The sequence below is a fragment of the Methylobacillus sp. MM3 genome (assembly GCF_001645185.1).
Classification (GTDB): Bacteria; Pseudomonadota; Gammaproteobacteria; order Burkholderiales; family Methylophilaceae; genus MM2.
The window spans coordinates 1-57671 of sequence record NZ_LXTQ01000011.1 but is presented as its reverse complement, the minus strand read 5'-3'; the positions used below and the strand labels follow the sequence as shown (position 1 = coordinate 57671).

General features: G+C 59.2%; 59 protein-coding genes, 1 tRNA gene, 1 pseudogene and 1 riboswitch (1 of these 62 running past the window's edge). Of the genes and pseudogenes, 17 read left to right on the top strand and 44 right to left on the bottom strand.

What is annotated here, in order from left to right:
• The 3 genes from A7976_RS04505 to A7976_RS04495 form a co-directional block, all read left to right on the top strand.
• Positions 1-294: the final stretch of a folate-binding protein YgfZ gene (locus tag A7976_RS04505; protein WP_067107766.1), read on the top strand. 738 nt of this gene lie to the left of the window's left edge; the window shows 294 of its 1032 coding nt (coding positions 739-1032); the start codon falls outside the window, past its left edge; its stop codon occupies positions 292-294.
• 35 nt (positions 295-329) lie between these two features.
• Positions 330-809: a DUF2127 domain-containing protein gene (locus tag A7976_RS04500; protein ID WP_240483801.1), complete on the top strand. Its 480-nt coding sequence runs from the start codon at positions 330-332 to the stop codon at positions 807-809.
• A gap of 173 nt (positions 810-982) precedes the next feature.
• Positions 983-2059 carry a cytochrome D1 domain-containing protein gene (locus A7976_RS04495; RefSeq protein ID WP_067107763.1) on the top strand — a complete coding sequence of 359 codons (1077 nt, stop codon included), beginning with the start codon at positions 983-985 and terminating at the stop codon, positions 2057-2059.
• A 344-nt stretch (positions 2060-2403) separates the two neighbouring features.
• Here A7976_RS04495 and A7976_RS04490 read toward each other — a convergent pair whose 3' ends face one another.
• The 22 genes from A7976_RS04490 to A7976_RS04385 all read right to left on the bottom strand — a co-directional run bounded on the left by A7976_RS04490 (position 2404) and on the right by A7976_RS04385 (position 25978).
• The gene (locus A7976_RS04490; protein ID WP_067107760.1) at positions 2404-3537 is read right to left on the bottom strand and encodes a M48 family metallopeptidase; all 1134 of its coding nucleotides are present in this window, start codon (positions 3535-3537) and stop codon (positions 2404-2406) included.
• 175 nt (positions 3538-3712) lie between these two features.
• Positions 3713-4186 (bottom strand): type II secretion system protein, encoded by a 474-nt coding sequence (locus A7976_RS04485; RefSeq protein ID WP_067107757.1) that lies wholly within the window; start codon positions 4184-4186, stop codon positions 3713-3715.
• The gene (locus tag A7976_RS04480) at positions 4180-4569 is read right to left on the bottom strand and encodes a type II secretion system protein (RefSeq protein WP_067107754.1); all 390 of its coding nucleotides are present in this window, start codon (positions 4567-4569) and stop codon (positions 4180-4182) included. Before A7976_RS04480 ends, A7976_RS04485 begins: the two co-directional genes overlap by 7 nt.
• Entirely contained in the window at positions 4563-5039 is a 477-nt protein-coding gene (locus A7976_RS04475) for a type II secretion system protein (protein ID WP_371440604.1), read from the bottom strand. Before A7976_RS04475 ends, A7976_RS04480 begins: the two co-directional genes overlap by 7 nt.
• Before the next feature lie 10 nt (positions 5040-5049).
• On the bottom strand, positions 5050-6984 hold the full coding sequence (locus A7976_RS04470; protein WP_067107747.1) for a secretin and TonB N-terminal domain-containing protein: 1935 nt from the start codon (positions 6982-6984) through the stop codon (positions 5050-5052).
• Complete coding sequence (locus A7976_RS04465; protein WP_067107744.1) at positions 6981-7478, bottom strand: hypothetical protein; 498 nt, start codon at positions 7476-7478, stop codon at positions 6981-6983. Before A7976_RS04465 ends, A7976_RS04470 begins: the two co-directional genes overlap by 4 nt.
• A complete protein-coding gene (gene pilO, locus A7976_RS04460; RefSeq protein WP_131800996.1) occupies positions 7475-8002 on the bottom strand; it encodes a type 4a pilus biogenesis protein PilO in 528 nt (175 codons plus the stop codon). Before pilO ends, A7976_RS04465 begins: the two co-directional genes overlap by 4 nt.
• A gap of 50 nt (positions 8003-8052) precedes the next feature.
• Positions 8053-8574 (bottom strand): hypothetical protein, encoded by a 522-nt coding sequence (locus tag A7976_RS04455; RefSeq protein ID WP_131800995.1) that lies wholly within the window; start codon positions 8572-8574, stop codon positions 8053-8055.
• Entirely contained in the window at positions 8571-9404 is an 834-nt protein-coding gene (locus A7976_RS04450) for a hypothetical protein (RefSeq protein WP_131800994.1), read from the bottom strand. Before A7976_RS04450 ends, A7976_RS04455 begins: the two co-directional genes overlap by 4 nt.
• Complete coding sequence (locus A7976_RS04445) at positions 9385-11073, bottom strand: GspE/PulE family protein (protein WP_067107734.1); 1689 nt, start codon at positions 11071-11073, stop codon at positions 9385-9387. The genes A7976_RS04450 and A7976_RS04445 overlap by 20 nt, the downstream gene beginning before the upstream one ends.
• Positions 11070-12257, bottom strand: coding sequence for a type II secretion system F family protein (locus A7976_RS04440; protein WP_067107731.1), 1188 nt, complete (start codon positions 12255-12257; stop codon positions 11070-11072). The genes A7976_RS04445 and A7976_RS04440 overlap by 4 nt, the downstream gene beginning before the upstream one ends.
• 40 nt (positions 12258-12297) lie before the next feature.
• Complete coding sequence (gene gspG, locus A7976_RS04435) at positions 12298-12720, bottom strand: type II secretion system major pseudopilin GspG (protein ID WP_067107728.1); 423 nt, start codon at positions 12718-12720, stop codon at positions 12298-12300.
• The gene (locus A7976_RS04430) at positions 12713-14902 is read right to left on the bottom strand and encodes a tetratricopeptide repeat protein (protein ID WP_067107724.1); all 2190 of its coding nucleotides are present in this window, start codon (positions 14900-14902) and stop codon (positions 12713-12715) included. The genes gspG and A7976_RS04430 overlap by 8 nt, the downstream gene beginning before the upstream one ends.
• Positions 14903-15023: 121 nt before the next feature.
• On the bottom strand, positions 15024-15953 hold the full coding sequence (locus A7976_RS14720; protein WP_082877989.1) for a hypothetical protein: 930 nt from the start codon (positions 15951-15953) through the stop codon (positions 15024-15026).
• Positions 15954-16224: 271 nt separating this feature from the next.
• Entirely contained in the window at positions 16225-19842 is a 3618-nt protein-coding gene (locus tag A7976_RS04420) for a TonB-dependent receptor domain-containing protein (RefSeq protein WP_165601719.1), read from the bottom strand.
• A 294-nt stretch (positions 19843-20136) separates the two neighbouring features.
• The gene (locus tag A7976_RS04415) at positions 20137-21150 is read right to left on the bottom strand and encodes a FecR domain-containing protein (protein WP_067107718.1); all 1014 of its coding nucleotides are present in this window, start codon (positions 21148-21150) and stop codon (positions 20137-20139) included.
• A gap of 14 nt (positions 21151-21164) precedes the next feature.
• On the bottom strand, positions 21165-21692 hold the full coding sequence (locus A7976_RS04410) for an RNA polymerase sigma factor (RefSeq protein WP_067107715.1): 528 nt from the start codon (positions 21690-21692) through the stop codon (positions 21165-21167).
• A 171-nt stretch (positions 21693-21863) separates the two neighbouring features.
• Positions 21864-22700: an energy transducer TonB gene (locus A7976_RS04405; RefSeq protein ID WP_082877986.1), complete on the bottom strand. Its 837-nt coding sequence runs from the start codon at positions 22698-22700 to the stop codon at positions 21864-21866.
• 4 nt (positions 22701-22704) lie between these two features.
• Positions 22705-23115, bottom strand: a complete 411-nt coding sequence (locus A7976_RS04400) for a biopolymer transporter ExbD (RefSeq protein ID WP_067107709.1) — start codon at positions 23113-23115, stop codon at positions 22705-22707.
• Between the two features lie 60 nt (positions 23116-23175).
• Entirely contained in the window at positions 23176-23817 is a 642-nt protein-coding gene (locus A7976_RS04395; RefSeq protein ID WP_067107706.1) for a MotA/TolQ/ExbB proton channel family protein, read from the bottom strand.
• Between the two features lie 137 nt (positions 23818-23954).
• A complete protein-coding gene (locus tag A7976_RS04390) occupies positions 23955-24602 on the bottom strand; it encodes a response regulator transcription factor (protein ID WP_067107698.1) in 648 nt (215 codons plus the stop codon).
• Positions 24599-25978, bottom strand: a complete 1380-nt coding sequence (locus tag A7976_RS04385; protein WP_067107696.1) for a histidine kinase — start codon at positions 25976-25978, stop codon at positions 24599-24601. Before A7976_RS04385 ends, A7976_RS04390 begins: the two co-directional genes overlap by 4 nt.
• A gap of 20 nt (positions 25979-25998) precedes the next feature.
• Here A7976_RS04385 and A7976_RS15145 point away from each other — a divergent pair, with 20 nt between their 5' ends.
• Both A7976_RS15145 and A7976_RS04380 read left to right on the top strand, forming a co-directional pair.
• On the top strand, positions 25999-26145 hold the full coding sequence (locus A7976_RS15145) for a hypothetical protein (protein ID WP_165601718.1): 147 nt from the start codon (positions 25999-26001) through the stop codon (positions 26143-26145).
• Positions 26146-26226: 81 nt separating this feature from the next.
• Positions 26227-26742 (top strand): PepSY domain-containing protein, encoded by a 516-nt coding sequence (locus A7976_RS04380; RefSeq protein ID WP_067107694.1) that lies wholly within the window; start codon positions 26227-26229, stop codon positions 26740-26742.
• 45 nt (positions 26743-26787) lie between these two features.
• Here the strand turns inward: A7976_RS04380 and ftsB are convergent, their stop codons facing one another.
• The 4 genes from ftsB to A7976_RS04360 form a co-directional block, all read right to left on the bottom strand.
• Positions 26788-27111, bottom strand: a complete 324-nt coding sequence (gene ftsB / locus A7976_RS04375; protein WP_067107691.1) for a cell division protein FtsB — start codon at positions 27109-27111, stop codon at positions 26788-26790.
• Between the two features lie 16 nt (positions 27112-27127).
• A complete protein-coding gene (gene eno / locus A7976_RS04370) occupies positions 27128-28411 on the bottom strand; it encodes a phosphopyruvate hydratase (RefSeq protein WP_067107688.1) in 1284 nt (427 codons plus the stop codon).
• 96 nt (positions 28412-28507) lie between these two features.
• Positions 28508-29347: a 3-deoxy-8-phosphooctulonate synthase gene (gene kdsA, locus A7976_RS04365; protein WP_067107685.1), complete on the bottom strand. Its 840-nt coding sequence runs from the start codon at positions 29345-29347 to the stop codon at positions 28508-28510.
• Entirely contained in the window at positions 29347-30978 is a 1632-nt protein-coding gene (locus A7976_RS04360) for a CTP synthase (protein WP_067107682.1), read from the bottom strand. Before A7976_RS04360 ends, kdsA begins: the two co-directional genes overlap by 1 nt.
• Positions 30979-31226: 248 nt before the next feature.
• Here A7976_RS04360 and A7976_RS04355 point away from each other — a divergent pair, with 248 nt between their 5' ends.
• Genes A7976_RS04355 through A7976_RS04345 form a run of 3 tightly spaced genes read left to right on the top strand, consistent with a single transcriptional unit; the run spans position 31227 to position 32771 of the window.
• Entirely contained in the window at positions 31227-31658 is a 432-nt protein-coding gene (locus A7976_RS04355; RefSeq protein WP_067107679.1) for a hypothetical protein, read from the top strand.
• A gap of 4 nt (positions 31659-31662) precedes the next feature.
• On the top strand, positions 31663-32292 hold the full coding sequence (locus tag A7976_RS04350) for a hypothetical protein (protein ID WP_067107676.1): 630 nt from the start codon (positions 31663-31665) through the stop codon (positions 32290-32292).
• A complete protein-coding gene (locus A7976_RS04345; RefSeq protein ID WP_067107674.1) occupies positions 32292-32771 on the top strand; it encodes an SRPBCC family protein in 480 nt (159 codons plus the stop codon). Before A7976_RS04350 ends, A7976_RS04345 begins: the two co-directional genes overlap by 1 nt.
• 39 nt (positions 32772-32810) lie before the next feature.
• Here the strand turns inward: A7976_RS04345 and A7976_RS04340 are convergent, their stop codons facing one another.
• The 11 genes from A7976_RS04340 to glyA form a co-directional block, all read right to left on the bottom strand.
• A complete protein-coding gene (locus A7976_RS04340) occupies positions 32811-34688 on the bottom strand; it encodes a potassium transporter Kup (RefSeq protein WP_067107671.1) in 1878 nt (625 codons plus the stop codon).
• 28 nt (positions 34689-34716) lie between these two features.
• Positions 34717-35409: a two-component system response regulator KdpE gene (gene kdpE, locus A7976_RS04335; RefSeq protein WP_067107668.1), complete on the bottom strand. Its 693-nt coding sequence runs from the start codon at positions 35407-35409 to the stop codon at positions 34717-34719.
• Positions 35406-36932: a DUF4118 domain-containing protein gene (locus A7976_RS04330; RefSeq protein WP_067107665.1), complete on the bottom strand. Its 1527-nt coding sequence runs from the start codon at positions 36930-36932 to the stop codon at positions 35406-35408. The genes kdpE and A7976_RS04330 overlap by 4 nt, the downstream gene beginning before the upstream one ends.
• A 120-nt stretch (positions 36933-37052) precedes the next feature.
• Positions 37053-37508, bottom strand: coding sequence for a sodium:proline symporter (locus A7976_RS04325; protein WP_240483800.1), 456 nt, complete (start codon positions 37506-37508; stop codon positions 37053-37055).
• A 4-nt stretch (positions 37509-37512) separates the two neighbouring features.
• Positions 37513-38151, bottom strand: coding sequence for a class II aldolase/adducin family protein (locus A7976_RS04320; protein ID WP_067107659.1), 639 nt, complete (start codon positions 38149-38151; stop codon positions 37513-37515).
• Positions 38152-38236: 85 nt separating this feature from the next.
• A complete protein-coding gene (mtnA, locus tag A7976_RS04315; RefSeq protein ID WP_067107657.1) occupies positions 38237-39319 on the bottom strand; it encodes an S-methyl-5-thioribose-1-phosphate isomerase in 1083 nt (360 codons plus the stop codon).
• Positions 39320-39540: 221 nt separating this feature from the next.
• Entirely contained in the window at positions 39541-40320 is a 780-nt protein-coding gene (locus A7976_RS04310; RefSeq protein ID WP_067107654.1) for a TatD family hydrolase, read from the bottom strand.
• Positions 40295-41383, bottom strand: coding sequence for a bifunctional diaminohydroxyphosphoribosylaminopyrimidine deaminase/5-amino-6-(5-phosphoribosylamino)uracil reductase RibD (gene ribD / locus A7976_RS04305; protein ID WP_067107651.1), 1089 nt, complete (start codon positions 41381-41383; stop codon positions 40295-40297). Before ribD ends, A7976_RS04310 begins: the two co-directional genes overlap by 26 nt.
• 125 nt (positions 41384-41508) lie before the next feature.
• Complete coding sequence (locus A7976_RS04300) at positions 41509-41895, bottom strand: hypothetical protein (protein ID WP_067107647.1); 387 nt, start codon at positions 41893-41895, stop codon at positions 41509-41511.
• Between the two features lies 1 nt (position 41896).
• On the bottom strand, positions 41897-42379 hold the full coding sequence (gene nrdR / locus A7976_RS04295) for a transcriptional regulator NrdR (protein ID WP_067107644.1): 483 nt from the start codon (positions 42377-42379) through the stop codon (positions 41897-41899).
• A gap of 88 nt (positions 42380-42467) precedes the next feature.
• Positions 42468-43715 (bottom strand): serine hydroxymethyltransferase, encoded by a 1248-nt coding sequence (gene glyA / locus A7976_RS04290; RefSeq protein WP_067107642.1) that lies wholly within the window; start codon positions 43713-43715, stop codon positions 42468-42470.
• A gap of 311 nt (positions 43716-44026) precedes the next feature.
• Here glyA and A7976_RS04285 point away from each other — a divergent pair, with 311 nt between their 5' ends.
• The 3 genes from A7976_RS04285 to iscX are packed head-to-tail and all read left to right on the top strand — an operon-like array spanning position 44027 to position 46824.
• Entirely contained in the window at positions 44027-45544 is a 1518-nt protein-coding gene (locus A7976_RS04285) for a fumarate hydratase (protein ID WP_067107639.1), read from the top strand.
• Positions 45545-45547: 3 nt separating this feature from the next.
• Complete coding sequence (locus A7976_RS04280) at positions 45548-46612, top strand: NADH:flavin oxidoreductase/NADH oxidase (protein WP_067107635.1); 1065 nt, start codon at positions 45548-45550, stop codon at positions 46610-46612.
• A 17-nt stretch (positions 46613-46629) separates the two neighbouring features.
• Positions 46630-46824, top strand: coding sequence for a Fe-S cluster assembly protein IscX (gene iscX / locus A7976_RS04275; protein ID WP_067107632.1), 195 nt, complete (start codon positions 46630-46632; stop codon positions 46822-46824).
• A 2-nt stretch (positions 46825-46826) separates the two neighbouring features.
• Here the strand turns inward: iscX and hemN are convergent, their stop codons facing one another.
• Positions 46827-48197, bottom strand: coding sequence for an oxygen-independent coproporphyrinogen III oxidase (gene hemN, locus A7976_RS04270; RefSeq protein ID WP_067107629.1), 1371 nt, complete (start codon positions 48195-48197; stop codon positions 46827-46829).
• Between the two features lie 101 nt (positions 48198-48298).
• Positions 48299-48387: riboswitch (cyclic di-GMP riboswitch) on the top strand.
• Positions 48388-48460: 73 nt separating this feature from the next.
• Between hemN and A7976_RS04265 the strand changes: the two genes are divergently transcribed.
• The 3 genes from A7976_RS04265 to A7976_RS04255 are packed head-to-tail and all read left to right on the top strand — an operon-like array spanning position 48461 to position 51570.
• Positions 48461-49699 carry an EAL and HDOD domain-containing protein gene (locus A7976_RS04265; RefSeq protein WP_067107626.1) on the top strand — a complete coding sequence of 413 codons (1239 nt, stop codon included), beginning with the start codon at positions 48461-48463 and terminating at the stop codon, positions 49697-49699.
• A gap of 16 nt (positions 49700-49715) precedes the next feature.
• Positions 49716-51089, top strand: coding sequence for a phosphomannomutase/phosphoglucomutase (locus A7976_RS04260; RefSeq protein ID WP_067107623.1), 1374 nt, complete (start codon positions 49716-49718; stop codon positions 51087-51089).
• Between the two features lies 1 nt (position 51090).
• Complete coding sequence (locus A7976_RS04255; protein ID WP_067107620.1) at positions 51091-51570, top strand: TIGR02281 family clan AA aspartic protease; 480 nt, start codon at positions 51091-51093, stop codon at positions 51568-51570.
• Here the strand turns inward: A7976_RS04255 and A7976_RS04250 are convergent.
• Positions 51567-53198 (bottom strand): alpha-D-glucose phosphate-specific phosphoglucomutase, encoded by a 1632-nt coding sequence (locus A7976_RS04250; RefSeq protein ID WP_067107617.1) that lies wholly within the window; start codon positions 53196-53198, stop codon positions 51567-51569. The two genes, A7976_RS04255 and A7976_RS04250, sit on opposite strands and share 4 nt — an antisense overlap.
• 118 nt (positions 53199-53316) lie before the next feature.
• Here A7976_RS04250 and A7976_RS04245 point away from each other — a divergent pair.
• From A7976_RS04245 to A7976_RS04235, 3 genes are all read left to right on the top strand, one after another.
• Positions 53317-53392, top strand: a tRNA-Lys gene (locus A7976_RS04245).
• 110 nt (positions 53393-53502) lie between these two features.
• Entirely contained in the window at positions 53503-53799 is a 297-nt protein-coding gene (flgM, locus tag A7976_RS04240; RefSeq protein WP_067107614.1) for a flagellar biosynthesis anti-sigma factor FlgM, read from the top strand.
• A gap of 9 nt (positions 53800-53808) precedes the next feature.
• On the top strand, positions 53809-54261 hold the full coding sequence (locus tag A7976_RS04235) for a flagella synthesis protein FlgN (protein WP_067107612.1): 453 nt from the start codon (positions 53809-53811) through the stop codon (positions 54259-54261).
• A 12-nt stretch (positions 54262-54273) separates the two neighbouring features.
• Here the strand turns inward: A7976_RS04235 and motD are convergent, their stop codons facing one another.
• The 5 genes and pseudogenes from motD to A7976_RS15140 all read right to left on the bottom strand — a co-directional run.
• Complete coding sequence (motD, locus tag A7976_RS04230) at positions 54274-55125, bottom strand: flagellar motor protein MotD (protein ID WP_067107608.1); 852 nt, start codon at positions 55123-55125, stop codon at positions 54274-54276.
• 10 nt (positions 55126-55135) lie between these two features.
• A complete protein-coding gene (locus A7976_RS04225) occupies positions 55136-55876 on the bottom strand; it encodes a flagellar motor protein (protein WP_067109025.1) in 741 nt (246 codons plus the stop codon).
• A gap of 2 nt (positions 55877-55878) precedes the next feature.
• A complete protein-coding gene (locus A7976_RS04220; protein ID WP_067109028.1) occupies positions 55879-56583 on the bottom strand; it encodes an RNA polymerase sigma factor FliA in 705 nt (234 codons plus the stop codon).
• A 5-nt stretch (positions 56584-56588) separates the two neighbouring features.
• Positions 56589-57410, bottom strand: a complete 822-nt coding sequence (locus A7976_RS04215) for a hypothetical protein (RefSeq protein WP_067107605.1) — start codon at positions 57408-57410, stop codon at positions 56589-56591.
• Positions 57403-57671, bottom strand: a pseudogene (locus A7976_RS15140) (flagellar biosynthesis protein FlhF); the annotation flags it as partial. The pseudogene A7976_RS15140 and the gene A7976_RS04215, both read right to left, overlap by 8 nt.

The window sequence follows — 57671 nt, the reverse complement described above, 5'->3', positions numbered from 1 at the left end:
GGCTGCTACACCGGCCAGGAAATCGTCGCACGCACACACTATCTGGGCAAGGTGAAGCGGCGCATGCATCTCGGGCACATTGCCGCCGATGCCGCACCTGCTCCCGGCAGCAGCGTCTACGGCACGGATAACGCGGAAGCGGTCGGCATGGTCGTACGCGCTGCCCCCAGCCCCAACGGCGGATATGATTTCCTTTACGAAGTACGCCTGGAAAGCATGGACGCCGGCCCAGTGCGGTGTCAGGCCACAGACGGTCCGCCGATTGAGCCGCTGAGCTTGCCTTACGTGCTTTAAGCCGTGCGCACCCCACTTCTGTAAGCATCAAAGGGTTGAACGATATCTTTGTAGACGAGAAATCCACCGGCCCGCTACTTTCCGTAGCAGTGTTCGAAGCAGCCAAAGGTGCCGTCGTCCTGCTGGCAGGATTGAGTGTTGTCGCTCTTATCCATCATGGGGGGCAGCATGTGGTCGAGCGGCTGGTGGCGCACCTGCACCTGAATCCAGCCAAGGACAACCCGGCGATTTTCCTGAAGCTGGTCCATGACTTGGCGAACGTCCGTCTTTGGATGCTCGCCGCCGGGGCCGGCGCATATGCGCTGGTCCGCTTCATCGAAGCCTACGGCCTGTGGCACGGAAAACGCTGGGCCAAATGGTTCGCGGCGCTTAGCGGCGCGATGTACCTGCCTTTCGAATTGCGAGAAATCGTATCGTCGCACTCAGGACTCGCCGTTGCAGCATTGCTGATCAACGGGCTGGTCGTGGCGTTGATGGTGCATGAATTGCGTCGCCCGAAAACATCGTCCGAATAATTCACCAGCGGCAATGAGCTTCCGCCAGCGCGCTGTAAATCAAGCAAAAGATGCTTTGGGAAGATTTCCCGGCACCCATTCAGTATTTTTCCCATATGGGATCACGGCGCGAGCCGGTATGGTGAAACAGGTTTGGCGTTTCGCCGGCTATCAATTTCCCAGGAGAACTACCCATGAGACTGCCCTGCAATAACAGGAGGCTCCATAGCGCGCTGCTGCTCGCCTTTGGGCTGGTATCGGCCTCCATTACCCAGGCGGCCGGCCAAGGCGTGGCATATGTGTCCAATCAGGGCGGTGGTGTCACCGTCATCGACCTTGCCACCATGAAGACCACCGGCACTATCGACGTGGGCGCGAAAGGCCCGCGCGGACTCGGCGTAACGGCCGACGGCAAGTTCCTGATTACCGCCAACCGCGACGACGGCAATATCTCGGTGATCGACACGGCGACCGCCAAGGTCGTGAAACAGATTCCCATCGGCAAGAATCCGGAGTTTGTCCGGGTGGTGGGCGACAAGGCGTACATTTCCTACGAGCCCAGTTCCAAGGGCGGCCCGCCTCCGAAGCCGGGCGCGGCTCCCGTGGAGGAAGAGGACGATGACGACGAAGGCGCCGAACCGGCACGCATTTCGGTCGTGGATTTGAAACTGGGCAAGGTCATTCGAGAAATTGTGAGCGGCCCTGAAACGGAAGGTATCGAGTTTTCAAAGGACGGCAAAAAGCTGATCGTGACCAACGAAGCGGACAACACCGTAACAGTGCACGACCTCAAGTCCGGCAAGCTGCTGAAGACCATCGACACGCACAAGTACGGCGACCGCCCGCGCGGCATCAAGATTTCGCCTGACGGCAACACCTATATCGCCACGCTGGAATACGGCAACAAATTCCTGGTGCTGGATGGCAAGTTCAGTCCGGTAAAGGCAGTGGATACCGGCGAGTCGCCCTACGGCGTATCGTTCGACCGTAGCGGCAAGCGGCTTTTTGTCGCGGCATCCAAGGCCAACGTCCTGCAAGTATTCGACGCCAGGTCTTACAAGAAAATCAAGGATATTCCGACCGGGAAGCGTTGCTGGCATTTCACCTTCACTCCGGACGACAAGCAAATCCTGATGGCTTGCGGAAAATCCGACGAAGTACTGGTGATCGATGCCGACAAGCTGGAAGTAACGAGCCGCGTCGGCGACAAGAGCACGCCCTGGGGTGTAGTGACTTATCCGAAAGCCATCGGCAGTCTGGATAAGCCGTAACTTTAACACCCCCTCCAGGCCGAGGGCTTTCCATCATTTACAAACGGCGCGCAATGCGCCGTTTGTTATTCAAGCCGGATGCCGGGCTCCGCCTGATCGCGGGCCGGGGAACGTCGTAGCCCAACCCAGACAGTATAAAAAAGCCAAGCACACTGGAGAATGTGCCTGGCTTCACTACCATGGAGTATGCGACTACTTACGACGAGCGGTGCATGAGAACCATCATATGCCGGCCGCCGCTCGCCGGAATAGGCATATTCTCCTGAAACAGCACGGGAAATTTTCCCTGCCTGAGGCAACCTTGCGAAGCGCAAGTGTCGTCGCCTCCGCTACGGAGCAAAGGCCTAATGCGGGATCGCCTGCACTTCTTCGCGGGCCATTTCCGAGCTTGCATGCTTGAGTTCCGGCTTCAGTGGCTGACCGCTCCCGATTTTCTGCCTGATCTCTTCGACAGTAGTTTCGATAGCAATGAAACGTTCCGGTGTCGTGGGATGCGAGGACTTCATGGTGATCGCCCTGGAGTTGGTCGTTGCCATCCTGCGCCAGAAGCTCGCCGCATCGTCAATTTTGTAACCGGCATTCGCCATGAAATACAAGCCGACATAATCCGCCTCCTGCTCGAAGGCAACTGAATAAACCCCGGCGCCCATATTGGAGCCCAAGCGCATGAAGTCGCCATTGGTATTGACACCTCCGGCTGCAGCGGCCACGTCCAGCAACAGACCGACGAGCCCGCCAACCATGGCATTCGTCTTCTTGGCATCAATATGCTTCATCGCGTTGTGAGCCAACTCGTGGCTCACCACCAGCGCGACCTCCTCGTCGGTATGGAAGAAATCCATCATGCCCTTGTAAATCACGATATTCTGGCCATCGGCATAAGCGTTCTTCACGTCGTCCGGCGACAAGCGCACGCGGAAATCGCACGCCTGCCCCGGCATCATGGAAACCTTGACCTCCTCCGCACCGCGACGCACGACCATCTCCAGAGGCATGCCGAACTTGCCTTCCTGCGCGAGCTTTTCCATCAGCTTATCGACGGCTCCCTTGCCGGCAGGAGGCGTCCATCCATTGACAGATAGCACCACGTCGCCCGCTTTTACCCCTGCCTGATCGGCCGCCGAGCCCGGCGCGACGCTGGAAATGCTCGCCACATCGCTCACGCTGAATCGCGACTGGACAACGTCATGCCACTCCTTGCCGAAATCCTCGCGGCTCCAGGCCGTCAGTCCGTAGTAAGGCCCCACCTTCTCGGCGCAAAGCTCGGTACCGCTCATCACGATTCTGGAAGCGACCGCCTGCAAGCGCCGATAGGAATTCATGTAGTCCTCGACCACCATCTCCCGCTGCTTGCGCGTTTCCTCCTGCATGGCGGCCGAATCCACTGTCGGCATGCGAGTCTGGGGCGTGGCGCATCCGGCAAGAACAGCGAGCAAAAGGGCAAAGGTTGCCGGGCGAGAGAAGGTGATGGCCTGCATGTTGTTTTTCCTTTTTATATGGATATCGCGTAACGCGGCAGCCTGACCCCATCAGGCGGTGCTGTTCGCAAACGAAACGCCTGCGCTACGACCTCGCGCATCTTACATTGCGATCGAGGGCAGAAAAAGAGAGCCCACTACTCCCGAAGGCCCGCTCCAAGTGGGTCAGCAACGTTCAGCCATCGGGCAAATAGACGAATATCCAGTCTCCCAACAGCGCTTTTCCTTCGAAATGCTGGTCCTTGCCCCGGAAATTTGCGGTCTTGAATGCAGGCTCGGCCGTCAGGCTGTGGACGCCCATGATGCCACCGCTCGGCGCTTCGACGGTGCCCCAGTTTTGCGTGCCGGTAAACGGATCGACGTAAATCTGCCTCAGATAGCGGCGTGGCACAGGGAAACGCTCATCCCGCAGCAATGCCTCCAATGTGGGTGGGTACTGTTTGACTGCACCCGGCGTGCGGTTGTAGTACTGGCCGATCGCTTCGCGGAACTTGTGGCCGATATGCAGCAACTCCCGTTCGCGCTCGCGCTTGCGTTCGGCACTCCACAAGGTTGCCGCTCCCGCCAGCGCCACCCCGATCAGCACGATCGCAAGCAGCAGGCCAAGATAGGTAAATCCCGCCGAGCGGTTTTTGCAGGCGTTCACCATTGCACGTACATGCTACCGTCCGAAGCCACACCCTCCGCGCCGCTATGGATGTTGTAAACCGAGCCACGCGCATTCGGGTCCGACGGCGGAGTCACGATCCAGGTGCCGGCACTCTGGGTGATCGGATCGTCCGGGATCGCGCGCAGATACTGGCCGTAGATCAGATCTTCCAGCGTATCCGGATAGGCGCCCTTGTCGCTGTAATACTTGTCGACCGCATCGCGCATCACCGACAGGTCATGACGCAAGGTCGCTTCCTTCGAGCGCTCCATGGTTTCGAAATAGCGCGGCGCTACCAGGCTCAGCAAGGTAGCGACAATAGCCATGACCACCAGTATTTCGATCAATGTAAAGCCGCTCCGACGTCCGGTCTGTTTTACCATTCCGCGTATGGCCTCCCGTCCAGTCCGATACCTTTCGATCCGGAACGCACGTCATAGACATCCTCGCCTTCGAAATCGCCGAAACCGGGCTCCTCGAACGAGCTGGCATAACTGCGCTTGCGCCAGGTCTGCTCATTGCCCGCATCGGGGTCGGCAGCAAACGGATCGCGCGGTATCTGACGCATGAAATAAATCTTGCGGCGCGCAGGGCCCTTGATATTTTCCACGCCCGCAACCAATGTTTGCAGCGTCGGCGGATAGCCGGATTTGTCCGGCGTATGCGCGATCAGGCCATCATCCGCCGCCAGCTTGTAGGCATCGATGGCATCGCGTATCTGCCAGAGCGCGCGCCGCAGTTCCTGCTCCTTGGCGCGCTTGGCAGTCAGCTGCATCATCGGGGCCGCCGCAGTGGTCAGCAGCGCCAGAATCACCAGCGTCACCAGCAGCTCGATCAGCGTAAATCCACGCACGGCTATGTCGTTACCTGCCGGCATCGGGTTGAAGCACGGAGTCGGCAAAGGAGCGGTCGTTCTGCGCGCGCGCGGCTTGCACCTCTTGCGGGGCAGGAACCGTTGGCATGGACTGCTGTACAGGCGCCGCATACTCTGCCTGCCTTCCCGACCGGCCTGTCGAGGTATTGCGCATGCCGTCAACACCTCCCGGGAATACGGTATACGTTGCATCCGCGGGTACGATGTTGCTGAGGATGCGCGGCGTAATCAGCAGCACGATTTCCTTCTTGGTGCGGTCGGAGTTCTTGTCGGTAAACAGCTTGCCCAGCAAGGGAATGCCGGCGAGCCCCGGCACCTTATGGTTGATGTCCTGCCTGTCGTCGCGGAACAGCCCGGCCAACACCTGCGTCTCGCCATTCTTCAGACGCAACACGGTATTGGCATTGCGCGAGCCCAGCGTGTACGTCAGCGTGCCGGAACTGGTCGTCACCCTGTCGGTCTGGTTGCTGACTTCCAGCTCCACCTTGATCGATACCTCGTCGTTGAGCAGGATGGTCGGCTCCACATTCAGCTTGATGCCGGTTTCCAGGTAGGTGACCGACTCGGAAACGAAGCCGGTGGAATTGGCCGTGCTGGTAATGACCGGGATCTTGTCGCCGATATGGATTTTGGCCTTTTCGCGATTCTTGACGCGTATCTGCGGATTTGCCAACAAGTCGGTATCGGTCGCCAGATGCAACAGGTTGAAGGCCAGTACCGGATCGGTGATCTTGAACACCCCCAGGCCGGAGTTGAAATTCCTGAGCTCCTTGAAACTCAACTGCCCCGGCGTCCTGGTCGCGACGCCGCTGCTATCTGTTGATGTATTGCCCTGCACGCCCAGCGATACCTGCGTCGGGTACTGGATGCCGATATCCTCCAGCGTCTTGCGGCTGATCTCCATCACCTCCACTTCCAGCATTACCTCGGGGTCGGGCAGATCCTGCGAGGCGATCAGTTTTTCCGCCATGCGCACCGCTTCCGGCGTATCGCGCATTACCAGCGTATTGAGTCTCTCGTCGATGTACAGGTCGCGGGTTTTCACTACGGTTTTAAGCAATGCCATCATGCGCTTGGCATCGGTATTGCCAAGGTAAAAACTGCGCACGAACATTTCCTGGTATTCGCCGCTGCGACTCGCCGGGTAAATCAGCACGGTATTGTCGTTGAGGATTTTCTTGTTGAGCTGATTGGTGGTCAGGATCACATCCAGGGCATCCTCGACCGAGGTGTCACGAACGAAAATGCTGATTTTTTGCTCCTGTCTCAACTCCTTGTCATAGGAGAAATTGATGTTCGCCGCACGGGAAATGAATTCGAATACGGATTTCAGCGCAACATCCTTGAATTCCAGCGTAATCGGCTTCTTGAATACCGAGCGCAGCTGCGGTGTCGCCATCGACTTCGCCGTACGCTTCTGTTCGATGCGCTCGTAAATAGCCCGCGCGGCCGGATCTACCGCATCCTCCGCCAGTACGGAGCGCACCAGGAACTGCGCAGCGTCAATATCCCCCTTGTCGAGCGCCGCTTCGGCTTCGCCCAGCATGGCATCGTGCTTGCGCGCCGCTGACAGCTGCTTCAGCCCCTCGAGCGCGCGCTGGTTTTGCGGGTTCAGTTCCAGCAAGCGCCGGTAGCCTTGCTCCGCGGCGTCCCAATTGCGCTGCTGCCGCTGCCTGTCCGCATCGCTCAGCAGTTGCGTCAATTGCAGTTCGCGCTGGCGAGACAGGTAATTGCGATACTCGACATTGTCCGGATGCGCCGCCAGCACCTGCTCCATCCTCGCCAACCCTTCCTCGATGCGCCCTTGCGCAATCAGCGAGCTGGCCTCCCGGAAACCCGGATCGTCCTGGGCATGGCGGGTTTCCTGCGTAGCGCACCCGGCAAGCATCAGGGCTGCGATCAGCACTTTACGGACAGATTTCAATTCGTTTCTCCAATCACCAGGGGAACTACGGTTTTCAGCGGCAAATAACCCATCATCATGGTCGGCGGCCGTATCGACTCGACGCGCCATACACCGTCGATCACGTCGCCAGATCGCACGGCAAGGTTGCGAGTGCCATGCGTCAGGAAAACCAGCGCGTTGCCGTCCTCGACCAGTTTTCCGGCGTAGTTGAACGGCAGCGGGGGCGTAACCGGCTTGGGCGGAGGCGCTGCTGCGGCAATCTCTTCCGGCGGCGCATCGCCGGGAAAGATATCTTCTGGCTCGCCCTCGATGGGAGGCCTTGGCTGGTAGGCCAGGTTGGTTGCCGACGCCCTGCTCTCGTCGACTATCGCAGACGACGCGCGGGGCCGAGGTTTCACCAAAATATCCTCCTGCCCAGCATCGTCCGACGCCGCCACCCAGGCTGTCGTTGCCAGCGTCAGCACTAGCGCGCCCCAGATCAGCGGTTGCTTCTTCTTTTCCGCAGCCGTCATGACGCCCGCCCCAGGTAAATGGTCAGACGCACGCGCGCCTCGACCTCCGGGCTGGAGGCATCTTCGCGCTTGAAGCTGAGTTCGTTGATCGCCAGCGCAGGCATGGTGTTGAGTAATTCGATGATAAAGCGGCGAATATCGGGATAGGTGCCTTGCACGGGCAAAATCACCTGATACCGGCTCAGTGCGGCCGTATGTTCGCGCACCAGGGCATATTCCACCTTGTCCAGGTCGATACCGCTGGCGTCGGCAGCATTGAAGATCGCCGAAATATGTTTGGGAGCGGAAGACTCCTGCGGCAGGACTCGGTAGAACGCCTTCAGCGCCGCTTGAGGCGAGCGGTCTATCCATTGCCCCCGATGCTGGCTCTTGCCGTTGCGCAATTGTGCGACGTCGCGTTCCATTTGCTGCAACTGCCGCGTGGCCGGCAACAGTACAACTGACGCTACCACGGCACAGCCGAGCAGCAAGCCGAAGCCCAGCATGCCCGGCCAACCCAGACCCAGCAGACGAAATTTGCACACCCGCCACAGCCTCCTCAGGGGAATCAGGCTTGGCGGAAACAGACCAACCATCATGGCTTCACATTCCATACGGCATCGACACTGAAAATAAAATTGCCATCGTCATCGCGCTCCTGGCGCAGCAGGAATACATCCTCCAGCATGGACTGCCGATCGAGCGCCTGTATGTAATCCAGAATGTCCTGTGTGTCGGATGCGGCCGCAGAGATACGCAGCTTGCGCTGCCTGGGGTTGGGTTCCATGGCCAGCAGCTTCACTCGAGGGGTACGCGTGCTTTCCAATGCCCGGAACAGTTGCTCCCAGGGCAACGCAAGCTCGGCCATGGCCGTTTGTACGGCCGCTATTTCGGTACGCTGCAACGCAGCCTCAGCCTCGGACTGCCTGGTTTCCTGCCGGGGATGGCGGAGGCGGCTGGCGTCCGCTTCCAGCATCGCCGTTTTCGCGTCGATGTCATGCAGCGCCATGCCCAGCCCTATCGAAGCCAGGCAACCGGCGACCAGCAGTGCGCGCGCCGGCCACGGATCATGCTTTGGCGCACACGCATGATTCAGCTCGACCGCTCGCATACTCATGCCCACATGGCCAGCTGGTATGCCTTGTCGTCGCCGGAGGCAAAGCCTTCCATAGGGCGCCCCTGTACTCGAATCACCTTACGCCCGGGCAGGCTGGGCAGCAAGCTGGATTCCGGCCAATACAGCACGACAGGCCAGTCCTGCCGTATGTCTCCGGCCAATATCGCCTCGCGGGCCAACAGGGTTCCAAGTTCCGACACCAGGGATGCCGGTTCATCCGCATCGGCCGGATGGTTCCTGACGATTTTCCAAAGGCCGCGATCGAGCAACGACAGGCACAAGCGCCCGCGTTCCACCATGGCGAACCAGACCAGGCCTTGCGAGATCCAGCGCCTGCTGCGGTTGGCGCCTACCATCAGGTGCGGATGGATGGCATCAGACCGAATATCGCCGCTTTCGAGCGCGCTGCGCAACGACTCGAGCAAAGTCCGGTCGATACCGCTCGCCAGCGACGGCTCGTCCGGATTCGGTTCGCTCATGCGCAAATCCCAGCATTTGGCCGTTTCGCCATATGCCGCGCCAAAACAATGACGGAGATAAGCCTCGCGCTCCTGCCGGTTTGCGAGCTGTTCCGACCACGGCACCAGCGCATAGCGCACGAAATGGTTGGATAACACTACCTGCGTATTTGTCCCTCGCCATGGCGCCTCGCGCACTGCTGATTTCAGCGCGGCGATCGACGTCTCCCCAGATGAAGCACCCATTGTTTCGGCACAAGGCAATATCCGCTTATGGGTCACGCGCTTGTTGAGGCCGCGCGATACCCGCAGCAATACGACCAGTTGGGGATGCAGGAAAACCCTGAGTTCTTCACGCAAGCGACGTAACACGATTGATCTCCTGCAATGAGGTTTCTCCGCGCTGCACCAGCGCCAGTGCCGCCTCGCGCATGCTGCGCGTTCCGTTGGCGCGTGCGGCCTCCTTAATCCTGCGCACCGGCTCGCGCGTCACGATCAGCTCGCGGATTTCATCGTTGAAGCACAGCAATTCGGCGATGGCTTTTCGTCCGCGATAGCCCGTGCCGTGGCATTGGCCGCACCCCTGGCCGATACGAAAATCGAAGCCGGCTGCAGCCTCGGGAGAAATGCCGGATTTTTTCAGCAGTGCCGGATCGGGATGATCGGCTACCGCACAATGCGGGCAAATCACGCGCACCAGGCGCTGCGCCATGATGCCGTTGATCGCAGAGACGAAACTGTAAGGATCGACACCCATGTTGGTGAAGCGCCCGATCACGTCGAACACATTATTGGCGTGGACGGTGGTCAAGACGAGATGTCCAGTCAGCGCCGACTGCACGGCGATTTGCGCGGTCTCGGAATCGCGGATTTCGCCGACCATGATCTTGTCCGGGTCATGGCGCAGAATCGAACGCAGGCCGCGCGCGAAGGTGAGACCTTTCTTTTCGTTGACCGGAATTTGCAGCACACCGGGGAGTTGATATTCGACCGGATCCTCGATGGTGACGATCTTGTCCTGGCCGCTGTTGATCTCCGAAATGATGCCGTACAGCGTGGTGGTCTTGCCCGACCCGGTCGGTCCGGTGACCAGCAGCATGCCGTAAGGCTCTTCCGCCAGCAGGCGGAAACGCTCCATGATTTCAGGATCGAAGCCCAGCACGTTCAGGCTCAATCCCTTCGCCTCGTCGGTAACCGACTGGCGATCCAGAATGCGCAGCACCGCATCCTCGCCGAACACGCTGGGCATGATGGAAACGCGCAAATCCACCTCGCGCCCCTGCACCAGTACCTTGAAACGTCCGTCCTGCGGCACGCGGCGCTCGGCGATATCAAGCTCGGACATGACCTTGATACGTGAAATCGCCTGTTCCGCCTGCTCCAGCCCGCCCATGCTGCCCACCATGCTCAGCACGCCGTCGATGCGGTATTTGATGGTCAGCCCGCGCGCATCGGTTTCCATGTGGATGTCGCTGGCCCCGACCTTGAGCGCGTCGTATAGGGTGGAGCGCACCAGTTTCACGACCGGACTGGTGTCTTCGCTGATGGATTTCAGCGACAAATCCTCGATGCCGTCCGGACGGCTGTTGGCCGCTCCATGATCCTGAAAGCCGTCCATCGCGCGCAGGCTCTCTTCAAAGCGCGACAAAAAAGCCGCCAGATCCTTGCGGTGCGCCAGAACCCACTGCACCGGCTCTGTCAGCAGAGCCTCCATGCGCCCTGCCATATGCCGGTCGAAAGGATTGGCAAACGCCAGCAGCAAACGGCCATCTTCGCCGCGCAACGCCACACACTCGCGCTTGATGGCTTCTGCAAACGGCAAGCGCTCGAAATCCGGCGTCAGCGCATGCAAGTCCATCATGTTCAGCGCCGGATACCACAGCAACTGCGCCAGCGCCAGCAGGAATTCATCCGGGGACAGCCCGGACAGTTCCTCCAGCACGTCCAGCACATGTTGTCCGCTTTGCTTCGCCAGCCTCGTGGCCTCCTCGATCCGGAACGCATCCAGCGCCGCCACGACCGGTTCCGCGACAAGATTCATTGCACACTCCCCGCCAGTTCAAAAATCGGCATGTACATCAGCGTCACCACCACGCCGATGACCAGTCCGATCACCACCATCAGCAAAGGCTCCAGCAGTCGGGTAAACCAGTCCACCGCCCGGGCGATCTCGTCGTCGTAAAACGTCCCGATGCGTTCCATCATTTCGCCCATGCGCCCGGTGCGCTCGCCCACGCGCAGCATGCGCAGCGCCACCGGCGTGGTCATACCGTGCAACTCCATCGATTGTGACAAGGGCTTGCCTTCGCGCACCTCCTGCTCGACCTCTTTCAGGCTCTCGCGCAGCAAGGGCTGCAATAGCAAAGCCACCATCTGCATGCCCGTCACCAGCGGAATCCCGCCGTTGAGCAGCATGCCCAGGGTGCGGTAGAAACGCGCCAGTTGATAAATGCGCAAGGTCTCGCCAAATGCGGGCAACCGCCATACCCAGTCCATCAATTGCTTCCTCGCCGCAGGGCGAGACAGCGCGTAGCCTGCAAGGCCGACCGCCACGCCAAACGCCAGCATCACCTGACCGCCGTACTGCTGCATCAATCGCCCCCAGACCAGCAGCATCTGCGACATCCAGGGCAGGCTGGCACCGGAGCTTTCATAAATCGTGCTGAATCGGGGCACCACATAACCCAGCAAAAACAGCATCACCAGCCCGCCCACCACCATCAGCAGTACCGGATAAATCGAGGCGGTGACGATCTTCTTGCGCACTGCATCGATCTGCGACTGATAAGTCACATGCCGCGCCAGGGCGTGCACCATGTCCCCGGTACGCTCGCTGGCGCGGATCATCGCCACATACAGCGGCGGAAAAAACGCGGGAGTACGCTCCAGCGCCGCGGACAGCGGCAAGCCTTCGTACAGCGCGGCCATCACCTGCTGCAACACTGCGCGCGTTTCAGCGTGATGCTCTTTTTCGGTCAGGGCCTCCATGGATTCCACCAGACTCAAACCGGAATCCAGCAGGGAGAGCAATTCCTGGCTGAACAGCAGCAGGCTGAACGACGAACGACGAAACGGCGAAAATCCGGATCGCACCGCCGCGGCATGCACCGTCAGTACCGAATACCCCTGTGCCTCGGCCTGCGCCTGGGCCTGCAAAACATCACTGGCTTCCAGCGACAGCGAGCCGATGTCTTCACCGCGCACGACTTTCAGGTCGAACTTCATGATTTACGTTGGCTTGGAATACACATTGGCCGGGCTGACCTCACCAGTTCACCACATCCGCAGACTCGTCCTGCCCGCCCGCCTGCCCGTCCTTGCCAAATGAGATCAAATCGTATTCGCCATGCTCTCCCGGACTTTTGTACTGATAAGGCTTGCCCCATGGGTCGAGCGGCACCGCTTTTTGCAGATAAGGCCCGCCCCAGCGCCCTTCTCCAGCCGGCGCGGCATTCAATGCCAGCAGCCCCTGCTCGGTAGTCGGATAGTGTCCGGCATCCAGCCGGTACTGATCCAGCGCCTTGCCCAGCGCATCGATCTGGGCCCGGGCTGTCTTCACCTCGGATTTACCGATCTGCGCGAAATACTTGGGGCCGACATAGCCGGCCAAGAGGCCGATGATGACCATGACGACCAGGAGTTCGAGCAAAGTAAAACCCTGCTGGAAAGAACTTTCCACTTTACGCATTCGTTGCTTCTCCCAATTGCTTAAGTTGATTGTCGATAGTGCGAATGACGCCGGGCCAATCCCCGAACGCCGCCTGCCGGAACAGCTTTGCTGTGGGATACCAGTGCGTGTCGTCCCGGTCGCGCATCCAGCGCCATTCGCCGTAAAAAGGCAGCAATATCCAGACAGGCACGCCGAGCGCACCGGCGAGATGCGCTGGGGCCGAGTCGATGCTGATCACAACATCCAGACTGCACATCACCGCAGCCGATTCGTCGAAGTCGGTCAGTTCGGTATCGAGCGTCTTCACATTCGCCCGGCCCTGTAGCAAAGCTTGCTCTTCCGCCGTCAGGTCCTTTTGCAGGGTGACGAACAGCACGTCGGTGTTACCCGTAATCGCCGGCAGGTAGTCGTTCAGCCGGGATGAGCGGTTGTGGTCGTTGCCATGCTTGGGGTTGCCCCGCCACACGAGCCCGACACGATTGCGGAAACTTGCAGGCAGTTGCTGCTGCCAGTAGGCGACCTGCTCCGGGTCGGCCGCGAGATAAGGTACCTGGGCGGGAATATCAACTTCGGCGTTTGTTTGCATGGCGCGGGGCAGGCTCATGACCGGGATGTAGAAATCCAGCCCTGGCGGCACCTCGCCGACTTCCACGACATGCACCTGCGGAAAGCTCCTGCGAACGATGCCGGACAGTGATTTGAGGCACTGCATCCAGCACTCGACGCCCTGCTGTTCCAGCAAAGGGATGTAGCGCACCGCCTGTATCGCGTCGCCAAATCCCTGCTCGGCCTGAATCAGCAGCTTCCTGCTGCCGATGTCCGCCGTGCCGTCCCACGCCGGGTAGGGCATCTCCGGTAGCGCTGCCGCGCCGCGCAACTGGCGGCGGCATTCGTAACCCGACCAGCCGGCGCGGAAACGCCCGTGCAGCAGATGCACCAGCCCGCGATTCCAGCAGGCTTCGGCGAAATCCGGCTTCAGCGCGATGGCCTGCTCGTATTTTTCCAAAGCCTCGTCGTAGCGGAACTGCCGCTCCATCGCCACGCCGAGGTTGTAGACGGCGCCGTCGTAGCGCGGGTCAAGTTCCAGTGCATGATCGAAACACGCGATTGCTTCATCTACGCGGTTGAGCTCGACCAAGACGCTGCCCAGGCCGTTATGCGCGGCGACGTTATCCGGGTCGAGCGTAAAAACCCGCTGGAAGCAGTCGATCGCTTCCTCGAACACCCGGCTTTCATACAAGGTGTTGCCGAGGTTGACGAGCGCAGGCACATCGTTCGGGTCGAGCGCGAGAATCTTCTTGAATGCAACGACAGCCTCGTCATGCCGCTTGAGGTCGGCAAGCGCATTTCCCAACCCGTCGAGCGCCTTCACATAGTCCGGCTTCGCGGTCACCGCCTTGCGGTAGTAGTCGGCCGCCTCATCGAAGCGATTCAATTCATGCAGCAGGCGCGCCAATTCGTATGCGCATTCGGCATCGGGACGTACCGAGTAGGCTTTGAGGTAGGCCCCAATCGCCTCGTCATGGCGTTTCTGATTGGTGAGAACACGCGCAAGACCGACATGCGCGTCCATATGGTCCGGCTTAACGGCGATGGCGGCACTGAATGCAGCAATCGCCTCGTCGAAGCGATTCAAGGCACCAAGCGTGAACCCGAGATTGTTATGGGCATCCCCATGCCAGGGGTCGAATCGGACAGCCTGCCGGTACGCGATTATCGCTTCTTCCGGCCGCGCCAGCGCCGCATGTGCCACTCCCATACCGAAATAGGCATCGGCGCAATCCGGCCTGATCGCGGCGATTTGTAGGCACTGCGCCAGCGCCTCAGCATGGCGCTGCAACAAGTTCAGCAATTCGCCCATGCGCACGCGGGCTTTCCAGTAATCCGGTTTGCAAGCAACGGCCTTGCGGTGACATTCCAGGGCTTCTTCGTTGCGCTGCAGCTTTCCTAGCGCCACACCGAGGTTGTAGTGTGCCTCCGCGTAGTCGGGACGCAGCGCTAGCACACGCCGGAGGTAATCCGCGCCCTTCTCAGACTCCTGCGCTCTCAGGTAGCTCATGCCAGTGAGGTACAGCGCCTCGGCATGCAGCGGCGATTGCTTTAGGATCTTGCGCAATGCAGCGCGCGCCTCAATCAATCTGCCCGCCTGCTGCAATTGCACAGATTGCTGCATCAGGTGTTCTGTGGATTTGTCTGACATGAATCCGAGTAAATCTGTAAATTCCTGGAGATTGATAACTGCATGTTTTGTGATATCGGTGATGAATGCGCGGGAGCCTAAGCCCCCGCGCGTTCACTAGCTCGGCTGAACTGCCGCCGAATTAGTTAGGCACAAAACCGCTGATGCTGAACGAAATCCACGGAGCTTGCTCCTGACCGGTCTGACGGAAGGTCAGCGCACCGGCCGTAGCAGTGTGGGTGGAAGACGAGCAGCTGGTCTTCACGTATGTGTAGGGAGACGATGGCGTCTTGCTCCTGTCGTCATCCAGGTAGTTCGCATCGATGGTGAAGTCGACATAATTGCCATCCAGCGCGGCGCTTTGCTGCGATGCACTAGGTGCGCTGCCGGGCCACGCATTGACACCATTGATCGGCGTGCTGGCCGGGGTTGGCGTGGTCAACGGCTGGGCAACATAGCCAGACGCAGGAGTTTGACCCGTTGCATCGCTTGCATCTGCGCGGTGCTGCACAGACACGTTAGTGCGGCCCATACGAGATACCACGTCCTCTTGATTGGAGTTGTTGACAAAGTAGCCGGCATTGACGGTACGGCCGCTGAAGCCGGCGCGTACGAAGTCATTTACCTCGAGATACTGACTGCCGGCCGTGTTGAGGTCGTAATCCGTATTGGTCAGGGTGATCTGAGCACCGTAGATGCACTCATTGGTGGAGGATTTGCGCCAGATTCTGTCGACCACGCTACCCACCGTAACGTTGGTACCGTTGGTGTACGTAGCATCATTCAACACGATGTTGCGGGCGACGCTAGTAACCAGAGTAAAGCTGGCTTCCGGCGCAGTGTTAACGTTTGCCGGAAATACTGCGCAAGTGTTGTTAGCAAGGGTCGTGGGGTATGTCGCATCCCCCGAACCGAAGTTGCTGGTGGTATTGCACAACGTGTAAGGCGAGGTATCGGAACCAACCGCAAAACCGGTGGAAGGCAGGTTGACCAGACCGGTTGCCATCGCCTGAGCCGAAACCAGACCCAGAGCGCCAAGTACCGCCGCTTTCAGAATCATGTTGTTTTTCATGCTTTTTCCTTTACGTTACAATGAGCAGGCATTTGTGGCTGCCCGCGACACCCATCTGGCCCCTTCGTCTTGTAACGCCGTGTAAGCTCTACGGAACGATGGAAAGCCAAATCCAACTTGCGGGCAGTCACAATGCCTGCCCACTTTCTCCCACTGCGTTCACCACCCCTTCAACTGCGGGCTGGCGGATGTTGCAATCAAAGCTCAAGCTCAACCACAGAATTACTCCCGATATTTCCGAGAAAATTTCCTGATCTCTTCACGCCAAGCATCATTTCCGCTTATCCGTACCAAAGTCGTACTTCAAGGTGAACCATGCAGCGCGCGGCGCGCCTGGCGCAACGAAGGTCGTCGATTGCCACTCGTTGGAGTTGTAGTTGAAGCCGCTCGCCCCAATCGCACCATTTATCGACGGCGAGAACGGGTTGATATCGATACGCGAGGCGCTGAAATACTCCTTGTCCAGCAGGTTGTTGACTGTCAGGTTGGCAATCCAGCCGTTGCCGAAGTCATAGCTGGTATTGAAGTTGAATACCGCATATCCGGATGTCTTCCCGTCACCGTTGAAGCGGCGGGTCACGGTAGTGGGAACGCCGCTTATAACCCGCTGATACGACTGCACCGCCGGTCCATGCTCATTGTTCTCGTTGCCTCTGGCATACGACCAGCTGTGCGCCACCATGGTGAGCCCGATGCGCCACTTGTCTGTGGCCTGATACCCCAGGTTGAGATTGATGTTGTGCAGCGGAATCCCCGGCATGCGGTCACCGGGCTCTATCGTCATCATGTTGTAGTTGGCTGTTCCAAGCTGGTGATTGACCGCGCTGTTGTCAGCGTTGACGATCTTTGCCACGGCCTCGAAGGTGGCGTCGGTGAGCGAGTAGTTGGCACGCAAATCCCATCTGCCCTCCTTGCCGCCCAAGCCAAGTTCAAGCCCGCGCCGACGTGTCTTGCCAATAGTGTCGAAAAAGCTCTGGGTGGCTGTGTACGCAACGAAGTAGATGTCGTCCTGCAGGTTGGTGTTGTAGATGCTTGCGTTCCAGTCCCAACCGTTGACAAGCTTGCCGCGTGCGCCAAATTCCAGCGTGCGGGCCACGACCTGCGGCAGATAAGGATCACCGGACAAGGCTGTGGGTAAGGTGCAGGAACGGCCATTGACCAGGCTGCGCGGCGTTGGGGAAATGGTTTGTCCTGTCAATGGATGCTTGGTCACAATGGTGGAATCGAAAGCACAGCCCAGTTCGATAGCGGAAGGTGTGCGCGTACCCTGGCTCCAGTTACCGTACACATTGATGTGATCTCGCAGCGACCAACTTGCTCCGAATGCAGGGTTAATCTTGTGGTAGGTCGCCACTTCTCTTTCCCAGGGGTCGAAATAGGACTCCCCCGCAAAGGAGCCGCCAACCAACGCATCGGGAGAAGGAACCGGATTGTTGAGCAGATACTGGTCGCAATCGGACAATGCCGCTCCTTCACACAACAAGTAGCTCATATACTGGCTCGACATGGCCCTCAAGTCGACGTCCTCGGTGTTGCTGCGTGTCCGCATCCGGGTCATTACACGGGTATGGTTATAACGTGCGCTGGCCGAAAAGTGGAACCGCTCCACAGGCGTGAAGGTTTCGCTCAGATACGCGCTACGAGTCTTGCTGCTGCCGCTGAAATCGTTGTTGCGCACCGGGTAGGTAGCAGCTGCGAATTCATACCCGATTTCATCCGGTGCGGCATAGGCCTTGCGATTGGCATCGAGCAGCGCCAGCAGTTGCGAATTGGTATAGGTATTGGTGGCATAGTCCAGGGAGGTACCGACCATGAATTTGTGACGCCCCGTATCCCAGTTAAATTGCATGGAGCCGCCTCGGACAATTTGCCCGATATCCACCGAGGACAGAATGGCGTTAGGTGTACCATCGACGTAACCAGTCCCTGTGCCTCCGGCTTCAACTGCTCCGTTACGCCGAATTCGGTCACCGTTACCGTCCACTACGTAAATAAGTCCGCTTTCGTACTCGGCATTGGCGTAAGTACCGGAATCGCCGCAGCCCGCACCATTGAGTGACTCGGCCGCCAGCAGGGTGTAGGTGGTGCCATCATTGGGATTGAGAAAATAGGAGGGGACATCTTGATCAGAGAGTAAATTCGCCCAGACGCCCATGAAATCGCCGCCCAATACCCCTGAATAGAGATAATCACCTTCGCCATTGCCGTCGGAATCGGTGGCATCAATGTAAGTACTGCCTTGGCTAAAGAAGCCTCCGCCACGGACTCCAGTGAACATGCCCGCCTCGAAGGCAGTCCCTGCGGCTATATAATCTGAGAGACTTGCCGGAATCGTTCCATTGAGTGTGGAGGGATCGATTGAGCCGTCGGCAATGGCGTCAGCCACGTCATAGTCGCCATCGCCATCCAGATCGTAGGATGTATTGCCGGCGGTATAGTCAAACGCATTGAGATGCGCCAGCGTAAATCCGCTAAATATTGTCGGCGTAATGTAATAATTCGGTAACCCGTAAGCATTTGTGCTGGCGAAAGCACATACGGGGCTCTCCCCCGGCAAAGCGCGCCTGGTGGCATTTCCTTTGGCGGTATTATTGCCGCTGCCTTCCGCAAACTCTCGATTGATATCCCCCGTCACCGCCTTGCGGTCGCTCTTGCGGCGATAGGCTTGCCCGGTGACACTGAAGGTGTCGTTGACCTGAAACGCGCCAGCCACCTGGAATTGCAACAGCTCGTTCCTGGTTTTGTCGGGCGAGGTGAAAACGCTTTCGTTGTCCTGCTCGTACATTTCCTTGGGTATCAGGCCGTTGCCGACAAGGTCGTTGCCGGCATAGGTCACGCTGCCGTGCAAGTCGAGATTGTCTGTACGAAAGCTGGCCTTGCCGTAGGCCTGCATCACCTTGCTGGGAGAGTTGTTACGCCAGCCGTCTTCTTCGAAGCGGTTGAGCGCGAAGAAGCCGGCGACATTGCCCTTGCTGCCGCCAGTGGACATCATGACCTGCTTGCGGCCGAAGGAGCCTCCCAGGACTTGAATGTCGGTGCCGGGGTCGTCGAAGCCGTTCTTGGTGCGCATGGCGACCGCACCGCCCAGGGTGTTGAGGCCGAACACGGGGTTGGAGCCGGGAAAGACGTCGACGCTGGCGAGCGCGTTCATAGGAATCAAATCCCAGTTGACTACGTCGCCGAACGGCTCGTTGACGCGCACGCCGTCGAAGAACACTGACAGCCCTTGCGGCATGCCGATCTGCGGACCTGCGGTGAAACCGCGATAGGTGATGTCCATCTGGAACGGATTGCCCTGGTAGTCATTCACGTTGACGGACTGCAAGCGGCTGTTGAACAGTTCGGCGATCGTCATTGCCTTGGATTCCTTGATTTCCTCGGCGCTGATGCTCTGCACGTTGCCGGGGATTTCCTCCCTGGTCAGATTCAGGCCCGGCATCGGGCCAACCTGCTTGAAGCGCGAGGCACGGACGTCGACCACTTCGGTTTTGATGGTTTCGTTTTTCGCACCTGGCGCTTGGCGGCGGATGAGGGCCGTGTCGCCTTCCATGGTGATTTGCAGGCCGCTGCCGCGCAGCAGTCGGCGGAAGGCTTCGTCAGGCTCCCAGGCGCCATTGAGGGCGGGCGCGGTTTTGCCCGAGACCAGCGTACTGTCGAACACCACGCTGACGCCTGCCTTTTTGGCGAGCTGGGTGAGCGAATCCGTCAGGGGCTGTGCGGGCAGGTTGACGCTCACGGGTTCGGCGGCAGCATGCAGTGCGAAGCCGAGCGCGGCATAACCAAGCAAGGCCGCGATTCTGGAAGATATGCCTGCCCTGCCGCTTGCGGACAGTTCAGGGTAACTGCGGGATGGCAGGACGCCAGCTACTGCTCTGCGGGATATTTTCAAGGCGAATGCTTCTGCGAGCATCTTTTGTTGTCGTGAATGTGCTGCAACCATTTGGTCTCCCCGATATCGTCATTTGTGGTTGTCGATACCTTTATGACGGATGGGGAGAGCAAACCCTGATGTCGGTTTTATGTAGTTTTTCCCGAAAAAACCCGTGAAAACTTCCCGATGATGTTTCTTTTGCGAATCGGCCCGGATTGTCCGAAGCGGGAAAGCACGCTGGGGGTGCGGAACCAGTCCTTCGACAAGCTCAGGGCGAACGGGTTATTCGACAGGCTCCGAACGAAGGACGGCTCACGGTTTTCCCTGGGCCTCCCTGCCGGCCAGCCGGATCTCGCCGGAGGTTTCGTGGATGCTCACCGGCGCGATTATCGGCAGCGCCTTGAGGAACTTCTCGATGTCGCGCACTTGCACGATGGCGGTAATTTTGGCGGAGTCAGTGGGGTTCACTTGCGCGCGTACCGGCACCTTGCGATACCGCGACAGGGTTTCGGCGATTTCGCCCAGCGTCGCCTGCTCGAACACAAGTGTGCCACCCTGGAATGCAAAGGCATCGTTTGCACTGCGCCGGATACGTTGCGGCCGTTCTTCGAGGCTGACTTCGGCGACCTCGCCGTCGCTCAGGATCACCGGTTCAAACCGCGTATTGCCGGAGTTATCCTGCGCTTCGACCCGGACGCGGCCATGATCAACGCTGACGCGCACCAGGTCTGCAAGCCGATTGACTGCGAAACGCGTCCCCAGCACAGTGACTCGCGCATGGCCGCTATCGACGATGAAAGGGCGCTCCGGGTCGCGCGCGACATCGAAAATGACTTCGCCTCGATGCAAGGTGACCGTACGCTTGTTGCGGTAATAGGCGATATCCACGCTGGTATCGGCATTGAGGATGAGCGCTGTACCATCATCCAGCGTTTGCCGGCCGATTTCGCCGATGCCGGTGCTGCTTGCCGTCTGCAACACGGGTTGCGTCTCCCATGCCCGCCACGTCTTGTAGCCGAACAGTCCACTGCCCAGGATGATCATCATGCCCAGCAAGCCGTGTGTCATCGCCTTGCCCAAGCGCGTGCGCTGCTCCAGACGCTCGGCTTTCTTGCGCTCCATCGCCTGCGCCAACGATTCCAGCTTTGCCGCGGAGTCGAAATCCTCCCAGATTGCCAAGTACGCAGAATACTCGCTGGCATGCGCCGGATCCGACATCAGCCAGGCCTCGAACCGGCCTCGGTCGGGATGGTCAGGTTCCGCGCCGCGCATGCGCATGAACCAGCGCGCGGCTTCCTGTCTCAAGCGTTGAATCTGCCTCGTCATGCCATGTCGCGGGATCAATTCGTCATCAGGTTGCGAGCGGTCCGCAGATCGACCAGCGCCCGCATGATATGCCGCTCGACCATGTTGCGGCTGATGCTGAGCCGGGCCGCGATTTCGGCCTGGGCGAGCCCGTCGATGCGGAATAACCAGAAGACTTCCCGGCAGCGCGGCGGCAGGCAATCGATAATGCGCTGCAATGCCTCCAGCCGTTGCTGCAGGTCGGCAAGATGCTCGGGGGAAGGCGAGAAATGCTCTTCCGGAAAGGGAGCGCCTCCCGCCCCGCCTCGTTCGTCTCCCGCATCGTCGGGCACGAGCTGGACAAATCGCGACGTTTCGCGAAAGCTGTCGGCCAGCACATGGCGCACCACCGTGCGCAGATAGGCGTGCGGCTGCGCGATGGCCTCCCGATTCCGCGTGAGCGCAAATCGCAAAAACGCATCATGCAATATGTCGTGCGCGACATGCGTGCAGTGGGTATGGCGATAAATGCCGGGAAGCAGATCGGCATACGCCCAGCGAAGATCAAGACCGTGCCAGTACACTTCATTACTCCGGGAAAGGGGACGCCTTGCGGCCGGGTGACGACTTGCCAGCCGGCAAACCGCACATATCGGTTTGCCATGATAGTCCTCCCATCGAAGCAGGGAATGTGATGAAATCTTGGATTTCATCGGGAAATTTTCCCGATGTTCTGGCCGGTCTGGCGGCAGGCTTCAGCCTTCCAGCCGGAAATCCACCGGCACCACGACGGTAAACGACTTGTTGGCCAGGCCGTCTTTTACCGGCAGCACATTGACGGCCTTCCTCACCATCGCCAGCGCTTCCTCGTCCAGCACCTTGTGGCCGCTGGAGTCGATCAATGCGATATCGATCAGCTTGCCCATGCTGATCCGGGCGCTCACCGTTACCCGTCCCTGCCAACTGCGGCGGATCGCTATCTGCGGATATTTCTTGTTTTTTCCTACCATGTCATGCAGCAATTGGCCATAACCCTGCCACGCCTCGTCCGTGCCCGCCTCTTCCGGGCTTTCGCGTCGCGCAACTGCACTGGGAGCGCTTTTCTCTCGCAGCGGAGAAGACTCTGCCGGCTCCACGGGCAACTCGGCCGGAGCGGTATTCGGCGACACGTTTTCGACCGCGGCCGGCGTGGGTATTTCATCCGCCACGTAGTCATCCGGCGCCGGCGTCTCCTGCCGGGCGGTGAGCACGGGCAGCGCCGCCGATTTTTCCTTCGGAACGGGTTTCTCCCGCGGCTGGGGGCGCGGCTGCGGCTCAGGCATGTCGGGCGGTTGGGGAGGCACGGGCAGAGGCAAAGCCTCGTGCCGGGCTTCGGCTACCTGTGCCAGCTCCACTTCCATCCGCAGTTGCGGCTGAGGCCGGGGATGCTCAAGATAAGGCACGAGCAGCAAGGCCGCTGCGTGCAGGCCCAGTGAAATAACCAGGCCCACGCTTAAATCCTGGCGCGGAGAGGCTGTCATGTCCGGCAGCACTCCATCGATCGGCAATTGCCGCAACCCTGTGACGGCGCAATGCCATTTCGTGGATGGCATCGATTCATCTCTTCACCTCCGGCAGCATGACGAAGGTAAATCTGGCGATACCGGCGCGCTGAATGGCGGCCATCACCTTGGCGACGACACCGTATTCGACTTTTTCATCCGCCAGGATTTCAACGGAAAAATCCTGGCTGCCAGCAGCCTCCTTGAGGCGGGCGTTCAATTCCGGCATCGCCAGCAGGGCATCGTTGAAATAGATATCGCCGCGATCGGTGATGCTGATGCGCGCGTTCTTGAGCTGCGTAATGGAAATGCTGGCGGTCGCCTTGGGCAGTTTGACCGGCACGGCGTTCATCAGCAGCGGCGCAGTAACGATAAACACGGTCAGCAGCACGAGCATGACATCCACCAGCGGCGTGACGTTGATTTCGCTCATCATGTTGTCGTCGTTACCAGAATTCATGGCCATATTCGACTCCTCTCGATTCATGGACTGCCGTGGCGCGCTTGCGCAACGGCAAAGCCGGGGCTAATCCCCTTTCATCCCGGATTTGATGACCAGATGCTGGAATGACGATGCGAAGTTGTCCATGTCGGCCGCGGAGGTCCTGACCTTGCGCAGGAAATAGTTATAGGCAAGTACCGCCGGCACCGCGGTCGCGATGCCGATGGCCGTGGCGATGAGAGCCTCGCCGATGGGGCCGGCCACGACGTCGAGCCCGGCGGAGCCCGTGGCGGAAATATTCTTGAGCGCATTCATGATGCCCCACACCGTGCCGAACAGCCCAATGAAAGGCGCGGTCGAACCGATGCTTGCCAGCACTGCAAGCCCGCTCTCCATACGGCTTTGTTCGTTGTGCGACTGACTGCGAAGCGCATGTCGCAGGATTTCGCGTCGGTCCTCGGATGGCATATCCGAAGCCCGCTGCAAATGGGCCAGCTCATCCAGCCCCGCCTGGCAAATCCGCGCCATCCTGCCGCGCGCGTCTTTCACCAGGACCAGCACGTCATGCAAATGACCGGCCTTGGCATAGGCCTGCAGAAAACGCCGGTCGTACCTGGCATTTCTGAAAAATGCGACGAACTTGGCAATACCTATCGTCCAGATCAGGACAGAGAGTAAAACCAGGAATATGAGTACGGCATCGACGATATCGGGGACTGAATCCATGTTGGCGCATCCATTCGTTGTCACGAGATCAAGAAATTTGATCCCTTGTTGATATGACGCCGAATGGCTGTGAAACCCTGATATCGAAATCAAAAATTTTTGATACGATCGCGCCCCGCTTGCCTTAGAGCTGACCGCTACTTTTCAATCATTCCATGCCGCATGGCGAGGCGCAGCATTTCTATGGGCGTGGAAACTCCCAGCTTCTGCTTGATGAGCGTGAGGTAGTTGGCGACGGTTTTCTGGCTGATCTTGAGCTTGTAGGCGACCTCTTCCGCGCCCAGTCCTTCCGCCACCATCCGGAATACTTCAAATTCGCGCGCCGAAAGCTGGTTGACCGGTTCATTGCCGCCATCCAGGCTCTGCATTGCAATTTTCTGCGCGACACCGGTGCTGATATAGATTTTACCCTTGGCCACTTCCTGCACGGCCGTCACCAATTCTTCCGGCGCGCCGGTTTTGGCGACGTAGCCGCGCGCGCCAGCCTTGAGCGCCTGCGTGGCGAAGGCGGCGTTTTCGTGCATGGAAAACACCAGCATCCGGGCAGAAGGATGGCGGGCAAGTATACGCCGTACCGCTTCCAGCCCGCCCATGCCGGGCATGGAAAGATCCAGCACGGTGACATCGGGCAAATGCTCGCTGAAAAGGCGATAGGCCTGTTCTCCGCTTTCCGCTTCGGCGACGACTTCCAGGCCTTGCCGTTGCTCCAGCAGGCGGCGCAGCCCGGAACGCACGACCGCGTGGTCGTCGGCGAGCATGATGCGGATATTCCGCTGCGTGCTCATGATGTTTCCTTTATCGGTATGCTGACCAGGATGCGCGTGCCCATCGCGGACACACTGGTCAATTCGAATGTTCCTCCCATGCCTTCCACCCGTTCGCGCATGCCGCCCAGGCCAAAACCGGCAATGTTTTCGGAATCGAATCCCTTGCCATCATCTGAAACCATGATTTCCAGCATGCTGCCACCGGCACCGCCATTCACCCGGCGCACGCACACTTCGACGCGTCGCGCTGCGGCATGGCGCGCCACGTTGGTCAGCGATTCCTGTACCACGCGGTAAGCGGTGATGTTCGCGGTTTCATCCTGGCTATCGATACCCTCAGAGAGCTTGATGATGCAGGTCACGCTACTGTTGCGGTGACGCCAGCCCGACAGCATTTCGTTCAACGCCGCGCGTAACCCGAGCCCGTCCAGCACTTCCGGACGCAAGCGCTGCAGCATGGCGCGTATCTGGTGCATGACGCGATGCGTCACGTCCACAATCGCCTGGGCGCTTTCGCGCGCGGCAGGAAAGTCGGTTTTGCTCATTTCCAGCAAGGTTGTTCCATCGACCCGGATCGCGGTCAGCGATTGGCCCAACTCGTCATGCAGGTCGCGGGCCAGGCTCTTGCGTTCTTCTTCCTGCAGGCGGATCAACTGCTGCGAAAGCTTGTGATTGCGGCTGATGCTCTGCTGAAGGGTGTTCGCCATGCGATTGAATTTCTCGCTGATGCGCGCCAGTTCCGGCAAACGAAAGGATGGCAGGCGTGCGTCCAGATTGCCGCGCTCCAGCTCATTCAACGCGGACCAGATGCTACCCACCGGGCGCAGCGCTCGACCAACCGCCCAGTACACCATGATGTTGACCGTGAGAAAAAACAGTACGACCAGCGATAGCAGGCCGATGGTATCGTCCCAGACCTCCGCAATTTCGTAGGAAGGGTCGGGAGTAATCACCAATTCGCCGAAGTCTCGGCCGTTGACGACGACGTGGCGGCGTGCCCCCGCCCATTCAATATCCACGCGCTCCATCAGCCGGGCAAACCAGGGCGGCGTATCCATTCTTTCAGCCCTGGAGGCATCCTTCAGGCTGTTGCTGTCCTGTAAACGGCCATGCGTATCGAAATACTCGATCCTGAAATGGCGGATGTGCCGAAAATCCTGCAAGCGAAAAGGATGCTCCTGAACGTCGACATTGGCGGTGGCCGCGAGATAGGCAATTTCGGCATCCAGCAGGTGCGTGACCAGGACAGCGGTCGATTCTATTTCCGCTCTCACGTTTTCACGCGCGTTACTGATGAGTTGCATCGCCCCGATCAGCATCATCAGGGCCAGCAAGGCAGTAATCAACAGGTTCAGGCGCAATTTGAGGCTTAATGTTTCCAGTAGGATTTTCATTGTGCTTTGATGAGCGATTCATGCAGGAACATGTCTCAATGGCAATAAATGTGCCGCATGCGAGGCAGCCGCAACTGCTTGATTTACCGATGTACGCCGCAGAACGGGCATTGCATGGAATGGATGCAGGCAACCACATGGCTGATATCAGCCATTTTTTCATTTAAAATCAATACGATACTTTCATATCGCCGTGATTTCTGTATAATTCGCGCCCCCACGAATCTGGAAAATAAACGGAGATTGTCATGAACAAGAAGTTATTTGCGCTGGTCGTCGCTGCGCTTTTCGCCACGCCGTCTGCCTACGCCGCTGCCAAGCACGCCGACGCACTGGAAACCTGCATGAAAGCCGCGCAGGCAAAGCATCCGGGTAACGTTCAAACCCTGGAAGCCGAAATCGCAAAGGGCAAGGCCATCTATGAATTCGACATTCGCACCCAGGATGGCAAGGAGTGGGAAGTCGAATGCGACGCCAAATCCGGCAAGGTGATTGAAGAAGAGGAAGAAGTCACCGCCAACGATGCACGCTTCACCTCCAAGGCCAGACTCTCCATGGAAGAAGCCAGGAAGGCCGCCCTGGCAATCCATGCCGGCGAAGTTCTTGAAACGGAATACGCGATCGAATCCGATGGCAGCATTTCTTACGAGTTCGATATCAAGACTGCCAATGGCAAGGAAATGGAAGTTGAAATCGACGCCGTGACCGGAAAACTGGATGAAGAGCCGGAAGAAGAAATCTATCAGATCGGCGAAGAGAAGTAATTCTCGCCACGCCAGCAAAAAGGCACCCCGGATCGGGGTGCCTTTTTATTTGTCCGGAGTCGGAACTGCAGGCTTGGCGGGCGGCGGCGGAAGTGTGCCGCCATCCATCACCTGGTAGAACACTTCGTCCTGCTTCACCATGCCCAACTCGCTGCGGGCGCGCTCTTCAATGGCGCCATAACCTTGCTTGAGGTCACGCACTTCGGCGTCCAGGGTGTCGTTGCGTGCCTTGAGCGTGGCGTTGGCTTCTTTTTGCTTGTCGATCTGCTGGCTCAAATCCCATACCCGCAGCCAGCTCCCCTTACCCAGCCACAACGGGTATTGCAGCAGGGCGATCAGCAGTACGAAAACCAGGGTGAGCCAGCGCATGCAGGCGTAATGCCGATCAGCCGATCAACTGGTAAAACGCATCGCGGCCGGGGTAGCTGCCGCCGCCCAGCTCTTCCTCGATGCGCAAGAGCTGGTTGTACTTGGCGATGCGTTCTGAACGCGACAGCGAGCCGGTCTTGATTTGCAGCGCGTTGGTCGCGACGGCAATATCGGCGATGGTGGTATCTTCGGTTTCGCCGGAGCGGTGCGAAATGATGGAGGTATAGCCGGCGCGCTTGGCGGTTTCGATCGCGTCGAAGGTTTCGGTCAGCGTGCCGATCTGGTTGACCTTGATCAGGATGGAGTTCGCGACACCGCGCTGGATGCCTTCCTTCAGGATGCGGGCGTTGGTAACGAACAGGTCGTCGCCGACCAGCTGCACCGCGTCGCCCAGACGCTGGGTCAGCATGCTCCAGCCGTCCCAGTCGAATTCGCTCATGCCGTCTTCGATGCTGATGATCGGGTACTTGTCGCACCAAGTGGCAAGGTAGTCGCCGAACTGCTCGGAATTGAGTTGCAGGCCTTCGGACTCGATGTGGTACAGGCCGTCCTTGTAGAATTCGGTGCTGGCGCAGTCGATGCCGATCAACACGTCGCTGCCGGGCTCGTAACCTGCGGCGGAGATCGCTTCCATGATGTATTGCAGCGCCGCTTCGTTGGTCGGCAGATCGGGGGCGAAGCCGCCTTCGTCGCCGACGGTGGTGGCCAGGCCCTTCTTGTGCAGGATTTTCTTCAGCGCATGGAACACTTCGGCGCCGCAACGGATCGCTTCGCGGAAGGTCGGGCGACCGGCCGGGATCACCATGAATTCCTGCATGTCGATGCTGTTGGAGGCGTGCGCGCCGCCGTTGATGATATTCATCATCGGCACCGGCAATTGCATGCGGCCGGAGCCGCCGAGGTAGCGATACAGCGGCAGGCCGGACTCTTCGGCGGCTGCGCGGGCGCAGGCCATCGAAACGGCCAGCAGTGCGTTGGCGCCGAGGCGACCCTTGTTTTCGGTGCCGTCGAGATCGATCAGCGTGGTGTCGATGAAGCTCTGCTCTTCGACGTCGAGGCCGACGATGGCTTCGGCAATTTCGGTATTGATGCTCTCCACTGCATTGAGCACACCCTTGCCCAGATAGCGGCTATCGTCGCCGTCGCGCAGTTCCACGGCCTCCTTGCTGCCGGTGGAAGCACCGGAAGGCACGGCGGCGCGGCCGATGATGCCGGACTCCAGCAGAACATCGGCTTCAACAGTCGGGTTACCGCGCGAGTCGAGAATTTCACGCGCGATGATGTCGACGATAGCACTCATCTATATTTTTCCTTTTCACAATGAAAGCTCTCACCACAAAGCGCACGGAGAAACGGGAATTTTTATTCCCGGTGTTCTCCGTGTACTCTCCGTGGTTCAGAGCTGTTGTTCAATAAACCCGTGCTGTTTGACCAGCCGGTCGATCTCAGCCAGCGTGGTCAGCAGCGGCTTCATCATGTGCAATGGCCACGCGTTGGGGCCGTCGGACATCGCGACAGCCGGGTTGGGGTGTGTTTCCATGAACACGCCCGCCACGCCACTCGCCACCGCAGCGCGCGCCAGCACCGGAACATGCTCGCGCTGGCCGCCGCTCTTGTCGCCCTGCCCGCCCGGCTGCTGCACCGAGTGGGTGGCGTCGAACACCACCGGGCAATCGGTATTGCGCATTACGGCGAGGCCGCGCATGTCGGACACCAGCGTGTTGTAGCCGAAGGAGGCGCCGCGCTCGCACACCATGATGGTGTCCGCGCCGCCATTGGCCGCCTTGGCCTTGTCCACGACATTCTTCATGTCCCACGGCGCCATGAACTGGCCCTTCTTGATATTGACCGGCTTGCCGGTCGCCGCGCAGGCCTGGATGAAATCGGTCTGGCGGCAGAGGAAGGCAGGCGTTTGCAACACATCGACCACGGCAGCCACTTCCGGGACTTCGTTTTCGTTATGCACATCGGTCAGCACCGGCACGCCGATCTGCTTCCTCACTTCGCTGAGGATGCGCAACCCTTCCTGCATGCCGAGGCCGCGGAAGGTCTTGTTGGAGCTGCGATTGGCCTTGTCGTAGGACGACTTGTAGATGAAATTGATGCCCAGCTCGGCACAGAGTTCCTTGAGCTGGCCGGCGGTATCCATCGCCATCTGCTCGGACTCGATCACGCATGGGCCGGCAATCAGGAACAAGGGCTGATTCAGGCCGACTTCAAAACCGCACAGTTTCATTATTTGCTTTCCTTACGCTGGATCGCGGCCTCGACATACGCCTTGAACAGCGGATGGCCGGCGCGCGGGTTGGAAGTGAATTCCGGGTGGAACTGGCAGGCGACGAACCACGGGTGTACGTCCTGCGGCAGTTCAATCATCTCGCACAGGTTTTCGGTCGGAGTACGCGCGGAAACAACGAGGCCTGCAGTCTTCAATTGGTCAACATAATGGTTGTTGACTTCATAACGGTGGCGATGACGCTCGTTGACTTCGGGGCCATAAATCTTTTCGGCCAGCGTGTCGGGGACGATGGGGCATTTCTGCGCGCCGAGGCGCATGGTGCCGCCGAGATCGGAGTTCTCGTCGCGCTTCTCGACCTTGCCGGAAGCATCTTTCCATTCCGTAATCAGGCCGACCACATGATGCGGCGAATCCGGATCGAATTCCGTACTGTTGGCTTTTTCGAGACCTGCGACGTCGCGCGCGAACTCGATCACGGCCAACTGCATGCCGAGGCAGATGCCGAGATAAGGCACCTTGTTTTCGCGGGCATAGCGGATCGCCGCGATCTTGCCTTCCGTGCCGCGCTTGCCGAAGCCGCCGGGCACCAGGATCGCGTCCATGTTTTTCAGCACCTCGCAGCCGCTCTTCTCGATGTCTTCGGAATCCATGTAGTGAATCTTGACCTTGGAGCGGGTATGCATGCCGGCATGAATCAGCGCCTCGGTCAGCGATTTGTAGGATTCGGTCAGGTCGACGTACTTGCCGACAAAGGCGATGTCGATCTGGTGATCCGGATGCTCGACCGCGTCGGTCAGTTTCTTCCATGCGGAAAGATCGGCCGCGCGCGCCAGGATACCCAGCTTGTGGCAGACGATCTCATCCAGCATCTGGTCGTGCAGCATGCCGGGGATCTTGTAGATGCTGTCGGCGTCGATGGCGGAAATCACCGCCTCGGGCGCGACATTGGTAAACAGCGCAATCTTGCGGCGCTCGTCGTCCGGGATGGAGCGGTCGGCGCGGCACAAAAGAATATCGGGCTGGATACCGATTTCGCGCAATTCCTTCACCGAGTGCTGCGTCGGCTTGGTCTTGAGTTCGCCGGCGGTAGGAATCCACGGCAGCAGCGTCAGGTGCACATAGCAGGCATTGCCGCGGCCTTCTTCGATGCCCATTTGGCGGATGGCTTCCAGGAAGGGCAGCGATTCGATGTCGCCCACCGTGCCACCGACTTCGACGATCGCCACTTCGGCGCCCTCGGCGCCGCGCTTGATGTTGGCCTTGATTTCATCGGTAATGTGCGGGATCACCTGCACCGTCTTGCCGAGGTACTCGCCGCGCCGCTCCTTGCGGATGACGTTCTCGTACACCTGGCCGGTGGTGAAGTTGTTGCGTTTGCCCATGCGGGCGCTGATGAAGCGTTCGTAGTGGCCCAGGTCGAGGTCGGTCTCGGCGCCGTCGTCAGTGACGAACACCTCGCCGTGCTGGAACGGACTCATGGTGCCTGGGTCCACATTGATATAGGGATCCAGTTTTAGCATGGTGACCCGGATGCCGCGGGACTCGAGAATGGCGCCGAGAGAAGCGGCGGCAATGCCCTTGCCCAGGGAAGAAACCACGCCGCCGGTGACGAATACGTATTTGGTCATGAAAAGTGCTTTTGAGTGAGGCGGACGGGGGGCCATTTTACCGGAAACGGGATGGGGTCACAATGAAACCTCTGGATACCCTTGTGCGGCAAAAGGAGTAATATCCTGTTGTAAGAAACTGTTTAAAAAAATGTAACCGGGATGGCCTTCGCAGGAATTTTTTAAACGGCTTTCAGGCCTCGAATGAAACACTTCGTCGTTTCTACCCACGCCGCCTTCGCACCACTTTGCGGCGCAAGGAGGACATCATGAAACCCATCGCTGCCAGCTTCCTCTTCATGGCGACACTTTTTACCGCCTTGGCGCTTGCCGAGGAGCCGCCCCCCTCGCATGTTCCCGCCGAAGAAACCTACCGCGCCTTTACCGCCCCCGACGGCATACAGCATGTCAGCATCGTCGGCGGCAATTACTTCTTCCGCCCCAACCGGGTGATCGTCAAAGTCAACGTTCCAGTAGAACTCGGCGTCACCCTGGAACGCGGCATCGTCCCGCACAGCCTCGTCATCGACGCGCCCGAAGCCGGCATGCAGATAGATGAAAAACTGAGCTCCGAGCCGAAGAAAATCCGCTTCACTCCGACCGCAACCGGCAGCTTTACGTTCTATTGCAAGAACAAGCTGCTGTTCTTGAAAAGCCATCGCGCCAAAGGCATGGAAGGCACCCTGGAAGTCGTCGATTGAGCAAATGCTGAGCACATTGCTGATTGCCGCCGCATTGACCGGTGCAAGCCCGGACATGCTGGATCTCGCCATCGAGCGCTTCCGCGAAATCCAGACCTATCGCGTCACACTGCATTCAACGCATGCCGACGGCGAAGAGCGTCTGCGTTACTTCTACAGCAAGCCAGGCCGTGTGCGCATGGAATTTATCCACCCGCATGCCGGGGCGGTACTGGTCTATGACCCGTCAACACAGCGCGCCCGCCTGTGGCCGTTCGGCGCCGGACGCTTTCCGGAACTGAAACTCAGTCCGGAAAATCCGCTGATTCGCAGCCCACGTGGTCAACAGGTAGACAAATCGGACGTGGGCGCCTTGCTGGACAATGTCAAGGCGCTCAAGCAAGGCGGCGCCATGACGGCACATGGCGAGCAACTCCTCGAACAGCGCCCTACACAACACATCGACGTGGTTGGCGAAGGGAATTACGCCGTCGCCGGCGTCCATCGCTATGAATTGTGGCTGGATGCGGAGACGCTTTTTCCTGTAAAAGTCATCAGCCGCGACCGCAACGACGCCATCCTCGAAACCGTGCGCATGAATGATGCGGAAATCGATGTGGCGCTGCCCGCCAACCTCTTCGACCCACAGGACTGATGCGCGAATATCATTTCCTGACTATCTGGAAACTCGATGCCCCGCGTGCGGCCGTATGCAAGGCCATCGAGGATTCGCTGGCATGGCCGGAATGGTGGCAAGGCGTCGAACAGGTGGAAGAACTGGCCGGCGGCGACGCCAACGGCATCGGCAGCATAAGACGCTACACCTGGAAAGGCCGCCTGCCCTACCGGCTGACGTTCGACGTGCAGGTCACGCAAATGGAATTGCAGACCATGGTCGAAGGCGTGGCAAGCGGCGATGTGGAGGGATTGGGCCGCTGGACATTCGCCACGGAAGGCGAATTTACCGTCGCGCGCTACGAATGGAACGTACGCCCGACGCCACGATGGATGCGCCTGCTCAGCCCGCTGGCCAGCCCGCTGTTCCGCTGGAACCACGATATCCTGATGCGGCAAGGCGGCGAAGGCCTGGCGCAGTGCCTGAACGCGCGGCTGGTCGGCATCTCGCAACGGTGACTGGTCCATCGGCCATAGTGCAGTGTTATCCACGTAAGGCTACATCACCACCTGCGCACCCAACTCCACCACACGATTCGGCGGCAGCTTGAAGTAGGCCGCGGCGCTACCGGCATTACGAAACATCGCCACAAACAGCTTCTCGCGCCATAGCGCCATCTCCGAACCAAGGCGCGGGATCAGCGTCTCCCGCCCGAGGAAAAACGAGGTATCCATCATGTCGAACGCCAGCACCGAGGCGTCGCACAGCGACAAGGCATGCGGCAGATCGGGCTGATCCATGAAGCCGTAGCGCACCGTGATCGTGTAGAAACGGTCGTCGATCCGTGCGACTTCCAGCCGCCGGCCATCCGGCACCACGGGTTCGTCCACCGCCGCCACGGTCAGCAGCACGATCTTTTCATGCAGCGCCTTGTAGTGCTTGAGGCTGTGCGTCAGCGCATGCGGCACCGCACTCAGGTTCTGGGTCATGAACACCGCTGTGCCGGGGATGGTCTGCACGCTGGAACCGGAGATATTGCGCACGAAATCCTCCAGCGGCATCGCATCAGCCAGCAGCCGGGAATGCAGCAGCGAACGGCCGCGCTTCCAGGTAGTCATCAGCAGCAAGATGCCGAAACCGAATGTCAGCGGGAACCAGCCGCCGTCATGGATCTTGACGATATTGGCGGAAAAGAATGCGAGATCGACCACAAGGAAAACGCCCAGCACCAGCGCGCTCGCCAACCAGTGCCAACGCCACAGACTGCGAACGACAATGAAGGCAAGGATGGTGGTGATGATCATGGTCATGCTCACCGCGATACCATAGGCCGCCGCGATGCTGGTGGAGGAGCCGAAGCCCAGCACCAGCCCGACCACGGCGAGGAACAGCAGCCAGTTGATGCCGGGCATGTATACCTGCCCTTGCGCATCGCCCGAGGTGTGCCGCACTTCCATCCGCGGACAGTAACCCAGCTGGATGGCCTGCTGGGTGATGGAATAAACGCCGGAAATCACCGCCTGCGAGGCGATCACGGTCGCAGCGGTGGCAAGCGCCACCATGGGGTACAGCGCCCATTCGGGAGCCAGCAAATAGAACGGATTCTTAATAGTTGCGGGGTCGTGCAGAATCAGCGCGCCCTGGCCGAAATAGTTGAGCGTCAGCGCCGGCAGCACCAGGCCGAACCACGCCAGTTGCACCGGCTTGCGCCCGAAGTGCCCCATGTCGGCATAGAGCGTCTCCGCGCCGGTCAATGCGAGAAACACCGCGCCCAGCGCGAGGAACCCCAATGTCGTGTTTGCCGCCATGAATGAAACGGCATACAGCGGATTGAGCGCCGTCAGCACGTGCGGCTGTTGCACAATGTTGACGATGCCCAGCAGGCCCAGCGTGGAAAACCACAGGATCATTACCGGCCCGAACAGGGCGCCGACCTTGGCCGTGCCCTTGTATTGGCAGGCAAACAGCACCGCCAGTACCAGTATCGTGGCCGGGATCACATAAGGCTTGAGCAGCGGCGTGGCGATTTCCAGCCCTTCTACCGCCGACAGCACCGAAATCGCCGGTGTAATCACACCGTCGCCGTAGAACAGGGCTGCGCCGAATAGCCCCAACAGCATCAGCCAGGGAGCGTAGCGCTTGCCTTCCGCTCCGCGCAGCACCAATGCCATCAATGCCATGATGCCGCCTTCGCCCTTGTTGTCGGCGCGCATCACGAAAGCGACGTACTTGATCGACACCACGACGATCAACGACCAGAAGATCAGGGAAAGGATGCCCAGTACATTGTCCGGCGTAATCGGCACAGGATGGTGCGCATTCCCGAACACCTCCTTCAAGGCATAGAGCGGACTGGTGCCGATGTCGCCGTAGACGACGCCGAGCGCGGCCAGCGACAGGGCGGCTGTTCCCGCCTTCATTGGTTGTGAACTCATGTATTGATCCTTGCGATTGGAAAAAGATTCAGAGGTGGAAGCGGTAGCCCACGCCGGTTTCGGTGAGGATGTGCCGCGGCTGTGCCGGATCGGCCTCCAGCTTTTGCCGCAGATGGCCGACGAACACACGCAGGTAATGATTGCTTTCGACGTGGGTCGGGCCCCAGACGTCGCGCAGCAACTGGCGATGCGTCAGCACGCGCCCCTCGCTCGCCAGCAGCGCACACAGCAACCGGTATTCGATAGGGGTGAGATGTATCGGCTCGCCATGACGCGTGACGGAACGACGCACCATGTCCACCGTCACGCCACCGAAGTCTGCAATAGCGCTGCCATCCCCGGCCAGCCGCGATTTGCGCCGCAGCAGCGCCCGGACCCGCGCCAGTAGTTCGCCAATGCCGAAAGGCTTGGTCAGGTAATCGTCCGCTCCGGCATCGAGTGCTTCGATCTTGTCCGTTTCATCGGCGCGCGCGGAAAGAATCAGCACCGGCACGGACGACCAACTGCGCAAATCGCGCACAACCTCGACGCCGTCGCGATCCGGCAACCCGAGGTCGAGAATGACGATATCCGGCTTGCGTGTGCCTGCTTCCACCAGACCCTGCGCGCCGGTTTCTGCCTCAAACACCTGACAGCCGGCTTGCTCCAGTGCTTCGCAGACGAAACTGCGAATCTGCTTTTCGTCCTCGATCACGATAACGCGGGAATGCAGACCGCTCATGTTGCGGCCTCCGGCGGCAAACTCTCTTCATTGATCTCGGGCGGATTTCCAACGGGCAGGGTAAACATAAAGCATGCGCCGGCCGGCTCACGGTTGGCGGCCGATATCGTTCCGCCATGCGCTTCGACGATGGCACGGCAGATCGCCAATCCCAGCCCCACGCCCGGCGTTGGCGATTCAGGCACACCGCGCACGAACATGTCGAATATCCGGTCTTGCCGCCCCGATGGAATGCCGCTGCCCGAATCGCAGACCGAGATCTCGACCATCGCGCCGTTTTGCCGCGCCGAAATTTCGACGGAAGCACCAGCAGATGAGTATTTAGCGGCGTTTTCCAGCAGATTGCACAGCACGCGCTCGATCAGAACCGCGTCGAATTCCAGCAGGGGGAGGTCCGGCGCCAACTCCACCCTGACCGGGTGTGTTTCAAGCGCGTGTTCGAGCAACTTGAGGCTGGCACCGACGACCTCTTCCAACGGCTGCCATTCGCGGCGCAGCCTGACCTGGCCTGCATGCAGGCGCGCCATGTCGAGCAGGTTTTCTACCAGACCGGAAATGCGCATGGACTGATCACGCACCGCTTCTGCCATGACTTGCTGTTTGCCGGCAAGCGGCGGCCGGGAAAGGCTCAGTGTATCGGCGAGACCGACCAATATCGTCAGCGGCGTGCGCAGGTCGTGCGACAGTGCGGACAGCACCGAGCTGCGCAGACGCTCTGAGGCCATCTGCACCTCTGCCTGCTGCGCAACATCGACGTAATGCAGCCGCTCGACCGCTATGGCAATCAGCGAGGCGACCGCTTCCAGCAAAGGCTGATCCTCTTGCAGCAAGACCTCGTCGTCCAGCGGCGCAACCGCCAGCACGCCACGGATGCGCGTTGAGCCCCGCAGCGGGTAATAACAAACGCCGTCCATTGCCTTCGATGCGCGCCTGTCATCGGCGTCGCCATCGTATACCGCTGCGGCCAGACGCAATTCGTACGGCACCCGCGTTCCATCCTGCGGGTGCAGCTCGCCATGTGCATCAGGGATCAGCAAGACGGCATCAGCCTGCACTATATCCCGCAAAAAATCGCGCAGGATCGCAACCACTTCGGAAAGCCGCAACGCGCCGGAGAGGGCGCGCGCCATTTCGTAAAGCGCCCGTGTGCGCTTTTCCTCGAAACGGGCCATCCTCGCCTGCCTGCGCAGCCCGGCCGTCATCTGGCCGGTAAGCAGTGCCACCACCAGCATCACGGCAAACGTCAGCAAGTACTGAATATCCGTGACAGCAAACGTGAGATGTGGAGGTACAAAAAAGAAATCGAATAGCGCAACACTGAGAAAGGCCGCCAGCACTGCCGGCCCCTGTTCCAGCCGCCACGACACCAGGAATACCGTGAGCAGGAACAGCATTACGATATTGACCAGATCGAGGTATGGCCTGAGCGGCAAGGCCATCAATGCCATCGCCCCGCAAGCACCTGCGGCCAGCAAGTAGTTGCGGGGCCGGTTCAGCGTTGTTCGACGAGTACCCTCAATCATCTGGATTATTCACGGCTAATCATTCACGGCATATTCTTCCATTTGCGGCATAAAGAATGTGTATAAATTTCGTCGCACAAGGCCGGCCCGTAACAAGCGTCGCAGGGTGACGAGCCGGGCTTATCGCAATATGCCGGAATATCTGTACGCCAGCATCACCGTGATACCGAAGACGGCATGAACGGCAAGCGTTATTCCGCCGCGCGCCTCGGCAAACCAGGGGAAAATTGCAGTGAAACCGTGCAGGTTGAGGAAGTACAGCGCTACGCCGAATGCTGTACCGATGAACAGGGAAGACGCCAGGCTCGTCCGCTCCAATGGCAGCAGCACGGCCGCATAGAGCATCGACAGCATGAAATGTATTGCCGTCGCTGCCAGCATCACATGGATATCAAATGTTGCAGGCGGCGGCAGAACCGCGCTGCCGAGCAGCAGCGCAGCCGTCAGCCGGGCATCGCGCAACAGCAGCAGAAGCGCATCCTGACCGGACAGCCACCACAGCAACAGCTGCGCAAGTGTGGAGACAACACCCGCGCAGACACCAGCCAGAAATACGGCCCGAAGTTTTACGGACAAGCTCTTAATCCTGCTTCCAGCTCCCATATCCCTTGAACTGCTCCATCACTTCAGCCATCTGCGCGTCGCTCAACAGCTGCGGCTCGCCTGCCTGCAAGGCGCGCCAGTATTGCTCGCACAAGGTCTCGACCTCGACCGCAACCGACAGCGCCTGATCCAGGTCGCGCCCGACGGCGATCATGCCGTGATTGGCAAGCAGGCAGGCCTTGCGGTCCTGCAGCGCAGACAGCGCCGCGTCGGAAAGCGCCTGGCTGCCGAACAAGGCATAAGGCGCGCAGCGTATGGTATCGCCGCCGGCCACGGCGATCATGTAATGAAACGGCGGAATTTCGCGATGCAGGCAGGCCAGCGTCGTGGCGAATGTCGCATGGGTGTGGATCACCGCACCGACTTCCGGCCGGGCCTGCAGGATATCGCGATGGAAGCGCCATTCGCTGGAGGGTTGGCGCCCACCCTGCGCCTTGCCGTCAAAGCTCATCCACACCATGTCGCGCGGCGTCATTTCCTCTACCGTCATTCCCGATGGCGTGACCAGGAATCCGTCGCCGTCGCGCACGCTGGCATTGCCCGACGTGCCGCGGTTAAGGCCGAGCTCGGAAAGCCGGCGGCTGACGGACAGCAGTTGTTCTCGAAGTGCAGTCATGACAAAACCTTTTTCACCACAGAGCACACAGAGTACACGGAGAAAATCTGCACAAGTCCTCTGTGAACTCCGTGTCCTCCGTGGTTCAAGCGTTTTTCGGAAACATCCTTTCCAGTTCGAGCGGGCCGCAGATGCCGCGCTCGGTGATGATACCAGTCACCAGCCGCGCCGGCGTCACGTCGAACGCCGGGTTGGCCGCCTTGCTGCCGGCCGGCATGATGTTGACGCGCGCCAGCGTGCCATCCTCCAGCCGCCCGTTCATCCAGGCGACCTCTTCCTCGCCGCGCTCCTCGATGGGGATGTCACGCCGGCCGTCGCTGATGGTCCAGTCTATGGTCGGGGACGGCACGGCTGCATAGAACGGCACGTTGTTATCGTGCGCCGCAAGCGCCTTGAGATAGGTGCCGATCTTGTTGCAGACGTCGCCGGTGGAAGTCACGCGGTCGGCGCCGACGATGGCAACATCCACCTGCCCATGCTGCATCAGGTGTCCGCCCGCGTTATCCGCGATCACGGTATGCGGCACGCCGTGCTGCCCGAGCTCCCAGGCCGTGAGGCTCGCGCCCTGGTTGCGCGGGCGGGTCTCGTCCACCCATACATGCAGCGGAATGCCGGCGTCGAACGCGGCATAGATCGGCGCCAGCGCCGTGCCCCAATCGACCGTGGCAAGCCAGCCGGCATTGCAATGGGTCAGGATATTCAGCGGGCGCCCGAGCTTCTCGTGCATCGCTTTCAGCATGGCCAGCCCATGTTCACCCAGCGCCTTGTTGGCTGCCACGTCTTCATCGCAGATGGCGGCCGCTTCCCGCCATGCGGCTTCCGCCCGCTGCGCTTGCGGCAACGCCTGCAACCGGCTCGTCATGCGCTCGACCGCCCAACGCAGATTGACCGCCGTCGGGCGCGTCGCGATCAGGATGCGCCCCACTTGCTGCAAACGATCGTCATCGCCCGACTCCTGCATCGCCAGCGCCACACCATAGGCCGCCGTCGCACCGATCAAGGGTGCACCGCGCACTTGCATGGTCTTGATCGCCTGTGCGATTTCGCTGACCGAGGACAAGCGGCGCACTTCGAACGCATGCGGGAGCAGGGTCTGGTCGATGATCTCGACGGCGGCGGTATCGGTCGAGGGCCAAATGGTACGGTAATGAAAACCGCGTATTTTCAAGGTCGAATCTCTTTCTCGGTGCTATCCACAAAATCTGTGGATAATTCTGTGAATATCTGTGACTTAAAAACGTAACTCAAGCGTACATAACGATTTTTTACAAACGCCTAAAAATTGAACTTATTTTTAATAACTTTAAAATCAATAACTTACAACACATCCAATAAACATCAATAGCTTAGCGGATTTCTTAAAGTTATTTATAAAGTCGTGTGTATAAATTACCCCAGATGGGGTAGTAGCTGATGCATATTTCGGGTTGTTTTTGCAATGATTTCGTTCACATCCACGCTTCTCAGCTCGGCAAGCACTTGGGCGATTCTGGGCAACTGTGCTGGGCTATTGCGTCCATCGCGGCCTATCCATTCCGGCGGAATATCCGGCGCATCCGTTTCCAGAACGATGCTATCCAAAGGCAAGGTTGCCGCCAGCTCGCGTAGATGCAGCGCACGCGGCCAGGTCATGGCACCGCCAAAGCCCAGCTTGAATCCCATGCCGATGAAGACTTCCGCCTGCTGACGGCTGCCGTTAAACGCGTGGGCGATGCCGCCCCTGACTTCGATACGGCGTAAATGCTTGAGGATTTGATCTACTGAGCGGCGCACGTGCAGCAGTACCGGCAAATCGAATTCGCGCGCCAGTTTCAACTGCTCGGTGTAATAAAAAGCCTGATTGTCGCGATCGAGATTTTCCACGAAGTAATCGAGGCCGATTTCGCCAATGGCCGCCGGACGCGATTCGCCCAGCTTTTCGCGCAGCACATTCAGGTCTTCCGGCAGGGCGCGTTCTGTGTACAAAGGATGAATTCCCAGAGCAGGAATGCAGCAGGAATACCGCCGGGATAGCGCCAGCACCGCATCGAAATTGCCGCGCTCAATGGCCGGCACCACGATGCTCTCGACTCCGGCTTTTTGGGCGTCCGCAACGACCTGATCGCGGTCCGCATCGAACTCGGCCGCATCCAGATGGCAATGACTATCGACGAGGCCGCGCGCGGACACGAATATCCCGCCCTATCTGATCGAGCGCCAGGATATCGAGATCGACGCGCTGGGCCATTTCGGTCAGCGCAGGCATGCCGAACATTCCTCGCGCTTTGTTGCCCAGCAGGGTTGGCGCGTAATAAAGCACCATTTCATCCACGAGCCCGGCCCTGAGTAAAGCGCCGTTCAGTAGCGTTCCCGCCTCCACCAGCACCTCATTGATTTCCTGTGCCGCAAGCGCCTGCATCAGGCTCGCAAGGCAGACATGCCCATCCGCGGCAGGCAGCTCAAGCACTATGGCACCCGAGGCACGCAATGACGCAGCTTTTTCCGCCTGCCCTTCCAGGCAGGCGATGATGGCATTGCCGCCTTGCAGGATCTTGCTGTTCAAGGGAATGCGCAAATGGCTGTCCACCACTACGCGTAGCGGCTGGCGGCCAATATCGAGTTCACGCACGGTCATTTGCGGGTCGTCTGCGAGTACCGTGCCGATACCGGTCAGGATCGCACAGGATCGCGCACGCCAGCGTTGCACGTCGCTGCGCGCCGCAGGGCCGGTAATCCATTGGCTGACGCCGTTGGCGAGCGCGGTACGCCCATCCAGGCTGGCAGCCACTTTCGCGGTTACCCACGGGCGCCCCCGCGTCATGCGCGAATTGAAACCGGGGTTAAGCTGTTGCGCTTCCCTTTCCATCAAGCCGCTGCGGGTTTCGATGCCATGCGACTCCAGCAGCGTAAACCCGCCCCCCGCGACCCTGGGATTGGGGTCCCTCATCGCCGCCACCACGCAACGCACGCCTGCGCCGACCAGTGCCAGCGCACACGGCGGCGTGCGGCCATGGTGGCTGCAAGGCTCCAGCGTTACATACACATCGGCCCCTCGCGCTGCCTCGCCTGCCTGGCGCAGCGCGTGCACTTCGGCATGCGGTCCGCCGGCGCGCTCGTGCCAGCCTTCGCCGATAATCTTGCCATCCTTGACGATAACGCAGCCGACGCGGGGATTGGGTGTAGTGGTATAGAGGCCGCGCTCCGCCAGACGCAGCGCCTGCGTCATGATGAGATGGTCGTCGGCTGTAAACATGGGGTTAACAGTACTGTGGAGTATTCCATATTGCATTCAAACGAAGACAAGGCGAAGCCGCGAAGACAGTACGAGTAGTACGGCAAGCGACGACAATGCAGTATTCGTTTGAATGCAACATGGAATCAATGCTGGACGATGGCGCTATGCATCAGCCGCTCCTGCGGGTCGAAATACAGGCGCAGGCCATGGACAACCCACAGGCAAACGCCGAGGTCGTATTCGATCTGGGTAGATTCTTCCCATGACGGGCGGCCCAACTGCATCATCACTTCGGATTTGGTCATGCCCGGCTTGAGCAGGCGGCGCTTGATATCCAGCACCATGTCGCCGCGCTCGCAGGAATGCGCCGGATCGGGGTTCATCCACACCACCGGGTCAAAAGGCTCGTCGCCGAAGACCAGACGTTCCTTGAACGCCCACCAGCCAAAGAAAACGATGGTCACCAGCAACGTGAAAACCGCAAATGCAATGGCCAGGCCCGTCAGCAGTTTTTGCGGTTTTTCATCCACGTCATTTCTCCGTTTTGTCGGTGTTGCGCCGGGCGGTAGTGTCCAGGTCGCGGATCACGTCATGGAAATCGTCCACGTCCTGGAAACTGCGGTAAATCGATGCGAAACGGATATACGCCACCTTGTCGAGGCGCCGCAGTTCCAGCATCACTGCTTCGCCCAGTTCGCGCGACTGGATTTCGCGCTCTCCGCGGCCAAGGATTTTCTGCATGATGTTGTCCACGGCGCGATCCACCAGCTCCATGGACACCGGCCGCTTGTGCAGCGGCCGCGTAAACGACAGTCGCAGCTTGTCGCGCGAGAATTCCTCGCGCGTCCCGTTCTGCTTGACCACCTGCGGCATGTGCAGTTCCGCCGTTTCGTAGGTGGTGAACCGCTTCTCGCAGGAGGCGCATCGCCGGCGACGACGAATGGTATCGCCTTCGTCATTGACCCGCGAGTCGATGACCTGGGTATCGTCGGCACCGCAAAAAGGACATTTCATTTAAAGATCAACCTCCTGAACCACGGAAGGCACGGAGTTTTTCATGAGCTTTACCTCTGTGTTCTCCGTGTGCTCCGTGGTTAAAGATTTACGCACCGTAAACCGGGAAACGCGCCGTCAATGCATGCACCTTCTCGCGCACGGCGGCGATCTTGGCTTCGTCGGCCGGTGCATCCAGCACGTCGGCGATGAAATGCGCCACCTGACGCGCCTCTTCTTCCTTGAAACCGCGGGTGGTGATCGCCGGCGAGCCGATACGGATGCCGGAAGTGACGAACGGGCTTTCCGGATCGTTGGGGATCGCGTTCTTGTTGACGGTAATATCCGCCAGGCCCAGCGCCGCGTCGGCCGCCTTGCCGGTCAGGCCCTTGGGGCGCAGGTCGACCAGGAACATGTGCGATTCGGTACGGCCGGAAATGATGCGCACGCCGCGCTCGGCCAGGGTTTGCGCCATCGCGCTGGCGTTCTTCAACACCTGCTCCTGATACACCTTGAATTCCGGCGTCATCGCTTCGGCAAACGCCACCGCCTTGCCTGCGATCACGTGCATCAGCGGGCCGCCTTGCAGCGATGGGAACACGTTGGAGTTGATCGATTTTTCGTACTCCGCCTTGGCCAGGATGATGCCGCCGCGCGGGCCGCGCAGGGTCTTGTGGGTGGTGGAAGTGACGAAATCGGCATGCGGCACCGGGTTCGGGTACACGCCGGCGGCGATCAGGCCGGAATAGTGCGCCATGTCGACCATGAAGTAGGCACCGACCTTCTTCGCGATCTCGGCCATACGCGCCCAGTCGAAACGCAAGGCGTATGCGGAAGCGCCGCCGATCAGCAGCTTGGGCTGCTTCTCGATCGCCACGCGCTCCATGTCGTCGTAGTCGATCTCTTCCTTGTCGTTGACGCCGTAGGCGACGATGTTGAACAGCTTGCCGGACAGATTGGCCGGGGAACCGTGCGTCAAATGGCCGCCGTGGCCGAGATTCATACCCATCACCGTATCGCCCGGCTTGAGGATGGAGAAATACACGGCCTGGTTGGCCTGCGAGCCGGAGTGCGGCTGCACGTTGGCGTACTCCGCGCCGTACAGCTTCTTCACGCGGTCGATGGCGATCTGTTCAATCTGGTCCACATACTCGCAACCGCCGTAGAAACGCTTGCCCGGATAGCCTTCGGCGTACTTGTTGGTCAATTGCGAACCCTGCGCCTGCATCACGGCCGGGCTGGTGTAATTTTCGGAGGCGATCAGCTCGATATGGTGCTCCTGACGCTGGCGCTCGCCTTCGATGGCTTGCCAGAGTTCCGGGTCACACGAGTTGAGGGTTTTGGAGTAGCTGAACATGGGTCGATTTCCGGGTGCAAAAAATGTTGCAATTCTAGCATGTTAAGCTCACCTCCCGCACCTTGGCCTGCCAATCTGGCTGTTTTCAACCAGCGCGGTTGGGGGCAACCAGCCATCCCTGGCATCGTTCATTGCAAGGCTTTGTTTTACAAGAGATGCAGCGCTGGCACATCACTTGCAATCATTCCAGGCAAGCGATCACTCCATCGTGTTCCTCTCTGCCCCGTCAAGGCATAACAACATAACGCCTGACGGGTCTTTTTTTGCCTCCCGCGCGCTATAATCCTGTAATTGATCCAGCGGCCTCCAGCATGAACCTTATCCGCGAACAGGACTTCGTCGACAGCATCGCCGATGCCCTGCAATACATCTCCTATTACCACTCGCCCGACTTTCTGCATGCAATGCACGCCGCATGGCAGCGCGAGCCATCGCCCGCCGCGCGCGACGCCATTGCGCAGATACTGGTGAACTCCTATCTGTGCGCCGAAGGCCAGCGCCCGCTGTGCCAGGACACCGGCATCGTCACCGCCTTCGTCAAGGTCGGCATGCAGATAAGCTGGGATACCGACAAGAGCTTGCAGGATATGGTCGATGAAGGCGTGCGCCGCGCTTACCGCAATCCGCACAACGTGCTGCGCGCCTCCATCGTCGCCGACCCGGCAGGAAACCGCAAAAATACGCGCGACAACACGCCCTCCATTGTGCATGTCGAACTGGTACCGGGCGACAAGGTGGATATCCGCATTGCAGCCAAAGGCGGCGGCTCCGAAAACAAGGCCCAGCTCGCGATGCTGGAGCCTTCCGACGATATCGTGGAATGGGTGCTGGAAACCGTGCCCAAGATGGGCGCCGGCTGGTGCCCGCCCGGCGTGCTTGGGCTAGGCATCGGCGGCACGGCGGAGAAAGCCGCGCTGCTCGCCAAGGAGTCGCTGATGGCGCCTATCGACATTCAGGAACTAAAAGCCCGCGGCCCGCAAAATCGCGCCGAGGAATTGCGGCTGGAGCTCTATGAAAAGGTCAATCGCCTGGGCATAGGCGCACAAGGGCTGGGCGGCCTGACCACGGTACTGGACGTCAAGGTGATGGATTACCCGACGCACGCCACTTCGCTGCCGGTGGCACTGATTCCCAACTGCGCCGCCACGCGCCATGTGCATTTCACGCTGGACGGCAACGGCCCGGCAAAATTGCCCGCCCCAAAACTGGAAGACTGGCCGCAGATTGCGCTTGATGCGGGCGCCCCCATGCGTCGCGTGAATCTTGACGCATTGACCGCGGCTGATATCGCGCAATGGCAACCCGGCGAAAAACTCCTGCTCTCCGGAAAACTTCTGACCGGCCGCGACGTCGCGCACAAGCGCCTGTCGGAAATAGCCGCGCGCGGCGAAGCCATGCCGGTGGATTTCCGCAATCGCTTCATTTATTACGTCGGCCCGGTCGACCCGGTGCGCGACGAAGTCGTCGGCCCCGCCGGCCCAACCACCGCGACCCGCATGGACCGCTACACCGACTTCATGCTGGAACATACCGGCCTGCTCGGCATGATAGGCAAGGCGGAGCGCGGCGAAGCCACCATCGAGTCCATCCGTCGCCACAAATCGGTTTACCTGATCGCCGTCGGCGGCGCGGCTTACCTGGTTTCCAAGGCGATCAAATCCGCACGCGTCGCCGCCTTCGCCGAACTCGGCATGGAAGCCATCTACGAATTCGATGTGGAAGACATGCCGGTGACCGTTGCAGTCAATACCGAAGGCCACTCGGTACATGCCAGCGGGCCATCGGAATGGCGTGCAAAGATCGGCACCATCCCGGTGTTTACGGAATAAGCGATGGTGCAGCTTTTTACCCCGCTCAAACTTCGCGAACTCGAACTCAAGAACCGCATCATCGTATCGCCCATGTGCCAATACTCGGCGGATGGCGGCATACCCAACAACTGGCATCTGGTGAATTACGGCAGCCGCGCCGTGGGCGGCGCCGCACTGGTCATGGTGGAAGCCACCGCTGTCTGCCCCGAAGGCCGCATCACGCCGTGGTGTACCGGCATCTGGTCGGATGCGCATACCGCTGCGTTCCGGCCCATCACCGACTTCGTTCGCGCCCAGGGTGCCATACCGGGCATACAGATCGCTCATGCCGGGCGCAAGGCTTCCTGCACCCAGCCGTGGACAGGCAGTCAATATTTGCCGATAGGCGCCGGCGGCTGGCAGACAGTCGCACCGTCCGCCATTCCCTTCAGCCCGGCGCACGGCACACCGCACGCCCTGAGCATTGAAGAAATCGACGGCATCGTCGAGCTCTTTGTCGAGGCCGCTTGCCGCGCCCTGGCTGCGGGATTCGAAGTCGCCGAAGTGCATTGTGCGCACGGCTACCTGCTCAATGAATTCCTCTCGCCGCTCGCCAATCAGCGTGACGACGAATATGGCGGCAGCCTGGAAAACCGCTGCCGCCTGCCGCTACGCGTTGCCAGGACAATACGCGACCTGTGGCCGGCACAATGGCCGGTGCTTGTGCGTATCTCAGCAACGGACTGGGTAGAAGGCGGTTGGGATCTGGCGCAATCGATACAATTCGCCAAATGGCTGAAAGAGATCGGCATCGACCTGATCGACTGCTCCACCGGCGGCATGGTGCCAGATGTGACGATTCCTGCCGGGCCCGGCTTTCAAGTGCCTTTCGCCGCGGGCGTGCGCAGGGAAGCCGGCATCGCCACCGGCGCGGTTGGCATCATTACCGAGCCGGAGCAGGCAGAGAGAATTCTGGCCAATGACGAAGCCGACGCCATTTTCCTCGCGCGCGAACTACTGCGCGACCCTTACTGGCCGCTGCGAGCCGCACGAGAACTCGGCGCGGATGTGGCATGGCCGAACCAATACGCACGAGCAAAAAGATAATCCGGGAGAGAAATCGAATGAAATGGACTGATGTACAACAAATCGCCGAGGAGCTTTACGACCAGCACCCCGACGTCGATCCGCGCACGATACGCTTTATCGATCTGCACAATTTCGTGGTCGGGCTGGAAGATTTCGACGACGACCACAGCCGCGGCGGGGAAAAAGTGCTGGAAGCGATCCAGGCCGCCTGGATCGCAGAGGCCGAATAAAGCTAGATCGTGCGGGAGTAGCGCGGCTTATCGGCTGCCTGCTGCCGCAGATAGCCATCGAACGCCATTGCGATATTGCGCAGGAATACGCGACCAGCCTCGGTGACGCGTATGGTTGCCGGCTCCAGGACCACCAGGCCGTCCGCGTGCATTTCCTTCAAGTCTTCCAGCGCATCGGCGAAGTGGCTGTCGAAATCGACACCCCATTGCTCGCCGAAGGCCGCCTTGTCCAGTTCGAGATCACACATGATCTGGGTAATGGCTTCGCGCCGCAGCTTGTCCTCGCGGGAAATGCGCAAACCGCGCTCGATGGGCAGATTGTCGGCCTCGACCATTTCGCGATACTCCGACAGCACCTTCACATTCTGCGCATAAACGTCGTCGGTCTGTGAAATGGCCGAAACGCCGAATGCCAGGATGTCGCAATTCTTGTGCGTGGTATAACCCTGGAAGTTGCGGTACAGCGTTTTGGCCCGTTGCGCCTTGACCAGCTCGTCGTCGGGACGCGCGAAGTGGTCCATGCCGATATACACATAGCCCGCGGCGGTCAGCTTTTCCAGTGTCAGCTTCTGCAACGCAAGGCGCTGCTCCAGGTGCGGCAGCGTTTCTTCGACGATCAGTTTCTGATGCTTTTTCATCCACGGTACGTGAGCGTAATTGAATACCGCGAAGCGATCCGGCGCCATCGCGATAACTTTGTCCAGCGTGCGCTCAAAAGTCTCAGGCGTCTGGTGCGGCAGGCCGACCATCAGATCGAAGTTGACGCTCTGGAAACCCTCGTCGCGAATCCAGTCATACACTTCGCGAATCAACGCTTCCGGCTGCACGCGGTTCACCGCATGCTGCACCTTGTCGTCCAGATCCTGCACGCCCAGGCTGACGCGGTTGAAGCCGCTTTGGCGCAGAGCGCGGATATGTTCGATCGTTAGCTCGCGCGGATCCATTTCACAGCTGATTTCCGCGTCCGGGGCAATCGTGAATCTGCTCGCGAGATAATCGTATAACCGTCGTATATCGTCCGGATGCAAATACGTCGGGGTACCCCCTCCCCAGTGCAACTGGCGCACCTTGCGTTCGGGGCTGGTCAGCGCCGCGATGCGGTCGATTTCACGGAACAGCACTTCCAGATACGCGGTGGCCTTGCTGTAATCCTTGGTCGCAATCATGTTGCAGCCGCAGTAATAGCAGAGCGTGTCGCAGAAAGGGATATGGGTATAGAGCGAGATGTCGCGTCCCTTGTCCTGCGTGGCGCGAAGCTCTTCTTCCCACTGCGCAGGCCCGAAGCTCTCGTGGAAATAAGGCGCGGTCGGATATGACGTGTAGCGCGGTCCGGCCTTGCAGTATTTGTGCAGCAGTTCGGTTGAGAATTCCATGGCAGACATTATATCAGACATAAATATCTTTTTAGTAAAAAGTCAAACGATAACAAAATCAATGTGGTATTGACTTCCTGCCCGGACAACCCAAAATGGCATGCAATGAAGGATAAACCCGTCCGAAAGACGGGGGCACAAAGCAACCGGCCTACCGCAGTGTTCACTGTACGGCAGCGAGGCTGCCGGGAAGTTAAGTTTTCCGTCATCGTCCTGGCGGGTTTTCTTTTCATTAAAAAATAAAAACCAACGAAAGACCCAGCATGCCTGCCATCCAGCTTAAAGATTACTGTTTCGCGCATCAACCCATACTCGATGCCGACGGAAATACCGTTGCGATAGAACTGTTATACCGCGATGCCCAGCCCGAAGCGGGAAACGCCTTCGACGACACGACAGCAACAGCCAATGTCATCCTCAATGTATGCAGCCATCTGGGCATGATCGAATTGATGGGCAAGCGCAAGCTTTTCATCAATGTTGCCGAGGATCTGCTGCTGAGCGATTCGATCACTTTGCTGCCCAAGGACAAGGTGGCGCTGGAACTTCTCGAACACATCAAAATCACCGATGAAATCCTTGCGCGCGTGCGCGAGCTCAAGGCGATCGGTTATGAGTTTGCACTGGACGATTATGTCTTTCATTTCGACCCGTGCCCACTGTTCGATCTCGTCGACATCGTCAAGGTCGACATACTGCAAGCCGACCTGAATGCACTGGATGAGCTGGTCGCTTATCTCAGGCAGTGGCCCTGCAAGCTGCTTGCGGAGAAAGTGGAAAATGCGGATATACACCAGGCCTGCCTCAAGGCCGGTTTCGATTTATTTCAAGGGTACTATTTTGCATATCCAACCCTGCATGGCGGACGCATTACGGACCCTGCGAAACTGGTTGTCCTCGACCTGCTTACCAGGGTAAGCAGCGATGCCGATCTGGACGATATCGAAGCCTCGTTCAAGGGCAATCCCGGCCTGACTTATAACCTGTTGCGTCTGCTCAGCTCTCCTGCATTCTATACATCGCACAAGATCGGCTCAATTCGACAAGCGATCCAGATACTCGGCATGCAGCAACTGGGCCGCTGGTTACAGGTATTGCTCTATACGCAGCAAAACGAGCAATCCTGCCTTTCGCTGCTGGAACTGGCAGTGCATCGCGCCAGGTTGATGGAACTGATGGCAAGCTCTGTCGACGCGGCTCCGGAACAAGCCTATGTCGCGGGCATGCTTTCACTGGCGGATTGCGCGCTGGGCATGTCGATGGAAACCATTATTCAGCACCTGAATCTTGTCGAAGGAATCCATCGCGCCTTGCTGAAACGCGAAGGCGATCTCGGCCGATTGCTGCGCATCTGCGAAAAACTTGAAAACGGCGAATTCGAGGAAGTTGCTGAAATCGTGGAATCATTAAATATTACAATATCTTCACTCATGGAAATGCAGGCCGCGTCCATCGCCTGGGGCAACCGGATGCTGCACGACCTTTTCGAACAACCCCATTAACTATGGTTAGCCACTCATGCAATTACCTAAAGAAATCTTCAAGGCTTACGACATCCGCGGCATCGTTGGAAAAACGCTCACGCCCGAAATCGTCGAAACCATCGGCCAGGCCATAGGCTCTGAAGCTACTGCCCGCCGACAGACGCAAATCTGCATAGGCTACGATGGCCGCTTGTCCGGTCCGGAACTGGCCGCAGCGCTGGCACGCGGCATCCGCAAGGCCGGCGTACACGTGATCAATCTCGGCATGGTTGCGACGCCCATGGTGTATTTCGCCGCCTGCCACCTCGGCACCAACTGCGGCGTGATGGTCACCGGCAGTCACAATCCGCCTGACTACAACGGCCTCAAGATGGTGCTGGGAGGGGAAACGCTCTCGGGCGAAGCCATTCAAGGCTTGCGAAGCCGGATCGAGCTCGGCGAGCTATTCGAAGGCGACGGCAGCTATAGTCAGTACGACATTGCGCAGGATTATATTTCCCGCATTGTCAGCGACATCAAGCTGGCGCGCCCGATGAAAATCGCCGTGGATTGCGGCAATGGCGTTGCCGGAGCATTTGCAGGCGCGCTCTATCGTGCGCTCGGCTGCGAAGTCCAGGAACTGTATTGTGAAGTTGATGGCCACTTTCCCAACCATCACCCGGACCCATCCGTTCCGGAAAATCTGGACGATTTGATAGAGGCCTTGAAAACCGGCAACGCCGAGCTCGGCCTCGCTTTCGACGGCGACGGCGACCGCCTCGGCGTCGTGACCAAGGACGGACAGATCATTTACCCCGACCGCCAACTGATGCTGTTTGCCGCGGATGTGCTGTCGCGCTCGCCGGGGGCAACGATCATTTACGACGTCAAATCGACACGCAACCTGCATCCCTGGATCGCGCAACATGGCGGCGAGCCGCTGCTGTGGAAGACCGGGCACTCCCTGGTAAAAGCCAAGATGAAGGAGACCGGCGCGGAGCTCGCCGGCGAAATGAGCGGCCATGTATTTTTCAAGGAGCGCTGGTACGGCTTCGACGATGGGCTTTACACCGGCGCACGCCTACTGGAAATCCTGAGCGCGACAGTCGATCCATCGGCGACATTGCAAGCACTGCCGGACAGCGTCAGCACCCCTGAGCAGCATATCAGGATGCGCGAGGGCGAACCTCATGCACTGCTCGCGCGCCTGACGCAGGAAGCCAGGTTCGAAGGCGCCTACCGCGTCATCGACATCGACGGGCTGCGCGTGGAATATCCGGATGGTTTCGGCCTGATGCGCGCCTCCAACACCACGCCGGTGATCGTGCTGCGTTTCGAGGCCGACAACGAAGCCGCATTGCGCCGCATTCAGGAACAGTTTCGCGGCATATTGTTAGCAGCGGCACCGCACGTGGAATTACCCTTCTGACATGTTCTCCCGCAACACCTTGATCGTCGCCATTGTCTGGGTAGCCCTATTTGCGGGACTCGTCTACCTGACGGACGAGATCCTGCATCCGAACAAGGCGGAGGATTTGGGCGATGCCGAGATTGTCGAACTGGAGCGCGATCCCAGCGGGCATTACCGCGCGGAGGCATTCATCAACGGCACCAAGGTCGGCGTCCTGGTGGATACCGGGGCAACCGGCGTGGCCATCTCGCAGGCGCTGGCGGACACGCTTGGGTTGAAAAGTCGCGTTGCTGTCAGAACAGCCACCGCCAATGGCGACACGATCTCCTATATGGTGCGGCTGGATGAAGTTCGTCTTGGCGGCATCGTCGCACGCGATGTTTCCGCCAGCATCGTCCCTGGCCTGAACGGTGATGCCCTGCTCGGCATGTCTTTTCTAGGCCGGATGGATATCCGGCTCTATCAAGGCAAAATGACTATCCGGCAAGGCGGATCCTAGGTAATCACCGTCGGCTGCTCGCGGCCGGTGCGCGTACGCAACTCGGAAATCTGCAATGCGATGCCAATCAGCTCGGACAAGGCCGCCTGCGCATCCAGAGGATGTTTCGCCACATCCGGCTCGAACGCTTCCAGATAGATGCGCAGCGTCGCTCCTTCGGTGCCCGTGCCGGAAAGGCGGAAGACGATGCGCGAACCGTCGGTGAACCCGATACGCACACCCTGCCCCGTGCTGATGCTGCCATCCACCGGATCGATATAACTGAAGTCGTCGCAGAACAGCACCTTGTAATTGCCTAGCGTCTGCCCCTGCAAGTTTGCAAAGCTGCCATGCAAATGCTTCATGACGCCGTTTGCGGCATCGGTTGGCAAGCCTTCGTAATCGTGGCGCGAATACACATTGCGCCCGTATTTCGCCCAATGCTCGTACACGATGGCTTCCACCGACTGCTTGCGCGCGGCAAGAATATTCAGCCAGAACAGCACCGCCCACAGGCCGTCCTTTTCACGCACGTGGTCCGAACCGGTGCCAAAGCTCTCCTCACCGCACAACGTTACCTTGCCTGCATCCATCAGATTGCCAAAGAATTTCCAGCCGGTCGGCGTCTCATAACAGGGGATGCCCAGCGCCTGCGCCACGCGGTCGGCGGCAGCGCTGGTCGGCATGGAGCGAGCAATCCCCGCCAAGCCGTTCTTGTAGCCCGGGACGAGCGTTGCGTTTGCGGCAAGGATGGCCAGGCTATCGGAAGGTGTCACGAAAAAACCCTTGCCGAGGATCATGTTGCGGTCGCCATCGCCGTCGGAAGCGGCACCGAAATCCGGTGCATTCTCCCCGTAGACGATGTCTACCAGCTCATGCGCATAGGTGAGATTGGGGTCGGGATGGCCGTTGCCGAAATCGGGCAAGGGCTCGGCATTCATCACGCTGCCGGCGGGAGCATTCAACTGGCGCTCCAGGATTTCACGCGCATAGGGGCCGGTTACGGCGTGCATCGCATCGAATTTGATGCGGAAGCCACCGGCAAGCAAGTCACGGATCGCCGCAAAATCGAATAGCGACGCCATCAGGTCGGCATAATCCGTGACCGGATCGATCACCTCGACCTGCATGCCGCCAAGATCGCTGACGCCCAAGCTGTCGAGGCTGATATCGGCAGCCTCCAGAATACGGTATTCGGAAATCTGCTTGCTGCGTGCAAAAATCGCTTCGGTCACTTTTTCCGGTGCCGGTCCGCCATTGGTCACGTTGTACTTGATGCCGAAATCGCCTTCCGGTCCGCCCGGATTATGGCTGGCGGAGAGAATGATGCCGCCGTAGGTCTTGTGCTTGCGGATCACGCAGGAAGCGGCGGGCGTTGAAAGTATCCCGCCCTTGCCGACCAGAACCCGCCCGAACCCATTGGCTGCCGCCATTTTCAGGATGACCTGGATCGCCTCGCGATTGTAATAACGCCCATCGCCGCCCAAGACCAGAGTCGCATTCGCGGGCGCGGAGATGCTGTCGAATATCGACTGTACGAAATTTTCAAGATAATGCGCTTGCTGAAATACTGGAACGCGCTTGCGCAAGCCGGATGTTCCTGGTTTCTGATCGGTGAAGGGCTGGGTCGGGATGGTGCGTATGGTCATCTCTATAATCCTGATTTTCTATTATTGAGGATATCTTACACCCGAGTCCGATCGGTCACGATAATCGCGGCGGACGCTTGACAGATAATCCGAACATCTACATAATGCGCGGCTCTCGGGGGCATTAGCTCAGTTGGTAGAGCAGCGGACTCTTAATCCGTTTGTCGTAGGTTCGACCCCTACATGCCCCACCAGATACAAGGCTCGCAGCAATGCGGGCCTTTTTCGTTTTACAAGCCATTAAAGTTTATCGTTTTTCTGCCGTTAGCATGCTAAGCTAATTGGCAAATGATCGAGATTGAGCATGAAAATCGATAGTTCCACCCGAACCGCGCCCCTCACTGAAAATACTACTCCTGTCGCGCGCGGCGGCAAGCAAACGCCCCAAACCGGCGGGGCGGACAAGGTTCAACTCTCCAGCATGTCCACGCAAATCCAGGCCCTGGAAACCAGCATCAATGAAGCCAGCGGCTTTGATACCGCCAAAGTCGAGGCCATCAAGCTGGCCATCAGCGAAGGACGCTATACCGTCAATCCTGACGCTATCGCCGACAAGCTGATTTCTTCCACGCGCGAACTGCTGACCCAGCAAAAAGGCTAACTCGCATCGATGGATTTTCTTCAGCAGGAACAAGCCGCTCTGAACGGATTCATCAACCTTCTGCAGCAGGAGCAAGAGGCGCTGGTTGCGGCCAACGTGGAAAAGCTGCAATCCCTCTCCGAACTCAAGCAAAAACACAGTGAGCTACTCAACAACCTGGCACAGCAACGCGTTGCCACGCTGGAACGCGCCGGGTTCAAGTCCGATGCGGCAGGCGTAGCAGCCTGGCTGGCCAGTCAGCCGGCATCGGTGAAGGAGTCCTGGAAAAAACTGCTCGAAGGCGCGCAAGTCGCCCAGCAACTGAACCAGACCAATGGCAAGCTGATCCAGACTCATATGCAGCACAACCAACAAGCACTGTCCGCCTTGATGAACGCCGCCAACCGGGCAGACGTCTACGGTGCCGACGGACAACCTCGCACCGGCCCCGGACCATCGCAGCGCATTATCGGCAAGGTCTGAAAAACCCCTGAATCAGGGCATTGCCAATGGCGGCACAACCGACGGCGGGGCCGGACGGATATCCGGATCCAGCGTCAAATCTGTTTTTTCCCCTTCGTTTTCGGCCAGAATCATCACCGTCACCCGACGGTTGCGTGCACGCCCTTCCGCCGTTTCGTTGCTCTCCACCGGCCGGTTGTCGGCATATCCAATAACCACGACTCGTTGCGAGGATACGCCATTCTCTACAAACAACCGAGTCACACTGCTGGCACGCGCACTTGATAATTCCCAGTTCGAAGGAAAAATCGGTGAAGCGATGGGAAGATTATCGGTATGACCTTCGATCTGTACCTGATGCGTATCCTTTGCCAGCACTTGGGCAACCGCCCGCAGCACACCGACGGTTTCGCTGTTGAGCACGGCTTGCGCCGGAGCGAAAAGCAGGCTGGCGTTAATTTCAATCGAAATTCCGCGATTGCTTTCGGTCACCTTGACCTGGCCGTTCTTCACCAGAGGATCCATCACGTTTAGCAAATTGCCTGCCACCGCTTTCATCTGCGTGCGCCGCGCCTGCTTTTCAGCATCCGTCTGTCCGACGATGCTGGGCTGCGCCTGCACAGGCACAGGCTGCACCTGAATTTTTCCGCTCTCCGCATTTTGCGGCGTCGGCATGGGGAGGTAGATGGGTTTGTCGCTGGTCGGAGTGTTCTTGAAGGCATCCACGATGGAGTCCGACATGATGCGGTATTTGCCTTCGTTGATCGATGAAATTGCGTACATCACAACAAAAAACGCGAATAGCAGCGTAATGAAATCGGCATAGGAAACCAGCCAGCGCTCATGATTCTCGTGTTCTTCGTGCTTTTGGCGGCGCTTAGCCATCTGGATCGGCTTAGTTGATGTAACCGCGCAACTTGGTTTCGATAATGCGGGGATTTTCGCCGTTGGCAATGCCAACCAGGCCTTCCACGACCATTTCGCGCTTGACCATTTCCCTGGCGATCAAGGCCTTGAGCTTGTTGGCGATGGGCAGGAACAGCAGGTTGGCGCTGCCTACGCCGTAGATGGTCGCCACGAACGCAACCGCGATGCCGCTGCCCAGCTTGGACGGATCGGAAAGATTTTCCATCACGTGGATCAGCCCCATGACGGCGCCGAGAATACCTATGGTTGGCGCGTACCCGCCGGCAGCCTCCCATACCTTGGCAGCCATGCGATAGTGCTCCTCGTAAGCATACATATCCACTTCCATCGCTTCGCGCAGCTTTTCGGGCTCGGCACCGTCCACCAGCAGCTGCAAACCCTTGCGTGTAAACGGATCACCCATTTCCGCCATCAGCGGTTCAAGCGACAGCAAACCGCCGCGCCGCGCTGCCTGCCCCCAGCTGGTGACATGCTGGATGACGTCTTCGAGCGCAACGACGGGCGGGACGATGACCCACTTCAGCATCTTCATTCCATCCAGAAATACCGGCAATGTGAACTGGAGCATGCAGGCGCCGAACGTTCCGCCCATGACGATCAGGAAAGCCGTCACCTGGACCAGCGAACCGATATGCCCGCCTTCGAGATACTGGCCGCCCAGGATCGCCGCCATGGAAATCAGGATGCCTACGATGCTGATAACGTCCAGTTTCATCCATTCACCCAGTCTGTCATTTTGCTGCGCAAGCGCATGATGGCCTGGGAGTGCAACTGGCAGACGCGCGATTCGCTGACACCGAGCACGGCCCCGATTTCCTTGAGGTTGAGATCTTCCTGATAATACATTGCCATGAGCAATCTCTCGCGTTCGGGCAACTCGGTAATGGCCTTGACGAGAGAAGCGCGCATGCCTTCGTCATGCAGCAACTGGAAGGGCGATGGGCGGCCATCGGCCAAGTTGAATGCGATGCTTTCGCCGTCATCGTTCTCGAAGTCATCGTAGTGGACAAGCTGATGACCGCGTGCATCGGCCAGCATTTCCTGATATTCCGCCAAAGGAACGCTCAATCTGTCGGCGATCTGCTGCTCGGTTGGCGACTTGCCGAGCTCCTGCTCCAGGCGATGAATCGCCTGCTCGATTTCGCGGGCATTCTTGCGTACCGAACGGGGCGCCCAGTCGGCCTCGCGCAATTCGTCCAGCATCGCCCCCCGGATGCGCTGGGTCGCGTAAGTCTCGAATTGCGCGCCGTGGGATTCGTCGTAATAGTTCAGTGCGTCCAGCAAGCCCATCATGCCGGCCTGTACCAGATCGTCCACCTGTACGCTCGAAGGCAGGCGGGCAGCCAGCTGATAAGCCAGACGTTTCACCAGTTGGGCATATTCCGCCACGGATTTTTGCGTATCCAGCACCGGCATGGCAATCACTTCAGCAGCGTCTGCAAAACATGCGGATCGGCTCCACGCAACAGACGGCGCATCAAGTCCGGAAAATGACCGGCCTTGTGCTCGGGGATGGGCCAGGACTGTATGGCTCCGGCCAATTGCTCGAAGAACCCGGCTTGCGGCAGGTCCGGCTGTGGCAATACGCCGAGATACTCGGGCATTACCTGCAAATGTCGGCGGCTGACTGCGGCGATGCTGCGATGCAGAGCAGAAGCCCGCGTGTGATCCACGCCGCGGAACATCAGATGGAATCTGCGCTTTTCGGCTTGATGCAGCAACTTGATGCGGGCGTACACCTCGGTTGCCGCATCGGGTTTGCCATCGCTCTGCACGATCACATCCTGGCACGCCCAGGCAAAGCCCGGACGAGTGGTCGCACCATCGACGCAGGCATGGACGAGCACCACGTCGTATTTACCCGCCAGTCTATAAAATGCGTTGACCAGGCCGATGCGTGCTTCCATTCGCGGCCGAGGCATGGTACTGACAGCTCCTCCCGCCAACAAATCGATACCGTCCGCTGTTTTCACCAATGCAGTTTCCACCTCGGACTGATTCAGCATCACGGTATTGAGATCATGCCTGGGCGTCAGGCCGAACACGGCATGCGCATCACCGGCTGCCCATAACTCATCGAGCAGCAATATTTTTTTGCCCAGATGGGAAAGCGTATAAGCCAGATTGGAAGCCGTTTCGTAAGCGGCGCCCTCGCCGGCTGAAACAATTGCCACCATGCGTCGAGTATCTGCGCCGAACAGGCGGCGCAACCCCTCGGCCTGATCGGCCAGTGCGCTAGCCAACGAAATCCCCCGGCATCACCGGTCCGGCGCTGGCCGCGACATCCCACTCCTCCGGGCGAAGCTTGTGCGCCGCATTATCCTGCCCCTTGAACGCCCGGTCGACGAGATAGAGCGCATTGGCGAGGTGCAGGTCTTCCGGCACCTTCTGGCCGTTGGTGACGTAGTGCAGGTCCAGCCCATGGCGGATCAGGCAGTCAATGGCCGGAGCAATCGACACCGACTCGTCGATCTTGGACAGGATCACCCCGTCCATGCCGGAGC

Coding starts and splice junctions, on each gene's coding strand:
- A7976_RS04495 (WP_067107763.1), top strand. CDS start 983: ATGAGACTGCCCTGCAATAACAGGAGGCTCCATAGCGCGCTGCTGCTC.
- A7976_RS04490 (WP_067107760.1), bottom strand. CDS start 3,537: ATGCAGGCCATCACCTTCTCTCGCCCGGCAACCTTTGCCCTTTTGCTC.
- A7976_RS04485 (WP_067107757.1), bottom strand. CDS start 4,186: ATGGTGAACGCCTGCAAAAACCGCTCGGCGGGATTTACCTATCTTGGC.
- A7976_RS04480 (WP_067107754.1), bottom strand. CDS start 4,569: ATGGTAAAACAGACCGGACGTCGGAGCGGCTTTACATTGATCGAAATA.
- A7976_RS04465 (WP_067107744.1), bottom strand. CDS start 7,478: ATGACGGCTGCGGAAAAGAAGAAGCAACCGCTGATCTGGGGCGCGCTA.
- A7976_RS04455 (WP_131800995.1), bottom strand. CDS start 8,574: ATGAGTATGCGAGCGGTCGAGCTGAATCATGCGTGTGCGCCAAAGCAT.
- A7976_RS04445 (WP_067107734.1), bottom strand. CDS start 11,073: ATGAATCTTGTCGCGGAACCGGTCGTGGCGGCGCTGGATGCGTTCCGG.
- A7976_RS04440 (WP_067107731.1), bottom strand. CDS start 12,257: ATGAAGTTCGACCTGAAAGTCGTGCGCGGTGAAGACATCGGCTCGCTG.
- gspG (WP_067107728.1), bottom strand. CDS start 12,720: ATGCGTAAAGTGGAAAGTTCTTTCCAGCAGGGTTTTACTTTGCTCGAA.
- A7976_RS04430 (WP_067107724.1), bottom strand. CDS start 14,902: ATGTCAGACAAATCCACAGAACACCTGATGCAGCAATCTGTGCAATTG.
- A7976_RS14720 (WP_082877989.1), bottom strand. CDS start 15,953: ATGAAAAACAACATGATTCTGAAAGCGGCGGTACTTGGCGCTCTGGGT.
- A7976_RS04415 (WP_067107718.1), bottom strand. CDS start 21,150: ATGACGAGGCAGATTCAACGCTTGAGACAGGAAGCCGCGCGCTGGTTC.
- A7976_RS04405 (WP_082877986.1), bottom strand. CDS start 22,700: ATGCCATCCACGAAATGGCATTGCGCCGTCACAGGGTTGCGGCAATTG.
- A7976_RS04400 (WP_067107709.1), bottom strand. CDS start 23,115: ATGGCCATGAATTCTGGTAACGACGACAACATGATGAGCGAAATCAAC.
- A7976_RS04395 (WP_067107706.1), bottom strand. CDS start 23,817: ATGGATTCAGTCCCCGATATCGTCGATGCCGTACTCATATTCCTGGTT.
- A7976_RS04390 (WP_067107698.1), bottom strand. CDS start 24,602: ATGAGCACGCAGCGGAATATCCGCATCATGCTCGCCGACGACCACGCG.
- A7976_RS04385 (WP_067107696.1), bottom strand. CDS start 25,978: ATGAAAATCCTACTGGAAACATTAAGCCTCAAATTGCGCCTGAACCTG.
- A7976_RS15145 (WP_165601718.1), top strand. CDS start 25,999: ATGCAGGAACATGTCTCAATGGCAATAAATGTGCCGCATGCGAGGCAG.
- A7976_RS04380 (WP_067107694.1), top strand. CDS start 26,227: ATGAACAAGAAGTTATTTGCGCTGGTCGTCGCTGCGCTTTTCGCCACG.
- ftsB (WP_067107691.1), bottom strand. CDS start 27,111: ATGCGCTGGCTCACCCTGGTTTTCGTACTGCTGATCGCCCTGCTGCAA.
- eno (WP_067107688.1), bottom strand. CDS start 28,411: ATGAGTGCTATCGTCGACATCATCGCGCGTGAAATTCTCGACTCGCGC.
- kdsA (WP_067107685.1), bottom strand. CDS start 29,347: ATGAAACTGTGCGGTTTTGAAGTCGGCCTGAATCAGCCCTTGTTCCTG.
- A7976_RS04360 (WP_067107682.1), bottom strand. CDS start 30,978: ATGACCAAATACGTATTCGTCACCGGCGGCGTGGTTTCTTCCCTGGGC.
- A7976_RS04355 (WP_067107679.1), top strand. CDS start 31,227: ATGAAACCCATCGCTGCCAGCTTCCTCTTCATGGCGACACTTTTTACC.
- A7976_RS04350 (WP_067107676.1), top strand. CDS start 31,663: ATGCTGAGCACATTGCTGATTGCCGCCGCATTGACCGGTGCAAGCCCG.
- A7976_RS04345 (WP_067107674.1), top strand. CDS start 32,292: ATGCGCGAATATCATTTCCTGACTATCTGGAAACTCGATGCCCCGCGT.
- A7976_RS04340 (WP_067107671.1), bottom strand. CDS start 34,688: ATGAGTTCACAACCAATGAAGGCGGGAACAGCCGCCCTGTCGCTGGCC.
- kdpE (WP_067107668.1), bottom strand. CDS start 35,409: ATGAGCGGTCTGCATTCCCGCGTTATCGTGATCGAGGACGAAAAGCAG.
- A7976_RS04330 (WP_067107665.1), bottom strand. CDS start 36,932: ATGATTGAGGGTACTCGTCGAACAACGCTGAACCGGCCCCGCAACTAC.
- A7976_RS04320 (WP_067107659.1), bottom strand. CDS start 38,151: ATGACTGCACTTCGAGAACAACTGCTGTCCGTCAGCCGCCGGCTTTCC.
- ribD (WP_067107651.1), bottom strand. CDS start 41,383: ATGTTTACAGCCGACGACCATCTCATCATGACGCAGGCGCTGCGTCTG.
- nrdR (WP_067107644.1), bottom strand. CDS start 42,379: ATGAAATGTCCTTTTTGCGGTGCCGACGATACCCAGGTCATCGACTCG.
- glyA (WP_067107642.1), bottom strand. CDS start 43,715: ATGTTCAGCTACTCCAAAACCCTCAACTCGTGTGACCCGGAACTCTGG.
- A7976_RS04285 (WP_067107639.1), top strand. CDS start 44,027: ATGAACCTTATCCGCGAACAGGACTTCGTCGACAGCATCGCCGATGCC.
- A7976_RS04280 (WP_067107635.1), top strand. CDS start 45,548: ATGGTGCAGCTTTTTACCCCGCTCAAACTTCGCGAACTCGAACTCAAG.
- iscX (WP_067107632.1), top strand. CDS start 46,630: ATGAAATGGACTGATGTACAACAAATCGCCGAGGAGCTTTACGACCAG.
- hemN (WP_067107629.1), bottom strand. CDS start 48,197: ATGGAATTCTCAACCGAACTGCTGCACAAATACTGCAAGGCCGGACCG.
- A7976_RS04265 (WP_067107626.1), top strand. CDS start 48,461: ATGCCTGCCATCCAGCTTAAAGATTACTGTTTCGCGCATCAACCCATA.
- A7976_RS04260 (WP_067107623.1), top strand. CDS start 49,716: ATGCAATTACCTAAAGAAATCTTCAAGGCTTACGACATCCGCGGCATC.
- A7976_RS04255 (WP_067107620.1), top strand. CDS start 51,091: ATGTTCTCCCGCAACACCTTGATCGTCGCCATTGTCTGGGTAGCCCTA.
- A7976_RS04250 (WP_067107617.1), bottom strand. CDS start 53,198: ATGACCATACGCACCATCCCGACCCAGCCCTTCACCGATCAGAAACCA.
- flgM (WP_067107614.1), top strand. CDS start 53,503: ATGAAAATCGATAGTTCCACCCGAACCGCGCCCCTCACTGAAAATACT.
- A7976_RS04235 (WP_067107612.1), top strand. CDS start 53,809: ATGGATTTTCTTCAGCAGGAACAAGCCGCTCTGAACGGATTCATCAAC.
- motD (WP_067107608.1), bottom strand. CDS start 55,125: ATGGCTAAGCGCCGCCAAAAGCACGAAGAACACGAGAATCATGAGCGC.
- A7976_RS04220 (WP_067109028.1), bottom strand. CDS start 56,583: ATGCCGGTGCTGGATACGCAAAAATCCGTGGCGGAATATGCCCAACTG.